54 protein-coding genes and 1 pseudogene (1 of these 55 cut by a window edge) are annotated in these 55,464 nt (G+C 64.2%); 29 read left to right on the top strand and 26 right to left on the bottom strand.

The window, feature by feature from the left end; genetic code table 11:
- Nucleotides 1-214 precede the first annotated feature (214 nt).
- The 4 genes and pseudogenes from FXB38_RS44800 to FXB38_RS42510 all read right to left on the bottom strand — a co-directional run bounded on the left by FXB38_RS44800 (nt 215) and on the right by FXB38_RS42510 (nt 3,791).
- Entirely contained in the window at nt 215-364 is a 150-nt protein-coding gene (locus FXB38_RS44800; RefSeq protein ID WP_347340215.1) for a hypothetical protein, read from the bottom strand.
- 95 nt (nt 365-459) lie between these two features.
- Nucleotides 460-2,811 (bottom strand): annotated as a pseudogene (locus tag FXB38_RS00490) (DUF3857 domain-containing protein); the annotation flags it as partial.
- 182 nt (nt 2,812-2,993) lie between these two features.
- Nucleotides 2,994-3,524: a DedA family protein gene (locus FXB38_RS00485; protein WP_148748819.1), complete on the bottom strand. Its 531-nt coding sequence runs from the start codon at nt 3,522-3,524 to the stop codon at nt 2,994-2,996.
- A gap of 111 nt (nt 3,525-3,635) precedes the next feature.
- Nucleotides 3,636-3,791, bottom strand: a complete 156-nt coding sequence (locus FXB38_RS42510) for a hypothetical protein (protein WP_187434584.1) — start codon at nt 3,789-3,791, stop codon at nt 3,636-3,638.
- 5 nt (nt 3,792-3,796) lie between these two features.
- Between FXB38_RS42510 and parE the strand changes: the two genes are divergently transcribed.
- The 4 genes from parE (at nt 3,797) to FXB38_RS00465 (ending at nt 8,286) form a co-directional block, all read left to right on the top strand.
- On the top strand, nt 3,797-5,845 hold the full coding sequence (parE, locus tag FXB38_RS00480) for a DNA topoisomerase IV subunit B (protein ID WP_148748818.1): 2,049 nt from the start codon (nt 3,797-3,799) through the stop codon (nt 5,843-5,845).
- 385 nt (nt 5,846-6,230) lie between these two features.
- The gene (locus tag FXB38_RS00475; protein ID WP_148748817.1) at nt 6,231-7,016 is read left to right on the top strand and encodes an outer membrane protein; all 786 of its coding nucleotides are present in this window, start codon (nt 6,231-6,233) and stop codon (nt 7,014-7,016) included.
- Nucleotides 7,017-7,308: 292 nt separating this feature from the next.
- Complete coding sequence (locus tag FXB38_RS00470) at nt 7,309-7,494, top strand: hypothetical protein (RefSeq protein ID WP_007609848.1); 186 nt, start codon at nt 7,309-7,311, stop codon at nt 7,492-7,494.
- A gap of 21 nt (nt 7,495-7,515) precedes the next feature.
- The gene (locus tag FXB38_RS00465; protein WP_148748816.1) at nt 7,516-8,286 is read left to right on the top strand and encodes an SDR family NAD(P)-dependent oxidoreductase; all 771 of its coding nucleotides are present in this window, start codon (nt 7,516-7,518) and stop codon (nt 8,284-8,286) included.
- Between the two features lie 91 nt (nt 8,287-8,377).
- Here the strand turns inward: FXB38_RS00465 and FXB38_RS00460 are convergent, their stop codons facing one another.
- Both FXB38_RS00460 and FXB38_RS00455 read right to left on the bottom strand, forming a co-directional pair.
- Entirely contained in the window at nt 8,378-9,148 is a 771-nt protein-coding gene (locus tag FXB38_RS00460; protein ID WP_148748815.1) for an outer membrane protein, read from the bottom strand.
- Nucleotides 9,149-9,317: 169 nt separating this feature from the next.
- Entirely contained in the window at nt 9,318-10,586 is a 1,269-nt protein-coding gene (locus FXB38_RS00455) for an FAD-dependent oxidoreductase (protein WP_148748814.1), read from the bottom strand.
- Nucleotides 10,587-10,707: 121 nt separating this feature from the next.
- Here FXB38_RS00455 and FXB38_RS00450 point away from each other — a divergent pair, with 121 nt between their 5' ends.
- Nucleotides 10,708-10,992: a hypothetical protein gene (locus FXB38_RS00450; RefSeq protein ID WP_148748813.1), complete on the top strand. Its 285-nt coding sequence runs from the start codon at nt 10,708-10,710 to the stop codon at nt 10,990-10,992.
- Nucleotides 10,993-11,031: 39 nt separating this feature from the next.
- Here FXB38_RS00450 and FXB38_RS00445 read toward each other — a convergent pair whose 3' ends face one another.
- On the bottom strand, nt 11,032-12,549 hold the full coding sequence (locus FXB38_RS00445) for a caspase family protein (protein WP_148748812.1): 1,518 nt from the start codon (nt 12,547-12,549) through the stop codon (nt 11,032-11,034).
- A 191-nt stretch (nt 12,550-12,740) separates the two neighbouring features.
- Here FXB38_RS00445 and FXB38_RS00440 point away from each other — a divergent pair, with 191 nt between their 5' ends.
- The 4 genes from FXB38_RS00440 (at nt 12,741) to fabA (ending at nt 17,383) form a co-directional block, all read left to right on the top strand.
- Nucleotides 12,741-13,718: a helix-turn-helix transcriptional regulator gene (locus FXB38_RS00440; RefSeq protein WP_148748811.1), complete on the top strand. Its 978-nt coding sequence runs from the start codon at nt 12,741-12,743 to the stop codon at nt 13,716-13,718.
- A gap of 280 nt (nt 13,719-13,998) precedes the next feature.
- Nucleotides 13,999-15,543: a DEAD/DEAH box helicase gene (locus FXB38_RS00435; protein WP_148748810.1), complete on the top strand. Its 1,545-nt coding sequence runs from the start codon at nt 13,999-14,001 to the stop codon at nt 15,541-15,543.
- A gap of 128 nt (nt 15,544-15,671) precedes the next feature.
- Nucleotides 15,672-16,739 (top strand): GGDEF domain-containing protein, encoded by a 1,068-nt coding sequence (locus tag FXB38_RS00430; protein ID WP_148748809.1) that lies wholly within the window; start codon nt 15,672-15,674, stop codon nt 16,737-16,739.
- Nucleotides 16,740-16,852: 113 nt separating this feature from the next.
- Complete coding sequence (gene fabA / locus FXB38_RS00425) at nt 16,853-17,383, top strand: bifunctional 3-hydroxydecanoyl-ACP dehydratase/trans-2-decenoyl-ACP isomerase (RefSeq protein WP_148748808.1); 531 nt, start codon at nt 16,853-16,855, stop codon at nt 17,381-17,383.
- A 62-nt stretch (nt 17,384-17,445) separates the two neighbouring features.
- Here the strand turns inward: fabA and FXB38_RS00420 are convergent, their stop codons facing one another.
- From FXB38_RS00420 to FXB38_RS00380, 9 genes are all read right to left on the bottom strand, one after another.
- The gene (locus FXB38_RS00420; RefSeq protein ID WP_148748854.1) at nt 17,446-17,886 is read right to left on the bottom strand and encodes a TfoX/Sxy family protein; all 441 of its coding nucleotides are present in this window, start codon (nt 17,884-17,886) and stop codon (nt 17,446-17,448) included.
- A gap of 166 nt (nt 17,887-18,052) precedes the next feature.
- On the bottom strand, nt 18,053-18,463 hold the full coding sequence (locus FXB38_RS00415) for a HesB/IscA family protein (protein ID WP_148748807.1): 411 nt from the start codon (nt 18,461-18,463) through the stop codon (nt 18,053-18,055).
- A gap of 49 nt (nt 18,464-18,512) precedes the next feature.
- Nucleotides 18,513-18,884, bottom strand: a complete 372-nt coding sequence (locus tag FXB38_RS00410) for an SUF system Fe-S cluster assembly protein (protein WP_148748806.1) — start codon at nt 18,882-18,884, stop codon at nt 18,513-18,515.
- Nucleotides 18,881-20,128, bottom strand: coding sequence for a cysteine desulfurase (locus FXB38_RS00405; RefSeq protein WP_148748805.1), 1,248 nt, complete (start codon nt 20,126-20,128; stop codon nt 18,881-18,883). The genes FXB38_RS00410 and FXB38_RS00405 overlap by 4 nt, the downstream gene beginning before the upstream one ends.
- Entirely contained in the window at nt 20,125-21,429 is a 1,305-nt protein-coding gene (sufD, locus tag FXB38_RS00400; protein ID WP_148748804.1) for a Fe-S cluster assembly protein SufD, read from the bottom strand. Before sufD ends, FXB38_RS00405 begins: the two co-directional genes overlap by 4 nt.
- Nucleotides 21,430-21,440: 11 nt before the next feature.
- Nucleotides 21,441-22,193: a Fe-S cluster assembly ATPase SufC gene (gene sufC / locus FXB38_RS00395; RefSeq protein WP_148748803.1), complete on the bottom strand. Its 753-nt coding sequence runs from the start codon at nt 22,191-22,193 to the stop codon at nt 21,441-21,443.
- 61 nt (nt 22,194-22,254) lie between these two features.
- On the bottom strand, nt 22,255-23,751 hold the full coding sequence (sufB, locus tag FXB38_RS00390) for a Fe-S cluster assembly protein SufB (RefSeq protein WP_148748802.1): 1,497 nt from the start codon (nt 23,749-23,751) through the stop codon (nt 22,255-22,257).
- Nucleotides 23,752-23,876: 125 nt separating this feature from the next.
- Nucleotides 23,877-25,016, bottom strand: coding sequence for a cysteine desulfurase family protein (locus FXB38_RS00385; RefSeq protein ID WP_148748801.1), 1,140 nt, complete (start codon nt 25,014-25,016; stop codon nt 23,877-23,879).
- Nucleotides 25,017-25,066: 50 nt separating this feature from the next.
- Entirely contained in the window at nt 25,067-25,300 is a 234-nt protein-coding gene (locus FXB38_RS00380; protein WP_246229564.1) for a hypothetical protein, read from the bottom strand.
- Between the two features lie 44 nt (nt 25,301-25,344).
- Between FXB38_RS00380 and FXB38_RS00375 the strand changes: the two genes are divergently transcribed.
- The 4 genes from FXB38_RS00375 to FXB38_RS00360 all read left to right on the top strand — a co-directional run bounded on the left by FXB38_RS00375 (nt 25,345) and on the right by FXB38_RS00360 (nt 28,151).
- Nucleotides 25,345-26,295: a LytTR family DNA-binding domain-containing protein gene (locus FXB38_RS00375; protein WP_148748800.1), complete on the top strand. Its 951-nt coding sequence runs from the start codon at nt 25,345-25,347 to the stop codon at nt 26,293-26,295.
- 354 nt (nt 26,296-26,649) lie between these two features.
- Complete coding sequence (locus tag FXB38_RS00370; RefSeq protein ID WP_007591562.1) at nt 26,650-27,297, top strand: alpha/beta hydrolase; 648 nt, start codon at nt 26,650-26,652, stop codon at nt 27,295-27,297.
- A 7-nt stretch (nt 27,298-27,304) separates the two neighbouring features.
- Nucleotides 27,305-27,817 (top strand): DUF1697 domain-containing protein, encoded by a 513-nt coding sequence (locus tag FXB38_RS00365; RefSeq protein WP_148748799.1) that lies wholly within the window; start codon nt 27,305-27,307, stop codon nt 27,815-27,817.
- A 43-nt stretch (nt 27,818-27,860) separates the two neighbouring features.
- Complete coding sequence (locus FXB38_RS00360) at nt 27,861-28,151, top strand: DUF1330 domain-containing protein (RefSeq protein ID WP_148748798.1); 291 nt, start codon at nt 27,861-27,863, stop codon at nt 28,149-28,151.
- A gap of 15 nt (nt 28,152-28,166) precedes the next feature.
- Here FXB38_RS00360 and FXB38_RS00355 read toward each other — a convergent pair whose 3' ends face one another.
- From FXB38_RS00355 to FXB38_RS00345, 3 genes are all read right to left on the bottom strand, one after another.
- Complete coding sequence (locus FXB38_RS00355; RefSeq protein ID WP_148748797.1) at nt 28,167-28,490, bottom strand: DMT family transporter; 324 nt, start codon at nt 28,488-28,490, stop codon at nt 28,167-28,169.
- A gap of 3 nt (nt 28,491-28,493) precedes the next feature.
- Nucleotides 28,494-29,171 (bottom strand): glutathione S-transferase family protein, encoded by a 678-nt coding sequence (locus tag FXB38_RS00350; RefSeq protein ID WP_148748796.1) that lies wholly within the window; start codon nt 29,169-29,171, stop codon nt 28,494-28,496.
- 73 nt (nt 29,172-29,244) lie between these two features.
- Nucleotides 29,245-30,348, bottom strand: coding sequence for an anhydro-N-acetylmuramic acid kinase (locus FXB38_RS00345; RefSeq protein WP_148748795.1), 1,104 nt, complete (start codon nt 30,346-30,348; stop codon nt 29,245-29,247).
- Nucleotides 30,349-30,513: 165 nt separating this feature from the next.
- On the opposite strand from FXB38_RS00345, the gene tyrS reads away from it, so the two are divergent.
- The 3 genes from tyrS (at nt 30,514) to FXB38_RS00330 (ending at nt 33,737) form a co-directional block, all read left to right on the top strand.
- Nucleotides 30,514-31,767 carry a tyrosine--tRNA ligase gene (gene tyrS, locus FXB38_RS00340; protein ID WP_148748794.1) on the top strand — a complete coding sequence of 418 codons (1,254 nt, stop codon included), beginning with the start codon at nt 30,514-30,516 and terminating at the stop codon, nt 31,765-31,767.
- A gap of 55 nt (nt 31,768-31,822) precedes the next feature.
- On the top strand, nt 31,823-33,079 hold the full coding sequence (locus FXB38_RS00335; RefSeq protein ID WP_148748793.1) for an MFS transporter: 1,257 nt from the start codon (nt 31,823-31,825) through the stop codon (nt 33,077-33,079).
- Between the two features lie 220 nt (nt 33,080-33,299).
- Complete coding sequence (locus FXB38_RS00330) at nt 33,300-33,737, top strand: DoxX family protein (RefSeq protein WP_148748792.1); 438 nt, start codon at nt 33,300-33,302, stop codon at nt 33,735-33,737.
- A gap of 135 nt (nt 33,738-33,872) precedes the next feature.
- On the opposite strand, the gene FXB38_RS00325 is transcribed toward FXB38_RS00330, so the two are convergent.
- Nucleotides 33,873-34,112: a hypothetical protein gene (locus FXB38_RS00325; RefSeq protein ID WP_148748791.1), complete on the bottom strand. Its 240-nt coding sequence runs from the start codon at nt 34,110-34,112 to the stop codon at nt 33,873-33,875.
- On the opposite strand from FXB38_RS00325, the gene FXB38_RS00320 reads away from it, so the two are divergent.
- Nucleotides 34,095-35,786 carry a methyl-accepting chemotaxis protein gene (locus tag FXB38_RS00320; RefSeq protein ID WP_148748790.1) on the top strand — a complete coding sequence of 564 codons (1,692 nt, stop codon included), beginning with the start codon at nt 34,095-34,097 and terminating at the stop codon, nt 35,784-35,786. The genes FXB38_RS00325 and FXB38_RS00320 overlap by 18 nt on opposite strands.
- Before the next feature lie 220 nt (nt 35,787-36,006).
- Here the strand turns inward: FXB38_RS00320 and FXB38_RS00315 are convergent, their stop codons facing one another.
- On the bottom strand, nt 36,007-39,813 hold the full coding sequence (locus FXB38_RS00315) for a YhdP family protein (protein WP_187434582.1): 3,807 nt from the start codon (nt 39,811-39,813) through the stop codon (nt 36,007-36,009).
- A gap of 204 nt (nt 39,814-40,017) precedes the next feature.
- Between FXB38_RS00315 and FXB38_RS00310 the strand changes: the two genes are divergently transcribed.
- Both FXB38_RS00310 and FXB38_RS00305 read left to right on the top strand, forming a co-directional pair.
- Nucleotides 40,018-40,767, top strand: a complete 750-nt coding sequence (locus tag FXB38_RS00310; protein ID WP_148748788.1) for a peroxiredoxin — start codon at nt 40,018-40,020, stop codon at nt 40,765-40,767.
- Nucleotides 40,768-40,878: 111 nt separating this feature from the next.
- Nucleotides 40,879-42,240, top strand: a complete 1,362-nt coding sequence (locus tag FXB38_RS00305) for a M23 family metallopeptidase (RefSeq protein WP_187434579.1) — start codon at nt 40,879-40,881, stop codon at nt 42,238-42,240.
- Here the strand turns inward: FXB38_RS00305 and FXB38_RS00300 are convergent.
- Together FXB38_RS00300 and FXB38_RS44560 are read right to left on the bottom strand one after the other, a co-directional pair.
- The gene (locus FXB38_RS00300) at nt 42,237-43,163 is read right to left on the bottom strand and encodes a LysR family transcriptional regulator (protein ID WP_187434578.1); all 927 of its coding nucleotides are present in this window, start codon (nt 43,161-43,163) and stop codon (nt 42,237-42,239) included. The genes FXB38_RS00305 and FXB38_RS00300 overlap by 4 nt on opposite strands.
- A 14-nt stretch (nt 43,164-43,177) precedes the next feature.
- Nucleotides 43,178-43,312 carry a hypothetical protein gene (locus FXB38_RS44560; protein WP_283812696.1) on the bottom strand — a complete coding sequence of 45 codons (135 nt, stop codon included), beginning with the start codon at nt 43,310-43,312 and terminating at the stop codon, nt 43,178-43,180.
- On the opposite strand from FXB38_RS44560, the gene FXB38_RS00295 reads away from it, so the two are divergent.
- Genes FXB38_RS00295 through FXB38_RS00270 form a run of 6 tightly spaced genes read left to right on the top strand, consistent with a single transcriptional unit; the run spans nt 43,295 to nt 48,211 of the window.
- Nucleotides 43,295-43,969 carry an RraA family protein gene (locus tag FXB38_RS00295; RefSeq protein ID WP_148748785.1) on the top strand — a complete coding sequence of 225 codons (675 nt, stop codon included), beginning with the start codon at nt 43,295-43,297 and terminating at the stop codon, nt 43,967-43,969. The two genes, FXB38_RS44560 and FXB38_RS00295, sit on opposite strands and share 18 nt — an antisense overlap.
- Nucleotides 43,966-45,183: an aspartate transaminase gene (locus FXB38_RS00290; protein ID WP_148748784.1), complete on the top strand. Its 1,218-nt coding sequence runs from the start codon at nt 43,966-43,968 to the stop codon at nt 45,181-45,183. The genes FXB38_RS00295 and FXB38_RS00290 overlap by 4 nt, the downstream gene beginning before the upstream one ends.
- Nucleotides 45,184-45,208: 25 nt before the next feature.
- Nucleotides 45,209-46,027, top strand: coding sequence for an ABC transporter substrate-binding protein (locus FXB38_RS00285; protein ID WP_148748783.1), 819 nt, complete (start codon nt 45,209-45,211; stop codon nt 46,025-46,027).
- 35 nt (nt 46,028-46,062) lie between these two features.
- Nucleotides 46,063-46,776, top strand: a complete 714-nt coding sequence (locus FXB38_RS00280) for an amino acid ABC transporter permease (RefSeq protein ID WP_246229562.1) — start codon at nt 46,063-46,065, stop codon at nt 46,774-46,776.
- Nucleotides 46,776-47,480 carry an amino acid ABC transporter permease gene (locus FXB38_RS00275; RefSeq protein ID WP_148748782.1) on the top strand — a complete coding sequence of 235 codons (705 nt, stop codon included), beginning with the start codon at nt 46,776-46,778 and terminating at the stop codon, nt 47,478-47,480. Before FXB38_RS00280 ends, FXB38_RS00275 begins: the two co-directional genes overlap by 1 nt.
- Nucleotides 47,481-47,488: 8 nt before the next feature.
- Nucleotides 47,489-48,211, top strand: coding sequence for an amino acid ABC transporter ATP-binding protein (locus FXB38_RS00270; RefSeq protein ID WP_148748781.1), 723 nt, complete (start codon nt 47,489-47,491; stop codon nt 48,209-48,211).
- 20 nt (nt 48,212-48,231) lie between these two features.
- Here the strand turns inward: FXB38_RS00270 and FXB38_RS00265 are convergent, their stop codons facing one another.
- A complete protein-coding gene (locus FXB38_RS00265; RefSeq protein ID WP_148748780.1) occupies nt 48,232-49,416 on the bottom strand; it encodes a DUF5666 domain-containing protein in 1,185 nt (394 codons plus the stop codon).
- Nucleotides 49,416-50,315 carry a DUF6502 family protein gene (locus FXB38_RS00260; RefSeq protein ID WP_187434577.1) on the bottom strand — a complete coding sequence of 300 codons (900 nt, stop codon included), beginning with the start codon at nt 50,313-50,315 and terminating at the stop codon, nt 49,416-49,418. The genes FXB38_RS00265 and FXB38_RS00260 overlap by 1 nt, the downstream gene beginning before the upstream one ends.
- Before the next feature lie 124 nt (nt 50,316-50,439).
- Here FXB38_RS00260 and FXB38_RS42505 point away from each other — a divergent pair, with 124 nt between their 5' ends.
- The 4 genes from FXB38_RS42505 to FXB38_RS00245 are packed head-to-tail and all read left to right on the top strand — an operon-like array spanning nt 50,440 to nt 54,660.
- Entirely contained in the window at nt 50,440-50,604 is a 165-nt protein-coding gene (locus FXB38_RS42505) for a hypothetical protein (RefSeq protein ID WP_187434576.1), read from the top strand.
- Between the two features lie 7 nt (nt 50,605-50,611).
- On the top strand, nt 50,612-52,540 hold the full coding sequence (locus FXB38_RS00255) for a glycosyltransferase (RefSeq protein ID WP_148748779.1): 1,929 nt from the start codon (nt 50,612-50,614) through the stop codon (nt 52,538-52,540).
- Between the two features lie 3 nt (nt 52,541-52,543).
- Nucleotides 52,544-53,284: an ABC transporter ATP-binding protein gene (locus FXB38_RS00250; RefSeq protein ID WP_148748778.1), complete on the top strand. Its 741-nt coding sequence runs from the start codon at nt 52,544-52,546 to the stop codon at nt 53,282-53,284.
- Nucleotides 53,281-54,660 carry a glycosyltransferase family 4 protein gene (locus FXB38_RS00245; RefSeq protein ID WP_187434575.1) on the top strand — a complete coding sequence of 460 codons (1,380 nt, stop codon included), beginning with the start codon at nt 53,281-53,283 and terminating at the stop codon, nt 54,658-54,660. Before FXB38_RS00250 ends, FXB38_RS00245 begins: the two co-directional genes overlap by 4 nt.
- Before the next feature lie 45 nt (nt 54,661-54,705).
- On the opposite strand, the gene FXB38_RS00240 is transcribed toward FXB38_RS00245, so the two are convergent.
- Nucleotides 54,706-55,464, bottom strand: partial view of an ABC transporter substrate-binding protein gene (locus FXB38_RS00240; protein WP_148748777.1) — the 3' portion only. The gene runs 477 nt beyond the window's last position; only the last 759 of its 1,236 coding nucleotides appear in the window; its start codon lies beyond the right edge, outside the window — the gene reads right to left on this strand; it ends in the stop codon at nt 54,706-54,708.

Genomic DNA, 55,464 nt, shown 5'->3' with positions numbered 1-55,464 from the left:
CGCGCTGACAGGAGAGAGAATGCCGCGGATCGGGTCCAGCGGCAAAGACGATGATCTCAAACGCGATCGACCGCCCAAACCGCTAAAGAGCGGCGGCGGCGACGGGCGAACAGGATGGTCGCGGCGTTGATCATGGCGCGGGGCTATAAGGCCAAACCGGCCTGGCGTCAAGGATTTGGAGCTGTCATTCCGCCCCGCCGCAGCCTTTGGGTCGCTACCACCTAACCAGGCCGAGATGACTGAAGAGTGTCCCCCAGAAGGAACCACCGCGTGTCAGCTCATATAGATGAGCGCCTGCTTGCTCGTTTCCACGAGCCGATGCCTTGCTGTACCAATTGATTGCCTGCTGGGTGTCCTTCGGCACACCCGTGCCACTCTCAAGGCCCACCCCAAATTGTATTGGGCCCAGCCGTCGTTCTGATCGGCGGCCTTGCGCAGCAGGGAAATGCCTTTGGCAAGGTCCTGCGGCACGCCCTCACCCTTGATGTGCAACAGGCCGAGGCCCGTCTGCGCGTACGTCGAGCCCTGCTCAGCCGCCTTCGAAAACAGATCGAAAGCGAGGGCAAAGTCCTGGGGAACGCCTCGTCCGTCCCTGTACATGGCGGCAAGGCGGGTCTGGCTGTAGGCATTGCCCTGATCCGCGGCCTTGCCGTACCACTCGGCCGCCTGCTTTTCGTCGCGAGCCGTCCCTGTGGCCGTCTCGTAGAGGTAGGCAAGTTGCTCCTGACTGTAGGTATCGCCCTGTTCGGCGGAGAGACGAAACCACTTGATCGCCTCCGCGCGATTACGCTTCGTTCCATTTCCGTCCCGGTACATCGCGCCCAAATAGGACTGCGCGCGTGCATTGCCGATTTCGGCCAGCGGCCTCAACCGCTCGATCGCGCGTTGGAAATCGTGAGCAAGATATGCGTTCGCACCGTCGGTGAAATCTGCGCTGACCTCGACAACCGAGGCTGCTCCCTTCGGGGTCAGGCCGATCAGCCCGTACTTGAACTCGTCGAGCTTATCGAACCCCTTCTCGATAGCCGGACCAAACTCCGCCGGGCAGACCGGTGCGTCGAGCGTCAGGCGAAGAAGCGCATTGGAGCGGATAGTTCGGCCATCGACAGCGATGGTGCCATTCACCTCGATCCGGCCGTGGATTTCAGCGTTGCCCGTTCTGCCTTCGAACGTCGCCGAATAGGCGATCGGTGCCGGTTTCTCGTAGAAGAATGTGTTTTCGGGGACCGTGAGTGAAGCGACCTCGCGGTATTCCATCGGTCGGCAAACAAAAGGCCGTCCATTCGTCTGGCGCGCAACCAACCGCAGGAGCGATTGTCTTGGATCGGTCAGAGGCAACATCCTGATGCGCGCGGGCCGGTCGAGATCGACAGGTTTGCTGATCTGGAACGTTGATGTGATCGCGTAGTCGTCTGTCAGTTCGCGCGGATTTGGATAGGTGTAATCGCCGGTGCCGGTCAGACCGGCCTGCTCGATCAGCTTTCTGGCGGCCATACGCCGGTCTTCATCATCCAATCCCTGCGCGAGCGTGCGTCCTATTTGCGCGCCAACGCCAGTGCCAGACAGGATCGAGCGGACTTCGCGTTTCCCATCATTGCCGAGGACGTAGTCCGTTTCCGCAGCCATCCGGAAGCGCTCCGGACCAGCCATGGGAATGCGGCTCAAAGTGCCCTTGTCGATGTTGAGAACCGGCTTGCCCGCGAGGTTCGGCGGCAGGGAGCCGAAAGCGAACAGCGGCGCGGTCGGATCGAGATATTGGTCGATCTCCGGGACATAAGCGATCGCGTGGTCGAAATTCGGCGTGGCAATTTCGGTGAGCGTGTATCTTGCGTCGGCGTTCACCGCGACCAGATTGGCTTCGATGCCCTGGGCGGCAAGAAGCGCCTTGAACAACGTCGCGTGCGCCTTGCAATCGCCGTAGCGCGAGGCCAGCACAGCCGAGGCAGGCTGCGACGTCCAGCCGCCGTCCTCGAGTCCAATCCCGACGTAGCGGATGTTTCGAGCCACCCAATTGTAGAGGCGCTCGACCTTCGCGCGCGTGCCGACGGCGTCGCCGGCAATCTCCCGCGACAGTCGCGTCACCCTGTCGTCCGGTCGCGCCATCGGTGCGTTGCGTGCGTTCAGCATCGCCGCGAAAGCGGAATAGTCGGCAAACGTGCTGACCTCGAAACGCTCGGCAAATGCGAGCGTCTCGTCGTCGATCTGGCGGGGTCTGGGCGCGTCTTGCTGGAAGCGCACGTGATGGACGATCCGATCGTTCACCCTCTCTTCACGGTGCTCGACATTGCGCAACGCGACCCGCAAAGGCCTGGATGCCGGTCCATCAACGGTCACCTCGAGCAATTCGGGAGGCTGGCTCGCCGGCTCGCTCCAGGAGCGCGCAAACTCACCCGGAAATCTCGGCTGCTTCGCCTTGTAGACCAGACGCCCGCGGATGCTGTCGCCGGGAGCAACATGGGGATAGGCGATGATTCTGTTCCGAACCTCGTCGAAATAGGGCGACGAGGAATCTGTCGACGCCGGTTGATCGCGGATGGCGCGCTCGTCGACCTCGACCACGGTGCCATCGGCCTTGAGAGTGGCAAGCGCCATCGAGGACAAATCGTCAAAATAGCTGTTGTACTGAAAACTCTGCTGCGCGATCGCCTCGGCGCCCTTCTCGTCGAACGCCTTGATTTCGAACTCAAAGACCTCCGTGCTCAGCCCCTTCTCGTCGAATGTCACGGCGTAGCGCGCCACCGTTCGCCGCCAGCCCGGATCGACCCAGCCGGGCCGATCAGCGGCGGATGATTCAGCGGCATACGATTTCATGCATGGCGACGCGAGGAGCAACGCCACCAGGAAAGCTGAACAAACGCGTACGATCATATGCTGAGCGCTCGGCCGTTAAGTCGGCAACTCAACTAGCAGGCGAAAATTACCAGCCGCACTCTCGAAAAGAACGACTTTTAAATTTATTCCGCCCTGCGGGCGTCAACCTGTCCCGGTCTCGCTCAGATCACGCGCCAGAGCCATTCCATGATCGTCGCGATCACATCGCCGAACAGCAGGAGCGCCGCCGACCAGACCAGCGCGGAGGCGAAATTGGCGGCCTGAAAGCTCCAGTAAGGCATCTCGAAAATGCCGGCCGCGAGCGGCACGGAGGCGCGCAAAGGTCCGAAGAAGCGGCCGATGAAGATGCTGGGCACGCCCCAGCTCCGCACGAACGCCTCGCCCCTGGGCAGGATTTCCGGATAGCGCGAGAGCGGCCACATCTGCGCGACCTGCTCCTTGTAGCGGTAGCCGAACCAGTAGGAGACCCAGTCGCCGAGGGCAGCACCGATCGCGCCGGCAATCCAGATCGGATAGAAGCTGATGCCGCTCGCCCCGATCAGCGCGCCGATGGCGACCAGCGCCCCCCAGGCCGGGATCAACAGCGAGATGAAGGCCAGCGATTCCCCGAACGCCAGCAAGAACACGATCGGCGCAGCCCAAGCCTGATGGAGGCGCACGAAATCGGCCAGTGCGTGCGCGTACTGCTCCATTCCAGAATAGCCTTCCCGCCCCGCCTTGAGGTGCTGCTCGTGAAAAGCACTGGTAAGCCAGGGACTTGTGTGACATCAAGTCACAAAGCCGGCTCCGGCCGGACCGAAGCCTCAAATTGCCGGGATTTGGTTAGCTTGCGGCGTAAATTCGCCGGCATTAGCTCCCACCCACAGCGCCCGGCCGGTGCTGCGATAACCTTTCGAAGCCAGAAGTGGCATAGTCGGGCCAACCGATTCGCTGCCTTCGCGGCCATCAAAACGCATCAAGATATATGTCCAAGCAATTGAAAACAAAAGCCAAAGACGACCTGTTCGACGGCAATGAGCCGAAGGGGCGCACAGCCGCCACGAAGGCAGCGCCGCGCGGAACCGGCGGCGAGGCCGATTACACGGCCGCCGACATCGAGGTGCTCGAAGGCCTGGAGCCGGTGCGGCGCCGGCCCGGCATGTATATCGGCGGCACCGACGAGAAGGCACTGCATCACCTCTTCGCCGAAGTCATCGACAACTCGATGGACGAGGCGCTGGCCGGACACGCGACCTTCATCGGCGTCGAGCTCTCCGCGGACGGCTTCCTCACCGTCACCGACAACGGCCGCGGCATCCCGATCGATCCGCATCCGAAGTTTCCGAAGAAGTCGGCGCTTGAAGTCATCATGTGCACGCTGCATTCGGGCGGCAAGTTCGACAGCAAGGTCTACGAGACCTCCGGCGGTCTGCACGGCGTCGGCATCTCCGTGGTGAACGCGCTCTCCTCGCTGCTCGAGGTCGAGGTCGCGCGCGGCCAGAAGCTGCATCGCATGACGTTCGAGCGCGGCCATCCCAAGGGCAAGCTCGAGGATCTCGGCAAGGTCAACAACCGCCGCGGCACGCGCGTGCGGTTCAAGCCCGACACCGACATCTTCGGCGCCAAGGCCGCGTTCAAGCCGCAGCGCCTGTTCAAGATGACGCGCTCGAAGGCCTATCTGTTCGGCGGCGTCGAGATCCGCTGGAACTGCGCGCCCGAGCTGCTCAAGGGCGTCGAGGATGTTCCGCCGGAAGCGACCTTCCACTTCCCCGGCGGCCTGAAGGACTATCTGGCGGCGGCGATCCACGCCGACACGCTGGTGCATCCCGACATCTTCTCCGGCAAGTCGGGCCGCAACGGCGCGCATGGCGCCTGCGAATGGGCCGTGGCCTGGACGGCGGATGCCGACGGCTTCCTCTCCTCCTACACCAACACCGTACCGACGCCCGATGGCGGCACGCACGAATCCGGCCTGCGCAGCGCGCTGTTGCGCGGCCTGAAGGATCACGCCGAACGCGTCGGTCAGGGCAAGCGCGCCTCGTCCATCACCTCGGAAGACGTGATGGTGGGCGCCGCCGTGATGCTGTCCGTGTTCGTGCGCGAGCCTGAATTCCAGGGCCAGACCAAGGATCGTCTCGCCACCGCCGAAGCGCAGCGCATCGTCGAGCAGGCGATGAAGGATCCGTTCGACCATTGGCTGTCGGGCAATCCGAACATGGCCAACCGGCTGCTCGATTTCGTCATCGACCGCGCCGAGGAGCGGCTGCGCCGGCGGCAAGAGAAAGAGACCGCGCGGAAAACCGCAGGCAAGAAGCTGCGCCTGCCCGGCAAGCTCGCCGACTGCAGCGATGCGGGCTTGGACGGCTCGGAACTCTTCATCGTCGAGGGCGACTCGGCCGGCGGCAGCGCCAAGCAGGCGCGCGATCGCAAGACCCAGGCCGTGCTGCCGCTGCGCGGCAAGATCCTCAACGTCGCCTCCGCCGGCAAGGACAAGCTGACGGCGAACACCCAACTCGCCGACCTGGTGCAGGCGATCGGCTGCGGCATGCTCGCGCAGTATCGTGAAGAGGATTTGCGCTATCAGCGCATCATCATCATGACCGACGCCGACGTCGACGGCGCCCACATCGCGTCGCTGCTGATCACGTTCTTCTACCGGCAGATGCCGCGGCTGATCGACGAGGGGCATCTCTTCCTCGCAGTGCCGCCGCTCTACAAGCTGACGCATGGATCGAAGTCGGTCTACGCACGCGACGACGCGCACAAGGAAGCGCTGATCAAAAGCGAATTCAATGCCAACGCCAAGGTCGAGGTGAACCGCTTCAAAGGCCTCGGCGAGATGATGCCGGCGCAGCTCAAGGAGACCACCATGGATCCTGCCAAGCGGACCATGCTGAAAGTCGTCCTGCTCGCCGACGATCGCGACACCACGGCGGATTCCGTCGAACGCCTGATGGGCACCAAGGCCGAAGCGCGCTTCGCCTTCATCTCCGACAAGGCCGAGTTCGCGAGCGAAGAGCTGCTCGACGTCTGATGCGGTGATTTCCGCTGAAAAGCCCCGGCCCGAGGCCGGGGTTTTTCAATTGGGATGGCGAAAGCGCGACTCGGCCAACGACTCACAGCGGCCGGTCGGCAAGCCAAGGCTGAGGCAGGATCGCCTCCGTTTCGGACAAAGGCGAATTCCTAACAGAATCCTACCCGGGCAGGCGATGCGAAGACCGGCGTAATACATTGAAATTACGTCGCTTTTTGGGGGGACTTATTGACGGCACCTCAAAACCCGGATGGCGGGCGTTTTCCGGCGACTGTGCCTGCCCTGCAACAGCATTTCGGCGAGAACCGTCTATAGTCCGGGCATCAGATCACACGGACTTCAGAGCGCTCGCGCCTGCTACGGACCTAAGGTTGGGGATTTAATCATGAAGAAGATTGTACTCGCGCTGACCGCGGTTGCGGCGATGACCGGTTCGGCTTCCGCGGCTGACCTTGCGGCCCGTCCCTACGTGAAGGCCCCGATGGCGGCTCCGGTTGCCAACTGGACCGGCTTCTACATCTTCGGCGGTGGCGGCGGCGGTCTCTCGAACTCCGACCAGTCCGTCCAGTCGACCGTCGGCGCGGTTCCGCTGACCATCACCCAGCGTCAGGGTGGCTCGGGCTGGTTCGGCACCGTCGGTCTCGGCTACGACTGGCAGTTCAGCGGCACCTGGGTCGCCGGCGTGTTCGCTGACGGTCAGTTCGGCAGCATCCGCTCCACGGTGCAGGATCCGATCCTCGGCTACACCGGCAACCAGAAGCTGGAAGACTCCTGGGCCGCCGGCGTCCGCCTCGGCTGGCTGGTCGCTCCGAACGTTCTCTCCTACGTCAACGGCGGTTATTCGGGCGCTCACTTCGGCAGCACGAGCTTCACCAATCTGGGCGGCGTTCCCGCCGGTGTCCATCTCGCCGGCTACAACCGCAACGGCTTCTTCGTCGGCGGCGGCGTCGAGAACAGCCTGAACATCTTCGGCATCTCCTCGCCCGGCTGGTTCATGAAGACCGAGTACCGTTCGGCCTTCTACAACGCCAAGACCCGGGATGAGCTCTCCGACGTCACCAACCTGCCGACCGGCGTTAACAGCATCCGCGCCAACAGCTGGAACCAGACGATCTCGACCTCGCTGGTCTACCGCTTCAACTGGACCGGCCCGGTCGTCGCCAAGTACTGAGCTGAAAAGTACTGATCTGATCCGAATTCAACTTCAGACGCTAAAAGCCCCGGCATTGCCGGGGCTTTTTCGTGTTCGGAGACCTGAGCGATTGATGCTCGCCTTCAACGAGCTGCTCGCGCCGGCGATGCCCGGGGTGGTCTCGGCGAACATGCGTTCTCGCGCGGCCTTGCATCCCTGCCCATTGTATCCGAACAGAAGCTACGGCTAGTCTGGCCTCAAGCTCTCGCGAAGTGCGGCCGTCCTTTTGTGCCGCAGGCCACGACAGAATCAGACCGACAGGGAGGAATGCATGCGCAGATTTCTGCTGATCGCAGGCCTGTTTGCCCTCGCTGTCGGGCTGCTCTGGATCGGACAAGGCACGGGCACCGTCGCCTGGCCGCGATCGAGCTTCATGGTCAACCAGCTGCAATGGGCCGGCTATGGCGCCGCCATGGCAGGCTTCGGGCTGGTGCTGATCTGGCAAAGCAACCAATAGAAGAAACCAGGAAGTGAAAGCATGACATCCAACCGGTTCGATCTCCGCGGCAAGGTCGCGATCGTCACAGGAGGCAACGGCGGCATCGGACTCGGCCTCGCCCATGGGCTTGCGGACGCCGGCGCCGATATTGCCGTGGTCGGACGCAACGAAACCAAGTCGGCGGCTGCCGTTGCCGATCTCAAGGCGCGCGGCGTGAAGGCGATTTCCGTCACCACCGACGTCACCGACAAGGACGCGGTCGCGGCGATGATCGACCGCGTCGTTGGGGATCTCGGCCGCATCGACATCCTGATCAACAACGCCGGCATGAGCATCCGCAAGCCGCCGCACGAGCTCGAGCTCGACGAGTGGAACAAGGTGATCGACACCAACCTCACCAGCGCCTTCCTGTGCTCGAAGCTCGCCTATCCGGCGCTGAAGGCATCGGGCAACGGCAAGGTGATCAACATCGGCTCAATGATGTCGATCTTCGGCGCGAGCTTCGCGACCGCCTATGCGGCCAGCAAGGGCGGCATCGTGCAGTACACGCGCGCCTGCGCGAATGCCTGGGCGCCCGACAACATTCAGGTCAATGCGATCCTGCCGGGCTGGATCGACACCGATCTCACCCGCGGCGCGCGGCAGCAGGTGTCGGGTCTGCACGAGCGCGTGCTGGCGCGCACGCCTGCGGGGCGCTGGGGCGACATCGACGACTTCGCCGGCATCGCGGTCTTCTTGGCCTCGCCCGCCTCGAACTTCGTCACGGGTACAGCGATCCCCGTCGACGGCGGGTTTTCAGTAATGGCGTGAGGCGCCTTTCGCGTAAAAAAAAGAAGCCCCGGCGATGCCGGGGCTCTAAATTTTTGGCAGTGATCTTTTTTGCTGATTGGTCGTTTGTTGCTCAGTAGCGGCCGATGACCGGCGCATCGAACTTGTAGCTCGCGCGCACGACGGCCCACTGGATGTCGCGCGGCTTGGCATCGAACGTGTAATTGCCCGAGGTGCCGCCGAGCTGATAGGTCTGGCTGCCGAAGGCCGCGTAATTGTACTCGAGGCCGACGATCCAGTTGCGGGTGATGCCGTATTCCCAGCCGGCGCCCACGGTCCAGCCGTTGGCCCAGTGGGTCTGACCGCCGTTGCCCGTCGCCGGGCCGACCGTGTCGGTTACCGACAGGCGGTTGTTGACGCCGGCATAGCCGCCCTTGATGTAGAACAGGTTGTTCTGCACGGCAAAGCCAGCGCGACCGACGACGGTGGCAAGAACGTTCGCACGCCAGGAGAATACGTCGTCGCCCGCGCCGAACGCGGTGTTCACGACGGTACCTTTGTTGTTGAGGCCGGAGATCGTGCCTTCCATGCCGAACACGTAGTTGTTGGCCTGCCAGTTGTAGCCGATCTGGGCGCCGCCCATGATGCCGCTACCACGCTGACGATAGCCTTGGCCGGGCGTCAGATCACCGAACGGCGCCCCGATGCCATTGTTGATGAACTGCTCGTTGGTCCATGCGCCACCGATGTGGCCGCCGACATAGAATCCGGTCCAGTTGAACAGAGGCTCGATATAGGCCGGCGCCTTGGTGTAGGGCCGCGCGCCGAGATCGGCAGCGGAAGCAGCGCCGGTCGAAACCAGAGCGGTCGTGCAGGCGAAGGCGGCAATCAATTTGTTACGCATGATACTGGTACACCCCGTGTCCTTTGATGGGTGCACGCTCACAGACAGTTCTTACTCAAATTTGAATCAAGAGAGTTAAGGCGCCGGATTGACGCATTGCGGTCTATAAATCCGCGTGCGCTGTTGCGCGAACGCAACGCAAAGCGCGCGATTTAACGCGACATTATCCCTACTGAATCCCTGACGCCGGCGCGGCCTTTGAACGCACGTGCTCGGGCCGCACACCGAGCGCAACGAAGCGCGCCGCAATCCCCTGAAGCCATGGCGATGCGGAGATCAATCGCAGGAGCAGCGGCACCTTGAGCGGGTGATCGCCGCCCTGCAGCGCGCCCCTGATGATGTTGTTCTGCACGATCACCTGCATCGCCTGGGTCATCTTCACCGGGAACTCGCGGCGGCGCCGCACGGTATCGAGCTCGTCCTCGGATGGACAGCCGCGCTGAAGCTTCTCCGCGAGCAGGTTTGCAGTCGCGACCGCGTCCTGTACGGCGAGATTGACGCCGACGCCGCCGACCGGCGACATCGCGTGTGCGGCGTCGCCGATGCAGAGCAGGCCCGGCCGTGTCCAGCGTGGCAGGCGGTTGATCGCGACCGTCAGAAGCTTGATGTCGTCAAAACTCTTCACGTCGGCAACTCCGGATCGCAGGACCGGCGCCATCCGCACGACGTCGTCGAGCAGTGCCTGCAACCCCCTCGCCTTCACCGCATCGTATTGCCCTTTGGCGATGACATAGGCGCACTGCCAGTAATCGCCACGGTCGAACGTGACCATCATCCTGCCGGGCTCGATCCGTGCAAACAGATTCTCGGTCTCGTCCGGCTTGCGGCCGGCACGGAACCAGAGCACGTCCATCGGCGCGCCGATCTCCTTGACCTCAAGGCCGGCGCGCTCGCGCACGGTCGAATGCCGGCCGTCGCAGGCGACGGTGAGATCGGCCTCGATGTCCACAGTGCCGTCTGGCGTTTCCGCGCGCACGCCGGCGATGGTCTCGCCGCGGCGGATCAGGTCGACCGCCTCCGTGCTCATCATCACCTTGAGCGAGGCGAAGCGCCCGCCTGCCTTGCGCAGGAAATTCAGGAAATCCCACTGCGGCATAAAGGCGATGAAGGGGTATTTCGTGTTGAGCCGGCTGAGATCGGCGATCCGCACCTTGGTGCCGCCGAACAGGCCATCCATCGTCTGCAAGCGCTGATGCGGCAGCTTGAGGAAGCCGTCGATCAGGCCGAGCTCGTCCATCAGCTGGAGCGTCGAGGGATGCACGGTATCACCGCGAAAATCGCGGAAGAAATCGGCGTGCTTCTCCAGCACCACGACATCGATGCCGGCGCGCCCGAGGAGATAGCCGAGCATCATTCCCGCGGGCCCACCGCCGACAATGCAACACCGGACTCTCACGGAGTGACCTACGGTGTGCTGAGGCGTATCTGTTTCAGCCATCAGATCCTCGCTTGCGACTTTAGTCCGCTGTGCGGTGCAACAAGTCCGAATTGGTTTGCCGTGAGAGCGAATGGTCCGTAGCGTTGCTGACGAGTTCGATTGATTTCAGGATGATCTTGCTGTGCGCACCCTCCTCATAGTGCTTAGCATCTGGTTGTTGATCAACGTGCTTTTTGTCGTGATCATGCTTCCGGCGCGCAAACCGCGAAGACTGGATCCGCGGGCGACGGGTGCGCTTGCACCTGTGCGGATCGATCAGCATGGCTATCCGTTTGAGGAGCAGGAGAAGCTCCTGCTCAGCCATGTCATCATCTCGATCGCCATGGGAACTTTCTTCTCGCTGGCGCCACCCCTGATCGAGGCCATCGACTCTGCCAAGCGCCTCTTCAGGAAGCGCCGGCCTTAGCGGACCAGTCCCCGCCCGCTTCGGAGCCCCCGAGACAGCTCAATTGTTGCTGCGGTTGGCCGTACGAAAACTCTTGACCTCGGAAACGCTGCCGTCGCGATAGGTCAATTCGACCGACATGAACTGCGTGGCCGGAGGCAGCTTCTCGTAGAGCAGCATGCCGGCCGTGATCGCCGAGGGATCGCGGAGGTCGCAAGGCGGCAGCTTCAGCACCTTGTCCGGCACCGCCGTGTCGATGCCGATCCGCGCCTCGCGGATCGCGCAGCGATATGACACCAGATGGGAATAATACACCAGCAGCCCGTTAAACTGACGGAACGACAGCCAGCTCGTGGCGGTCATGTCGAGGATCTTGCGCTGGTCCCGGATCAGCGCCGCTTCGGGATCGAACTTGATCGGGAACGGGCCCTGCATGTCACCGGACGCGTCGACGTAGCGGACCTCGATGGTGCCGGCCTGCGCGTCCGGGGGCAGCTCGATCGACGGGTTCGGCATCCGCTTGCGCGTGCGCGGATCGAGCGCGTCGATGAAGCCGGTCTCGCGGAAATCACCATTGCCTGCCATGCGCCAGGACACCCCGAGGGTGGGATCAGCGAAGGAGAACGTCACGCTCCAGCCGCCATTGTGGCGCGAGAAGCTCGCGATCGGCGCGTTGGTCGTCTCTTCCTTCGGCACGCGCGGCACCGAGACCGGCGGCAGCGCCGCGAGCTTCTGCGGCGGCGGGTCGGCCGGACGCGCGGCCGCGGCATCCTTCGCGGCTCCGCTGAGGAAGACGTCGTCGACCATCTGGTCGAAATAGACCGGCACCTGCTTGTGCTTGACGGTATCGGCCATCTCGCTGACCAGGCGGCGCGTGTGCTGCGCGACCTGCACGAGGTTCTCGCCGGGCTGCAGCAGCTCCTTGGCGAAGGTGCGCGTGAACACCGAATTGGGATTGGCATCATCGTTGGAGAGGCGATCGAGCGCGGTCTGGCGCGGACCTGCCGAGAACACCGAGAACACGCCTTCGGGCAGCTGCGTCATCGGCGCAAGCCCACCACCGCCGGCGACTGCGCGCGTGCCGCTGCGCTCGAACGGATTGTTGCGGCAGGCGTCGAACACCAGGATCGAGGTGCGCGCCTTCTTGTTCTGGAGGCGCTCGACGACACGATCTGCGAGAATCGAAGCGTCGCGCACCAGCTCTTCCTGGCCTTCGGCCGCCGCCGGCACGTCGGTCGGCAGCAGATAGTTCTGGCCCGCAATCTCGAACCCGTGGCCGGCATAGAAGAAGAACGCGGTGTCGCCGGGCTCGATCGCCCGGTCGAAGGCGAGCAGCGTCTCGGAGAATTGCTGACGGTTCTGATTTTCGGCGACCATCACGGTGAAGCCGAGTTGCTTCAGCGTATCGCCCATAGTGCGGGCGTCGTTGACGGCCTTCAGGAGCTTCGGAACGTTCCTATAGTCATTGTTGCCGACGACGAGCGCGACACGCTTTTCGGCATGTGCGGCACTCGCGAAACCGCTGAGGCCCGCCGCCAGGCCAAGCGCCGCCAAAATTCTGAAAAACCGACGCGTCATCGTGATATTCCCGCTGCAGAACGGCTCCCCGTTGGCTCCATGCGGAACCTTACGCCGTTGATGTGATAGTCGGTCCAGCCGTAACGGCGGTTCAACCGGTCCGTCCCCGCGGCGCCATGATTTGGCCTATAGAAGATTCTCGTGGAATCTGCTTCTTCTTGGGCGGAATTCCGTTCGAGACGAGGGCTGCCGTGTATCGCTGGTGCACCGACGAGGTCGAGCCGCACGATCGCTTCGATTTCTGGCGCGAGGTCCGCGCCAAGGGGCTGTTCGGGGTCACCGCCGAGCTCGAGCGCGAACGGCGCGGCGACTTCTACGGCGAATTCTCGCTGAGCCAGGTCGGCAATGGCGCCCTCGTGGAGCTGAAGGCGTCTTCCTATGCGGTCGAGCGCAGCCAGGCCGACATCGGCTACGCGCCGGGTGACAGCATCTGCGTCTACCAGCAGCTCGGCGGCGGCGGTTGGTTCGGCGGCATGCGCTCGAGCGATTTCGCGATCGCCAATGGCGGCTTTGCCACCAGCCATACCGACCTGCCCTACCACACGAGGCCGTTGGGCGATTCCGGTTTCCATCTGCGGATCCTGAAGATCCCCGTCAGCGGCCTCGCGACACAGGACAAGCGCACGCGCGAGCTTGCGCCCAAGGTTTTCAACGATCCCGCTCTCGCGCCTCTGCTCGACGCCTGCTTTGCCGACCTCGGCGACGCCGCCGCGAATGATGGTTCGTCCGGCGCGGTCCCGCTTGTGCAGGCCTTGCTTGTACAGGCCTTGGGGCAGCTGGCGCTGATAGAGCGCGGCATCGTCAGGCCGGGCAGCCGGCGCGGACAGGCCGCGCTCCGGACCGGCCGCCTCTCGCTGGCGCGGCGCCTGATCGCGCGCCATCTGCAAGACCCCGATCTGGCGCCGACGCGTGTCGCCGACCTGCTCGGCGTCTCCGTGCGCCATTTGCACATGCTGTTCGAGGTCGCCGACCGCAGCTTCTCGCAGACCGTGACGGAAGAGCGGTTGAAGCAGAGCCGCCGCTTGATGTGCGAAGCGCCGGAGCGGCTGATCGCCGACATCGCCAGCGCCTGCGGCTTCGAGAGCCTGGCGACCTATTACCGGGTCTTCAACGCCGCCTATGGCATGGCGCCCGGCGATTTCCGGGCCCGGGCCGCAGGCGCGCGTTAACCACCGAGCTGGCTGCTGCGGCGAAAAGCCCAGCCGCGCCCGGTATTTGGGCAAAAACCTGAGGGTTTTTAGGGTCTTCCCGCGCCTGCTCCATTGACTTTGGCCGATTCCGCCCTATGTTCCGGGTCGACGCGGCTCGGTATCGAAGAGCGATTCCTGAGCTGGCGCTTTGTTCGCGTGAGTCAGCACCCCCAGCTTCTTTGAGAGCGCGCCGTTTCGGGGTGGAACGCGACAGCCTTATTACCCTCGATTCCGAACGGCGGTTTCGACCAGAGGCTCAATGTCCTTTTCCAATCTCGGACTATCCGAAAAAGTCCTCGCCGCAGTGGCGGCCACCGGTTACACCACCCCCACCCCCATTCAGGAACAGGCGATCCCCCACGTCCTCGCACGCAAGGATGTGCTCGGCATCGCCCAGACCGGCACCGGCAAGACCGCAGCCTTCGTGCTGCCGATGCTCACCATCCTCGAAAAGGGTCGCGCCCGCGCACGCATGCCGCGCACGCTGATCCTGGAGCCGACCCGCGAGCTCGCAGCGCAAGTGAAGGAAAACTTCGACCGCTACGGCGCCGGCCAGAAACTCAACGTCGCCCTGCTGATAGGCGGCGTCTCCTTCGGCGACCAGGATGCCAAGCTGACCCGCGGCGTCGACGTGCTGATCGCCACCCCGGGCCGGCTGCTCGACCATACCGAGCGCGGCGGTCTGCTGCTCACCGGTGTCGAGCTGCTCGTCATCGACGAAGCCGACCGCATGCTGGACATGGGCTTCATTCCCGACATCGAGCGCGTCTGCAAGCTCGTCCCCTTCACGCGGCAGACCCTGTTCTTCACCGCGACCATGCCGCCGGAGATCCGGCGCATCACCGAAACTTTCCTGCACAATCCGCAGAAGGTCGAGGTTTCCAAGCCCGCCACTACCGCAGTCACCGTCACGCAGTGTCAGGTCCCGGCCGGGCGCGAGGCGCATGAAAAGCGCGAATTGCTTCGCCGCCTGCTGCGCGAGGCCAAGGATATCCAGAACGCGATCATCTTCTGCAATCGCAAGCGCGAGGTCGCGGTCGTTCACAAATCGCTTCAGAAGCACGGCTTCAGCGTCGGCGCCCTGCACGGCGACATGGACCAGTCGGCCCGCACGGCGGCACTCGAACAGTTCCGCAAGGGTGAGTTGCCGCTGCTGGTCGCCTCAGACGTCGCCGCCCGCGGCCTCGACATTCCCGAGGTCAGCCACGTCTTCAATTTCGACGTCCCCCACCATCCCGACGACTACGTCCATCGTGTCGGCCGCACCGGCCGCGCAGGCCGGTCCGGCATGGCGATCTCGCTCGTTACGCCGCTCGACCAGAAGTCGATGGTCGCGATCGAGAAGCTGATCGGCCAGAGCATTCCCCGCGCGGAAGGCGATTACGAAGTACATGCGGGTTCGGGTGAGCAGGGCGACCGTCCGCGCGAATCGCGCGGACGCGATCGCGAACGTTCCCGCGGCGGACGCGGCAAGCCGCAGCGCGGTCGTGACCGTGAGCGCAGCCACGAGCCGCGCGAGGCGCGACACTCCTCGGAGGCAGCGCCTTCGACGGATGCAACGCCTGCCGCTGAAGCACGGTCTCCTCGCGAAGCGAGGCCTGTTCGCGAAGCAAGGCCTCCGCGCGAGGCAAGGCAGCCGTCCGAGCCGCGCGGAGGATCGCGCCAGCCGGCCAATCCGTCGCATGTCCCGTCGATCGGCCGTCCCGAGCCGCGCCGCCAGCGCGAAGCCGATACCGAGCCCGGCGATCACTCGCACCTCCCGGCCTTCCTGCTCCGACCGGTCCGCTCCCCCGCCGGGGCCTGAAACCACGATACACGCGTGAGTTGAGCGGTCGACCGTTTACCGACCGTTCATCATCGTCCGTTAGCCTACGAACATAATTTAAGCATTGCTGCGGTCGCGAGCGCATCGACCGTTGTGGGGTATGTTCTGTGGTCAAGGTTCTCGATGAACATGAACGCACGATGGCGTTTGCCGAGGTGGCGCTCGGTCAGATCCGGTCGCTGAAGCAAACCGCAATTCCCCGCAATTACGAGATCTGGTACGTCTACGCGACCGGCTACAATGCCCCGCTCAACAAGATCATCAACGAGACGCTGGCACGTAGCGGCAAGCTGACCGAAGCCGATCTCGAGCAGATCTACGACACCTATCTCTCCCACATCAAAACGACCGACCGCATTGACAAGGTCGGCGCGCGCGTCATCGGCGAGATCGACGACGTGATGTCCGTCTTGAGCGACGCGCTCGGGATGACCGGCGCCTACGACACCAGCCTGTCGCGCGCGACCGAGCAACTGTCCTCGGCCAAGAGCCGCGAGCAGATCAAGGCGATCGTCGAGACGCTGCTGCGTTCGACCGACGAGATGCGCGAGACCAACAAGGCGCTGGAAGGCCGGCTGACACTGTCTAAGAACGAGATCAGCAATCTCCAGCACAGCCTCGAGGCGATCCGCGCCGAGAGCCTGACCGATCCGTTGACCGGGCTCGGCAACCGCAAATATTTCGACCGCATGATCGGCATGGCGGTGCAGAACGCACTCGCCTCGGGCGAGCCGCTGTCACTGCTGCTGTTCGACATCGACCATTTCAAGTCGTTCAACGATTCCTACGGCCATCTCACCGGCGACCAAGTGCTGCGCCTGGTCGGCCTGTCCATGAAGCAGACCATCAAGGGCCAGGACATCACCGCGCGGTATGGCGGCGAGGAGTTCGCCGTGCTGCTGCCCAACACCGCGCTGCGCCAGGCTCTCACCGTCGCCGATCACATCCGCCGCGCCGTGATGGCGAAGGAGCTGAAGAAGAAATCGACCGGCGAGATCCTCGGCCGTGTCACCATCTCCGTCGGCGTCTCCATGCTGAAGCAGGGTGACGATACCGATGCCCTGATCGAGCGTGCGGATGCCTGCCTCTACGCCGCCAAGCGCAACGGCCGCAACCGCGTGATCTGCGAAGTCGACCCGGAATACGCGGTCGAGACACACAACCGGGTGGCGTGAGGCGGGACACTGCGGGCCGAGAGACGCGGGCCGCGCTTGACATTCCAACCTGACGGACGACATCTTCCTCGCCACCTGCAACGTCTGATCGCGCGTATCGAGGACTTGTTGTCGTGCCCAATCCTCATGATTTTCACAGGCCACAACCGTCTTACACCAGGGACGAGCTGCTGAGATCGAGCGAAGGCGGCTATTTCGGTCCGGGCAATGCGCAATTGCCGGCGCCGCCGATGCTCATGATGGACCGCATCACCGAACTCAGCCTGAACGGCGGCGAGTTCGGCAAGGGCCATATCGTCGGCGAGCTCGACATTGTGCCGGGCCACTGGTTCTTCGATTGTCACTATCGCGGTGACGCGATGATGCCGGGAAGTCTCGGCCTGGATGCGATGTGGCAGATGGTCGGCTACTGGCTCGGCTGGTCGGGCTCACCGGGCAAGGGCCGCGCCATCGGCGTCGGCGAGGTCGAGGTCACGGGCGCCATCACGCCGACGACGCGATCCGTGCGCTACGAGGTCACCATGCGCATGGTCCGCCGCGGCAAGCTGGTGCTCGGGATAGCCGACGGCCGCGTGCTTGCTGACGGCACCTGTGTGTTCGTGGCGAAGGATATGCGGGTTGGTTTGACCAAGGCCGCGGAGTGACGTGCCGTACGGTCGGCAAAGGCGCGCTTGCGCCGTGCCCACCATCTCTCCACACCGGGACTTCAACGGTGGGCACGCTTCACTTTGCCAACCCTACGAACCGACTTCTTGGCTGGCCGTTTTTTCGCAACGGGCTTCTTCGGCTCCGCCTTCTTCGCGACCTTCTTCCCCTTCGGGCGCTTCTTCACCTTGGCGCGCTGGGCGGCGGCGAGCGCCGCCCTCGCCCATTGCGCCAGCTCCTCGGAATCGTCGAACAGGCGCGCCGGCAGCTCCCAATAGGAGTTCACAAGCACGGTCTTGGCGCGGGTCGAATACTGGAAGGGCTTTGAGCCTTCCGCTTCAAAATCGGGAATGGTCACCTCGTCGGCGCGGAAGAACAGGCCGGCGCGAAGGGCGAGTGCGAAGTTGATGCCGTCGGCGGAGATGCCGTAGCCGGAGAACATCTTTCGGATGGCGACGGGGCCGAAATCGGCGAACAGGTCGATCAGGAATTCGCGGTCCATAGGCATGCTCTCTCGTGCCCCGGATGCAGCGCAGCGTGAAACGGTGCGCTGCTGAGCCGGGGCCCAGCCGTCTTTGTACTGGTGACTATAGCGTGGGTCCCGGCTCTGCGCAGCAGCACAAGCGCGCTGCAGCGCGTCCGGGACACGAGAGCAACGACGGAGAAATCTACCCGTCGATCTGCGCCGGGCGCAGCTCGACCGATTCGCCGCAGCCGCAGGCGGAGATCTGGTTGGGATTGTTGAAGACGAACTGGGCCTGCATCTTGTCGGCCTTGTAGTCCATCTCGGTGCCGAGCAGGAACAGCACGGCCTTGGGGTCGACCAGGATCTTAACGCCCTTGTCCTCGACGACCTCGTCGGTCGGGCGGATATCATGGGCGTATTCGACCGTGTAGGACTGGCCGGCGCAGCCGCCATTCTTGACGCCGACGCGCAGGCCGACGATCTCGGAATCGGCGCGCTGGGTCAGCTCGCTGATCCGCTGGGCAGCGGCATCGGTCAGCCGCATCACCTGCGGGCGCGGGCGCCGCGGCTTCGGGGTGGATGCTGGTGTCGAGCCGGACGAGATCTGGGTCATGTTATCTATGTGGTCCGTTGCCGAGCGAATTCAATATCGAGGTTACGCGTCACCACATGTTGAGGACGAGGCGCGCCTCGTCGCTCATGCGTTCCGGCGACCAGGCCGGCTCCCAGACGACCTTGACGTCGACCACGCCGACGCCGGGAACGCTGGCGACCGCGTTCTCGACCATGGTCGGCAGCTCGCCGGCGGCCGGACAGTTCGGCGTCGTCAGCGTCATCTGCACGTCGACGGAGCGATCGTCCTTGATCTCGACCTTGTAGATCAGGCCCAGCTCGTAGATGTCGGCCGGGATCTCCGGATCGAACACGGTCTTGAGGCCGGCGATGATCTCGGTCGTGAGACGCTCGGTCTCCTCCGGCGGCAGCGCCGAATGAGTCTCCATCGGATTGGCTTTGATTTCGGCCGTGTCACTCATGCGAACAAATCCCGCGCCTTCAGCAGCGCCTGTGCCAGATGATCGACTTCTTCCCGCGTATTATACATGCCGAACGAGGCCCGGCATGTGGCCGTCACGTTGAACCGCTCTAAAAGCGGCATCACGCAATGGGTGCCCGCGCGCACCGCGATGCCCTGGCGGTCGATCACGGTGGCGACGTCATGGGCGTGCGCACCCTTGAGCTCAAAGGAGATCACCGGGCCCTTGCCTCGTGCGGTGCCGATCAGCCGCAGCGAGTTGATCTCGCGTAAGCGATCCTGGGCGTAGGTGACGAGATCGTGCTCGTGGGCAGCGATGCGCTCCTTGCCGATCGAATTGACGTAGTCGATGGCCGCGCCAAGGCCGACGGCCTCGACGATCGCGGGCGTGCCCGCCTCGAACTTGTGCGGGGGATCGCCATAGGTGACGACATCGCGCGAGACCTCGCGGATCATCTCGCCGCCGCCATTATACGGGCGCATCGCGACGAGGTGGTCATACCTGGCCCAGAGCACGCCGATGCCGGTGGGACCGTACACCTTGTGGCCGGTGAAGACGTAGAAGTCGCAGCCGATGTCCTGGACGTCGACGGGCAGATGCACGGCGCCCTGGCTGCCGTCGACCAGCACGGGAATGCCGCGGGCATGGGCAATCTTCACGACGTCCTTGACCGGCACGATGGTGCCGAGCGCGTTAGACATCTGCGTGATCGCGACCAGCTTGGTCTTCGACGTCAACAGCTTCTCGAACTCGTCGATGAGGAAATTGCCCTCGTCGTCGACCGGCGCCCACTTAATCACGGCACCCTGGCGCTCCCTCAGGAAATGCCAGGGCACGATGTTGGAGTGGTGCTCCATGATCGAGATGACGATTTCGTCACCCTCTTTGATGTTCGGCCCGCCCCAGGAGGAAGCGACCAGATTGATCGCTTCGGTCGCGTTGCGCGTGAAGATCACTTCCTCGGTCCGCGCAGCATTGATGAACTGCGCGGCCTTGGTGCGGCCGCCCTCATAGGCTTCGGTCGCGGCGTTGGCGAGATAATGCAGGCCGCGATGGACGTTGGCGTATTCGGATGTATAGGCCTGCGTCATGCGCTCAAGCACGGCGCTGGGCTTCTGGGCGGATGCCGCATTGTCGAGATAGACCAGCGGCTTGCCGTAGACCTGCATGGCGAGCGCCGGAAAGTCCTCGCGCACGCGCGCAACGTCATAAGACCCGTTCATGACTGCGGGATGCGTGCTCATGACCGACGCTCCAGCCAGCGCTCGGCAATGCCGATCACATGCTCGCGCAAGCCGTCGTCAGCGATCTGCTCGATCGCCTCGCCCACGAAAGCCTGGATCAGCAGTGCCTGGGCCTGCTTCTCCGGCAAGCCGCGCGCCTTCAGATAGAACAGCAGGTTCTCGTCCAGCGCGCCGGCGGTGGCGCCGTGGCCGCAGGAGACGTCGTCGGCAAAGATTTCCAGCTCCGGCTTGTTGTCAGCCTCGGCTTCGTCAGAGAGCAGCAGCGCACGGGTCATCATCTTGCCGTCGGTCTTCTGCGCATCGGGGCGAACGATGATGCGGCCCTGGAACACCGAATGGGCGCGATCGTCGATCACAGCGCGAAAAACCTCGCGGCTGACGCAGTTGGGTACCGCATGATCGACGACCAGCGTGGTGTCGCCATGCTCGGTCTTCTGCAACAGGTTGACGCCGTTGATCGAGAGCTCGCTGCCCTCACCCGCCAGCGTGATGAAGCCTTGCAGGCGGCTGACGGCAGCTCCGGTGGTCATGTTGAAGAAATTCAACTTGACGTTGGCGCCGACCGTCACGAAATGCGAGGTTACGTTCAGCGCGTCGGGCGCGTCGTCCATCAGGCGGATATGCGCGACATCGGCATCGTCACCGATCGTGACGAGCACGGCGTCGTTGATCTGGTAGGCCTTGGCGCCAGCCGCCACGAAACTTTCGACGATGGTGGCGCGAGCGCCCTTCCCGATCGCGACCTGCGAACGGGTGAAGGCCGCCGCGGAAGCTGCGGTCGCGATGTGGATGATCTGGATCGGTGCGGACAGCTGGGCGCCGTCGGCAATCGACAGCACCACGCCATCGGTCGCCATCGCCGCGTTGAGCGCGATCACGGCGTCGGTGGCAGCGGTCTTCAGGAGACCCGCATCCTTCTCCAGCGTCTCCCGCAACGTCTTGAAACTCGCCTCGGTGGCGAGCGCCTTGACGTCTGACAGATCGGCGGCGAACACGCCGTCGACCAGCACCAGCTTGCGGGCACCCTCGATCGCATGCGCCTTGATGGCGTCCGCGGCGCGTTTCAGAGCGGCCGCATCGGGCGCGACCGCAAGCGGCAGCACCTCGCCGACCAGCGCGCGCAGGTCGGTGTATTTCCATTCCTCGATCCGGCGGTGCGGCAAGCCGAGACGCTCATAGGTCTCGAACGCCTCGCGGCGCGCCGCGATCACGGACGGCGAACCCGGCAGCCGGCCTTCGGCGCTGGTGAAGAGATCGCTCACCGCGCGGCCCTTTCCGGTCTTTGCCACAGCAACGTTCATTGCAAGATTCCTTACGCGGCATCCTCGAACTGGGTGTAGCCGGACGCTTCCAGCTCCAGCGCCAGTTCCTTGCCGCCGCTCTTCACGACGCGGCCCTTCGACATCACGTGCACCACGTCGGGCACGATGTAGTTCAGCAGCCGCTGATAGTGGGTGATCACGACCATCGCACGCTTGGGCGAGTGCAGCGCGTTGACGCCGTCGGCTGCGATACGCAGCGCATCGATGTCCAGGCCGGAATCCATCTCGTCGAGGATGCACAGGCTCGGCTCGAACAGCGCCATCTGGAGCACCTCGTTGCGCTTCTTCTCGCCGCCGGAGAAGCCAACATTGACGCCGCGCTTGAGCATGTCCTGGGGGATGTTCAGCGACTTCGAGACCTCGCGGACCTTCTTCAGAAAGTCCGGCACCATCAATTCGCTCTCGCCGCGGGCCTTGCGCTGGGCATTCAGTGCGGTTCGCAGGAAATTCATGGTGGTAACACCGGGAATCTCGACCGGATACTGGAATGCGAGGAACACGCCCCTGGCAGCCCGCTCCTCGGGAGCCATCTCCAGGAGGTCCTCGCCCTTGAACAGGATCTGGCCGCCAGTGACCTCATAGCCGGGCTTGCCGGCAATGACATGGGACAACGTCGACTTGCCGGAGCCGTTCGGCCCCATGATCGCATGGATCTGACCCTCGTTCACAGTCAGAGTGAGCCCATGGAGGATCTCACGCTCCTCGACACGAACCTGCAGGTCTTTCACTTCAAGCAAAGCCATCTTGGCATCCAGTTCATTCAATTGATGTTGGAGCGCCTGAGCGCACCGCGAGGGTCGGCAATTAGCCAACCGACCCTTCAAGCGAGATCGAGATCAGCTTCTGCGCTTCCACCGCGAACTCCATCGGGAGCTGCTGGAGCACGTCCTTGACGAAGCCGTTGACGACCAAGCCAACTGCTTCTTCCTGAGAGAGCCCGCGCTGGACGCAGTAGAACAGCACGTCTTCGGAGATCTTCGAGGTCGTCGCCTCGTGCTCGAACGTCGCCGAGGAGTTCTTGGCCTCGATGTAGGGCACGGTGTGCGCGCCGCATTTGTCGCCGATCAACAGCGAATCGCAGGCCGTGAAGTTGCGCGCGCCGGTCGCTTTCCGGTGCGCGGTGACGAGGCCGCGATAGGTATTCTGCGACTTGCCGGCGGCGATGCCCTTGGAGATGATGCGGCTCGACGTATTCTTGCCGAGGTGGATCATCTTGGTGCCAGAGTCGACCTGCTGGTAACCGTTCGAGATCGCGATCGAGTAGAACTCGCCACGGGAATTATCACCGCGGAGAATGCAGCTCGGATACTTCCAGGTGATCGCCGAACCGGTCTCGACCTGGGTCCAGGAGATCTTGGAATGGTTGCCGCGGCAGTCGCCACGCTTGGTGACGAAATTGTAGATGCCGCCCTTACCTTCCGAATTGCCCGGGTACCAGTTCTGCACCGTCGAATATTTGATCTCGGCGTCGTCATGCGCGACGAGCTCGACCACGGCGGCATGCAGCTGGTTCTCGTCGCGCTGCGGCGCGGTGCAGCCCTCGAGATAGGAGACGTACGAGCCCTTGTCCGCGATGATCAGCGTGCGCTCGAACTGGCCGGTGTTGCGCTCGTTGATGCGGAAATAGGTCGACAGCTCCATCGGGCAGCGCACGCCTGGCGGCACGTAGACGAACGAGCCGTCGGAGAACACCGCCGAGTTCAGCGTCGCGTAGAAATTGTCCGAGGTCGGAACCACCGAGCCCAGATATTTCTGCACCAGCTCGGGGTGCTCGCGGATCGCCTCCGAGATCGGCATGAAGATCACGCCGGCCTTCTTCAGCTCGGCCTTGAACGTGGTCGCCACCGAAACCGAATCGAACACGGCATCGACCGCGATCTTGCGGCGGGCCGGATCTTCCTCGCCCACCTTGGGCTCGACGCCCTCGAGCATGGCCACTTCCCGCAAGGGGATGCCGAGCTTCTCGTAGGTCTTCAGGATCTCCGGATCGATCTCGTCGAGCGAGGTGATCGTCTTCTTCGGTTTCGGCGCCGAATAGTAATAGAGGTCCTGGAAGTCGATCTTGGGATAGTCGACGCGCGCCCAGGTCGGCTCCGTCATGGTCAGCCAGCGCCGATAGGCCTCAAGCCGCCACTGGAGCATCCAGGCGGGTTCGTTCTTCTTCTCGGAGATGAACTTGACGGTCTCTTCCGACAGCCCCTTGGGGGCCTTGTCGGATTCGATCAGGGTCTCAAACCCATAACGATACTGGTCGACGTCGATGCGCTTGACGCGCTCGACCGTCTCTTGGACGGCTGGCATTCTATCCTCCGCTCGCGGTTTCAAGGACCGCGGTGGATCAAACTCGGACGAGTATTACGATGTTTCTTACGATGTTTTTTGGCGGAAAGCACGGGCTTAGAACCGTTCAAGCCGTGTTTCGTCGCTTAGCCTCTAAGTAGGGTATTGCCGAGCTTTCGCCAAGCCTCCAGGCACCGATTGATGTCCCCCGGCTGCGTGGACCAGCCCAGACTGAGGCGCACCGCTCCCTGGGCCACGCTGGCGTCGTACCCCATCGCCGAGAGCACGTGGGACGGCTGGACCTTGCCGGAGGAACAGGCCGAACCGGAGGAGACGGCGATGCCTTCGAGGTCGAAGCCGATCACGGCAGTCTCGGCCTTGAGCCCCGGCGCGGTGAACAGGACGGTATTTGGCAACCTCTTCACGTTTTCCGCGAAGATGCTCGCCCCGGCAATGCCCCGAATACCATTTTCCAAGCTGTCTCTTAGACTTGTCATGCGCTCCGCATCTTCCGGCAGAGCCTCAAGGGCGGCTCTCACCGCTGCCCCAAAGCCAGCGATACCGGCGACATTCTCGGTTCCCGCCCGCCGGCCGAGCTCCTGTCCGCCGCCACGCAGCACCGGCTCCAACCCGGCAAGCCCCTCGGCAACGACCAGCGCGCCGACGCCTTTGGGGCCGCCGATCTTGTGCCCAGAAGAGCTCGCAAAATCCGCGCCTACCGCGTTAATATTGAAAGCAATTTTGCCGAGCGCCTGGATCGCGTCGACATGCAGGAGGCCGCCCGCCTCGTGGACGATCCGCGCTGCTTCAGCCACCGGCTGGAGCGCGCCGGTCTCGTTGTTGGCCGCCATGATCGAGACCAGCGCCGGCGGGCCGGCGGCGACGAGCGCGCGGAGGTCATCGAGATCGACCACGCCAGATCGCGTGACCCGGATCTGGCCGATGTCGCTGGCCGGGAATCGACCGCCCGCCAGCACCGAGGCGTGCTCGACCGCGGAAACCAGGAGCCGCCGCACCGGCTCACCCGATCGGCTGCGCAAGCCGGGCGACAGCGCCAGCGCATTGGCCTCGGTTCCGGCGGAGGTGAACACCACGTTCCGCGGCAGAGCGCCGATGGCTGCCGCAAGCGAGCTACGTGCGTCCTCGACCAGCCGCCGCGCCTCCCGTCCCTCGGCGTGGACCGAGGACGGATTGCCGATCAGCTCGTAAGCGGCCAGCACCGCTGCACGCGCCTCGGCGCGCAGCGGCGTGGTCGCATTCCAGTCGAGATAGACGCGGCTTGGCATGCGTCCTCTTAGCACCTTTTCTCCTCGCGCCAATCAGCCGCCGCCGCACATCAGGCCGGCTGTTGCTGCGCAATTCCGCCAACGGAACGGGACTCCATCCGCAGCCCGAACAGGGGCCGCAGCCAGGCGATCCGACGCGCGATCTCGTCGCTCTTGATGTGAAACCGCCAGGACACGTAGAGCATGCAGACGTGGTAGAAGATCAAGAGCCCGAAGGCTAAAATCCGCACCCAATCCAGATCGATGCGTCGTTCCGAAATCGAAACTTGCTGCGGTGTTGACATGGTTCTCTGCTCCTTGACGGGACGGCAAACGCGGTTTTCGGGCCATGACTGACAGCCAAGATGCCCCCGAAACGGAGCGCGTCGAAACGGTTTGGGATCAGGACCGGGCGCTAGGGGACGAGGCGCCGGCGTCCGGGACGAGCGGTTGGCGCGGCGGGATCAGTGGCGAATGGACGATGTTTGCTGCGATCGCAGCCGTCGCGCTCGCCATCGGTGTCGTCAATGCGCTCTCGGGCGCGCAGGACGCCGCCTGGCGCGGCGACAGCTATGACATTGGCCGGCGGCTGTTCTGGGAGCTGTCGAGCATCATCGTCATCCTGCTGCTGGTGCCGATCCTGACGCTGGCCGTGCGGCGCATGCGCCAGGCACATGGGCTGGCGATACGGATCGGAATCGCTGCGGTCGCCGTGCTCGGCTTCTCGGCCCTCCACATCACCGGCATGGTGGGCTTGCGGAAATTCCTGCTTTGGCTCGCGGGAGGCGGCTACGACTTCCACTTCTCGCTAGCGGTGGTCCTGTACGAGTTCCGCAAAGATGCCGTCACCGCTCTGCTGCTGGGGGCAACGCTCTGGCTGATCGAAAGCCGGCGTGAGCTGAGGAAGGCCGCCCGCGCGGCCGCGTCCATGCCGGCCGCTGCGCAGGAGCAACCATCATCCGATCTGATCTGGCTCCGGGATGGCACCAGCCGCGTCCGCGTCGCGCCGCGTGACATCCTCTGGGTCGCCTCCGCCGGCAACTACATCGAATACATCCTCGCCAACGGCACCCAGCACCTGATCCGCGGCACGTTGGCCGCAACCGAAAGCGAGCTCGCCCGCTTCGCCATCGTGCGCGTGCACCGGACCAGGCTTGCCAATCTCGACCGCGTGAGCGGCGTCGACTTCAAGCCCTCAGGGGACTTCGAGCTCACGTTCGACAACGGGCAGACGCTCGGGGGCAGTCGCCGCTACCGGCCCGCGGTCGCCTCGCTTGGAGGGCGTACCGCACCTGTGTGAATCGTCACCGCCGATCGCCCGACGGTCGATAAATGATCGTGATTCCAATCAGTTGCCGCTACAGATGCGAACCGGGCCATGACCCCGCTCCACCCCGGCTGCCATTGGCATGACACCGCGATGATGAGCCTAAGTTCTTGAGCACATTGGCAGATGTCGAAGATGCTTGCTTTTAGCCCCGCAGCCTATGTTAGAACGCGGCCGTCAAGTCACCGCGCGCCATTTGCGCATCACCGCGAGGCGCACGCCTTCTCGTCCTTCCATTCGCGCTCTCGCCGGCGTCGCTGCCGATGAGGCCACAATCGGTTGATTGCGGAGAACCGCCTCTCCAGGACATCAATCAAGAGATCACCCATGCCTGAAGTTATTTTCACTGGCCCCGCCGGCCGCCTCGAAGGCCGCTATCACCCGGCCAAGCAGAAGAACGCGCCGATTGCGATGGTCCTGCATCCGCATCCGCAGTTTCACGGCACGATGAATCATCAGATCATCTACCAGTGCTACTACGCCTTCGCGCATCGCGGCTTCTCGGTGCTGCGCTTCAATTTCCGCGGCGTCGGCCGCAGCCAGGGCTCGTTCGACCACGGCACCGGCGAATTGTCGGATGCCGCAGCAGCCCTCGACTGGGCGCAGACGATCAATCCCGAGGCGCGCGCCTGCTGGGTCGCCGGATTCTCGTTCGGCGCCTGGATCGGCATGCAGCTTTTGATGCGCCGTCCCGAGGTCGAAGGCTTCATCTCCATCGCGCCGCCGGCCAACCTCTACGACTTCTCGTTCCTCGCGCCCTGCCCGTCGTCGGGCCTGATCGTGCACGGCGAGAAGGATGCGGTGGTGCCGCCGAAGGACGTCAACACGCTGGTCGAGAAGCTGAAGACCCAGAAGGGCATCGTGATCGACCAGCAGGTCATCCCCGGCGCCAACCACTTCTTCGACGCCAAGCTCGAGCCGCTGATGGAAACCATCACGGCGTATCTGGATATGCGCCTCGCCAACGTGCGCTGAGATTGACATGACCGCGTTCGTAGCCCTGCTGCGCGCGGTCAATGTCGGAGGTACCGGCAAGCTGCCGATGACCGAACTCAAGACGATGTGCGAAGAGCTCGGTTTCGGTGCCGTGCGCACCTACATCGCCAGCGGCAATGTGGTCTTTACCAGCCGCAAATCGGAATCCGCGATCAAAGCCGCGCTGGAAAAGCGTTTGCACACCTACGCCGGCGTGCCGCTCGGTGTGCTCGTGCGCAGCGATAGCGAGATGGCAAAGGTTTTGGCCGACAATCCGTTTGCCAAAATGGCGCCCAACCGCACGGTCGCGATCTTCCTCGACAAGGCGCCGCCCGCGGACACGCTCGCCGAAATTCGCGGTCAGAAGGGCGAAGAGGTCAAGCTCGGCCGCCGCGAGATCTACGTGCATTACCGCGACGGCATGGGGACTTCAAAACTCGTGATCCCCGCCGCCAAGACCGGCACCGCGCGCAACATGAACACCATCGCGACCCTAGCGAAGATGGCCCTGGAGCTCTAGCTAGCTGACCGAGGATGACATCGCCCGGTTCGGGAGAGAAACATTGAAGGCGTATCTGGTGCTCGACCTGTCGGTGAACGACGTCGCCGGCTTCAAGACATATATCGCTGAAATTCCCGCCTTGATCGCCAAGCACTCCGGGCGCTACATCGTCCGCGGCGTGGAGCCGACCACGATCGAGGGTGATTGGGCGCCCGAGCGCCTCGTCATCATTGAATTTCCGGAGCGCAAGAAGGCGCAAGCTTTCCTGGACGATCCCGACATCCAGGACCTCTTCAAGCTGCGCCACGCCACGACGACGAGCAAGCTGCTGCTTGCCGACGGCTGCACCTGATCGCTGTGGCGCCGCCTAGGCCAGCTTCAGCGCGACGATCCCCATCAGCACCAGCGCGATGCCCGCAAGCTTCATCGCGCTCAAGGCCTCGCCGAACAGCACGACGCCCATGGCGAAGGTTCCGGCGGCGCCTATTCCGGTCCATACCGAATAGGCGACGCCGACCTCGAGCACCTTCAACGCACGCCCGAGCAGGAAGACAAAGGCGGCGAGCAGCACCAGCGAAACGATGCTCCAACCGATGCGCGTGTAGCCTTCGGCATATTTCATCGAGATTGCCCAGCCGACATCGAGTGCGCCGGCGATCACCAGCATCAGCCAGGCCAGAGACTGCGACATAGCTCAGGCCGCAAGCTTCAAGAGATGAGCGTCGTGGCGCACCAGGAAGGCGCGCAGCAATTGCGGATAGTCGGCGTCGACCGCAGTGCGCACGCTCGGACGTTTTGCGAGCTCGCTCCGCCACGCGCGCACCTTGGGGACATCGCTGAAGATGCCATGCTCGGTTAGTTCATCGAACAGGTCGAAGTAGCGGAAGACCGGCGCGAACACCGCATCGACCAGGCTGAACGCTTCGCCGGCGAAGAACGGGCCTGCGCCCAGTGCCGTCTCGACGCGCGCGAACTTCGTCACCAGCGCCTGACGCTTGCTTTCGAACGTCGCGGGATCGGTCGTGGTCTCCAGGCCCCAGAGATCGCCGAGGATCGCCGAGCCGAACTCCATCCAGGCGCGGTGCTCGGCACGCTTGAGGGCATCGGCCGGATGCAGCTTTGCGCCGGCTTGCGTCTCCTCGATGTACTCGCAGATCACGTTGCTCTCGAACAGCGCGACCTCGCCCTTGTCGGTCGTCACCACCAGCACCGGCACCTTGCCGAGCGGCGAGAGCTTCAGGAACCAGTCCGGCTTGTTGACGAGATCGATATCGACCCGCTCGAACGGCACGCCCTTCTCCTTGAGCGCGATCACCGCGCGCTGCACATAGGGGCAAAGCTTGTGGCTGATCAGTTTGAGCGAAGCGGTCATGGCCAATCCGGCGGTTTGATGCAGTTGCATTAACATAGATGCACTTGCATGGACTCGTCAAGACCCCTGCGCCTCAGGGCCGCGCGATCACCCCGCCCGTCATCGGCATCGGCACGCCTGTCGTGCTCGGATAGGACAGCGGCAGGCCCTTCAGGCCGCGCGCGGCGAGGAAGCCGAAGGCCTGCGCCTCGATCGCGTCGGAGGCCCAGCCGAGCGTCTCGGCTGCCTCGACGGTGGCCGTGCCGACCCGCTCCCGCAGCAAGCGCAGCATGGTCAGGTTGCGGGCGCCTCCACCGCAGACGATCCAGCTTCGCGGCCGCCGCGGCAGCAACGGAATGACGCGCGCGATCGCAGCCGCAGTGAAAGCGGTGAGCGTCGCGGCGCCATCGGCCGGCGGCACATCGCCCAGCTTCAGCGCGACAAAATCGTTGCGGTCGAGCGATTTCGGCGGCGGGCTTGCGAAGAACGGCAATTCCAGCGCGCGGGCGATCCAGGCCTCGTCGGCCTTGCCGAGCGCCGCAAACTTTCCTTCCGTATCGAACGCCTGGTTCATGGTGCGGTACATGAAATCGTCGAGCAGCGCGTTGCCGGGCCCGGTGTCGCAGGCGATCAGCGTGTCGTTGCCGTCGATATAGGTGATGTTGGAGACGCCGCCGATATTGACCACGACGATCGGCCCTTCGCGCGCCAGCGAATTGGCGAGCGCCCGGTGGTAGACCGGCACGAACGGCGCGCCCTGCCCGCCGGCCTCGACGTCCGCCGCGCGGAAGTCGTGCATCACGGGGATATGGATGGCTTTGGCCAGCGCCAGCGCATCGCCGATCTGCACCGTCAGCCGCCGCTCGGGCCGGTGCAGCACGGTCTGGCCGTGGAAGCCGACGATGTCGATGTCCTCCGGCTTCATCCGGTTCTGGGCGACGAAGGCGGCCACCGCCTCGGCATGCGCCAGCGTTACTGCGCGCTCGGCCTCGGCCAGGATCCCGGGCCGGGCATCGCGTTGCGGCAGATGCACGGCCTCGGACAGCGCCTGGCGCAGCAGGTTGCGCTCCGCCGGGCTATAGGGCCGGTAGCCGGACGGCCCGAACGCTTTCACCTGCTTTCCGTCGGTTTCGATCAGCGCGACGTCCACCCCGTCCAGCGAGGTGCCGCTCATCAAACCGAGTGCCGTCAACATCATGGATCAGCGTCCTCAAAACCCTTCCTCCGGCATGCCGATCTTGTGCCAGAGGGACACATCTTATAATGCCACAGCGCCAAGTGGCGGGCAGCAATCCAGTTCCGGCGGAGGACCCTTAAATTGCTCCCAAAACAGTAAACCAAGAATTGTCAGGCATGCCGACAGATGACTGCATTTAAATCGGATTTCCTCAACACCCTGCAGGAACGTGGTTTCATCCACCAGTGCTCCGATTTCGAGGGGCTGGACGCGCTCGCCGCCAAGGGCGAGGCGATCGCCTATGTCGGCTACGATTGCACCGCTCCTTCGCTGCACATCGGCAACTATCTGACCATGATGCTGCTGCACTGGTTTCAGCAGTCCGGCAACAAGCCGATCACGCTGATGGGCGGCGGCACCACCATGGTCGGCGACCCCTCCGGAAAGGACGAGACGCGCGCGATCCGCACCGTCGCCGAGATCGAGGCCAACAAGGCTTCGATCCGGGGCGTGTTCGCAAAAGTGCTGCGCTACGGCGACGGCAAGAGCGACGCCATCATGCTCGACAATGCCGAGTGGCTGACCAAGCTCAACTACATCGACATGCTGCGCGACGTCGGCCGGCATTTCTCGGTCAACCGCATGCTGACGATGGATTCGGTCCGCCTGCGCCTCGAGCGCGAGCAGGAGATGAGCTTCATCGAGTTCAACTACATGATCTGCCAGGCCTACGACTTCGTCGAACTGGCCAAGCGGACCGGCTGCCATTTGCAGATGGGCGGCTCCGACCAATGGGGCAACATCATTATGGGCGTCGATCTCGGCCGCCGCATGGGTACGCATCAGCTGTACGCGCTGACCACGCCGCTGCTGACGACCGCATCGGGCGCCAAGATGGGCAAGACCGCGCAAGGCGCGGTGTGGCTCAACGCCGACCAGTTTTCGCCGTATGATTTCTGGCAGTACTGGCGCAACACCGAGGACGCCGACGTCGCCAAGTTCCTGAAGCTGTTCACGACGCTGCCGATGAGCGAGATCAAGAAGCTCGAAGCGCTCGGCGGCTCGGAGATCAACGAGGCCAAGAAGGTGCTCGCCACGGAAGCGACCGCGCTGCTGCATGGCCGCGACGCAGCGAACGAAGCGGCCGAGACCGCACGCCGCACCTTTGAGGAAGGCGCACTCGCCGAGAGCCTGCCGACGGTGGAAATTCCGCGCGGCGAGCTGGAGGCCGGACTCGGCGTGCTCAACGCCTTCGTCAAGGCGGGCCTCGTCGCCTCCAATGGCGAGGCACGGCGCCAGATCAAAGGCGGCGGCCTGCGCGTCAACGACGGCCCCGTCACCGACGAGAAGATGGCGCTGTCGGCTGCCAATCTGACGCCGGAAGGCGTGATCAAGTTGTCCTTCGGCAAGAAGAAGCACATCCTGCTCAAGCCTGCATAGGCGTATGAGCTTTTGATGCTTGTCAGGGCGCGTCGATGCGCGCTCCCTGACGGCAATGGATCAGAACACGCCCCGGGAAACGTCGACGGAACAAGGAAGCACGCAGCAGGACGCGGTGCGCACCGCGCTTGTCGTGCTCGCGCTGTGCTTCACGCTGGCCGTGCTCGGGCGGGGCTTAAGCGAAAGCTTCACCGTCTTCCTCAAGCCGATCTCCGAAAATTTCGGCTGGGATCGCGCGCAGGTGGTTTCGATCTACTCGCTGACCTGGCTCATCAGCGGACTGACTGCGCCGCTGGTTGGCCGCCTGTTCGATCATTCCGGACCGCGCATCGTCTACGCGCTCGGCCTGCTGCTGCTCGGCTCGGCCTTCCTGATCGCAGGCCATGCGCAGGCGCTCTGGCAATTTCAGCTCTCGATCGGATTGTGCGTCGGCATTGGCGTCGCCTTTATCGGCAACGTGCCGAACTCGATCCTGCTCGGCCGCTGGTTCGGGCCAAAGCTGCCGACCGCGATGGCGGTGGTGTACTCGGCGATGGGCGGCGGCGTGCTGGCGCTGCTGCCGGCCTCGCAGCTGCTGATCGATCATCTCGGTTGGCGCGAGACCTATCAGGTCTACGGCTTCGCCGCGCTTGGTCTGCTGGTGCCGCTCATGCTGCTGCCGTGGCGCCTGTTCGCGTTGGGCTCGCCTCATGTCGTCAAGAAGACCGATCCGGATTTCATCGACGACGGCTGGACGCTTCTGAGCGCGATGCGTCACCATGCCTTCTGGGCGCTGTTCTCGACCTTCTTCTTCACCGCCGTCGGCATGTATGCGATCGCGGCCCAGATCGTGGCCTATCTGATCGATGCGGGCTTTCCCCCGCTCCAGGCCGCAACCGCCTGGGGTTTTTCCGGCGTGGTGCTGGTGTTCGGCATGATCGGGGTGTCCGCGCTCGACGGGCTGATCGGGCGCCGGCCGTCCGTGCTGCTGAGCTACGCGATCTCGATCCTCGGCATCGCCCTGCTCTGGCTGTTGCAATATTCGCCGAACCTCATCCTGCTGACCGGCTTCGTCGTCTGCTTCGGCAGCATGATGGGCTCGCGCGGACCGCTGATCACCGCAACTGCGATGAAGATTTTTCGGGGCAAGCGGGTCGGCACCATCTACGGCACGATCTCGATCGGCAGCGGTTCGGGCTCGGCCTTCGGCTCCTGGAGCGGCGGCCTGATCCATGACGCCACCCACGGCTATAACGCGCTGCTCGTGTTCGCACTTGCGAGCGTGGTGCTCGGAATGATCCCATTCCTGATCGTGCCCGCCTTGCGGCGCTAGGTTTCCCGGAGGTAACCTGAACTCATTCGCGTCACCGGGGAACTACGGGCGGGCACGACGCGTAGATGCTCAGAAAATGCGGATGGCGCGCGGCTAAAATCACAGCCTGCGGTGTTTTGACCGATATGACAAAAATGTCAGCGCAAATTGACCTGGCGCAGCTTGCAGGGCGGAACCGAATGCGGTCCTAGTCGCAGCATTGGATGGAGGGCACAAACCAATGAACTTTCCTTATCTCACTCGCTTTCAGCCGGTTCTCTTGAGCCTGTTTCGCTTCATCACTGGACTGCTGCTGTTCCAGTACGGCGTTGCCAAGCTGTTCAAGTTTCCTGCGCTGCCCTACTTCGCCGACATCCCGCCGCTGATCTATGCGGCCGGCACGCTCGAGCTGGTGCTCGGTGCGGCCCTGATGCTCGGCCTGTTCACCCGGCTATCAGCTTTCATCCTGTCGGGCGAAATGGCGTTCGCTTACTTCATGGGCCACATGCTCAAGACAGGCACGCCGGTGCTCCTGCCGCTGCTCAACGGCGGCACCGCCGCGATCCTGTTCTGCTTCGCCTGCCTCTACGTCTCGGCAGCGGGCGGTGGTCCGGTCAGCGTCGATGCGCTGATCGGCAAGGAGAGTGACGCACCGGGCGGCGCCTTCGCGCGGCGCTGAGGCGCGCGCAACCGATCCGCAGACCCGGCACTGGCATTTCGCCGGTGCCGGTTCAGCGCGAGCCCAGCACGTTCCAAATGAGAACGAGGGCCGCCACAAGAAGCACGGACATGACGATGCGGTGAACGAATCGGTTCATTGCCCGTCCAGCCAGGCTCGATCACAATCAAAGTCTGAAATCTTTCTGTTCCCGCAAAAATACCGGCGCACGGCATCGCGTCGCGATTTGCCTGCACGATTGCGCATAGGGCTGCGAAGGATCACCCGCGCGGCGGCCGCGCGCACGCCTGTCTTCATGATTGGTAAGAACTTCATGTTAGCCATGAGAGCAATAACAAACATGTCGTAGGGGCTGTGATGAAGCTGCTGAGCCATCTGAAGATCCGCACCAAGCTTGCCAGCATGGTGTGCCTCGCAGCCCTCACAGTCACGGCCATCATCGCGGGATCGACCGTGCTCAGCAAGAGCCGCATGATGGACGACCGGGTCCAGCAGATGAAGGCCGCGGTCGACCTGCTCCACGGCCTCGCGCAGAGTTTCCAGGATGACGCCGCCGCCGGCAAGATGACGGCGGACGAGGCCAAGCTGCAGTTTCGCCAGCGTGCCCGCAACATGAAGTTCGGCGGCGGCCAGGGCTATCCTGTCGTCTACAATCCCGACACGTCGATCCTGGTCAACGGCGCCAATCCGCAGCTCGAAGGCAAGATCACAGGCGCCAAGGATTCCAATGGCGTCCTGATTGCCGATGCTCAGCTCAACGCCGCCAGGCAGGCGCCGCAGGGCGGCGTCACATCCTATCTCTACCCGCGTCCCGGCCAGACCGAGCCCGTCCGCAAGACCGTGTTCGTCCGCCAGTTCACGCCCTGGAACGCCACGATCAGTTACGGCCTCTATGTCGACGATATCGACGCCGACGTGCGCGCGCTCACGCTCGAGCTCGCCGCGATCGGCGGCGGCCTGATGCTGCTGATAGCGCTGTCCTGGCTGATCGCCCGCGACGTGCTCAGCGCACTCGACCGCCAGAAGACCCGCATGCAGGACATCGCCGACGGCGCCATCGACAAGCCGGTCGAGGAGACCGATCGCGGCGACGAGATCGGCCGCATGGCCGAGACGCTCGAAGTGCTCAGGCAGACCGCCTTGACGGCGCGCACGCTGGAAGCCGAACAGGTCGCGGCCAAGGCCCGCGGCGAGCAGGAAAAGCGCGACGCTTTGATTTCCCTCGCCGACCGCTTCGATGCGTCGGTCGGTCAGCTCGTCGGCCTGATGGCCTCGGGCTCCGGCGAGCTGGAGACCACGGCCAAGTCGATGTCGTCGACCGCCGAGGGCACCAACCGCCGCGCCGCCGTGGTCGGCTCGGCCGCGACCGAAGCCAGCCAGCGCGTCCAGACGGTGGCGGCCGCCGCCGAAGAGCTCTCCTCCTCCATCACTGAAATCAGCCGTCAGGTCGCGCAATCGGCCGAAGTCACCGGCCGCGCGGTCGAGAGCGCACGCCACACCGACACCATCGTGCGCGCGCTGTCCGACGGCGCCCAACAGATCGAGCACGTCGCCGAGCTGATCTCTAGCATCGCCGCGCAGACCAATCTGCTCGCGCTCAATGCCACCATCGAGGCCGCGCGCGCCGGAGAGGCCGGCCGCGGCTTCGCCGTCGTCGCCTCCGAAGTGAAATCGCTGGCGAGCCAGACCGCGGAAGCCACCCGCGAGATCGGCGACAAGATCGCCCAGATCCAGGGAGCGACCAAGGAGGCCGTGGACGCCATCGGCGGCATCACCGCGACCATCGAGGAGGTCAGCCGCATCGCCACCTCGATCGGCGCCGCGATCGAGGAGCAAGGCGCTGCCACCGCCGAGATCGCCCGCAGCGTCTCGCAGACCGCCGAGGCGACCAAGGAAGTCACTACCAACATCACTGGCGTCAGCACGGCAGCCAACGAGACGGGCAATGCCGCGGGCATGGTCCTCACTGCCGCGTCAAACCTCTCCAAGCAGGCCGAGCAGCTCTCGGGCGAAGTTGGCACGTTCCTGGCGGGCGTGCGCGCGGCGTAAACGGCGCGGTCTCGATTGGTCCGGACCGTACCGTGCGACCGCATTCGTGGCCTATCCTTCGAGACGATCGCTTCGCGATCTCCTCAGGATGAGGTCGTGCTTATGGTGGGATTCGATATCTGGCAGCAAGACCTGACCTCATCCTGAGGGCTCGCCGGAGGCGGGCGTCTCGAAGGATGGCCACAGATGATTTGAGCCGCGACGAAGCGGCCTTCTGCGCTTAACGCTGCGAGAGCTTGCAACCGCTCGACAGCGGCCTTGCCGTGGTCGTCGGGCTGTCGCCAGACTGCGACGACGGCAGCTCGTCGAACGGCGTGTTCTGTTTGCCGGTGTTGAACTCGAAGATCTTGCGGAACACGCCGGGCACCATCGCGGAGATCGGATTGACGCGCATCACGGGAGCCGCAGGCGTGCCGACGACCTCGTAGGTGACGCCGATCAGCCCCTCCTTGTCGCCGCCGCCGAGGAAGAGGCCAAATAACGGGATCTGGCCGAAGATGTTGTTCACGCCATACATCGGCACGAAGGTGCCGCTCATGCACACCTGGTTGCCGGGATAATCGATCGACCCCTCGATGGTGGCGCCGATCATCGGCCCCTTGACCAGGCCATCGCGGACCGTGAGCGCGCCGTTCTGCCGGGTGAACTCGGCACGCAAGGCGCTGAAGGAAACGCCGCTGCCCCCCGGAGTGCCGTTCGGCGCGCCCGCGGCGACGCGCTCCAGCTGCGCCTCGCCCTTCACCGTGAAGTCGCGCACGTTGATGAGACCTTCGCGCGCCGTGGTCGGCTCGGATGTCGGCGGCTCCATCGCCACCACCATCTGGCCGCCGATCGCCTTGGTATAGGTGTCGGTGAACTTCAGCAGCGATCCGGCATCATTGGTCTGGAGATAGATTACCTCGCGGCTGCCCTGCGCACGCCCGCCGCGCAAGTCCGCCGCTACCGGCGTGTTCTGGCCGATCCGGCCGCTCAGCGAGAACGCCTTGATCGCCCCGCTGCGTTTCGACACCTTGGCATCGACGCTGCGCATCGCCTCGCCGTTGAAGCCCGCGACCGTACCGAGTTTCATGTCGATGTCGAAATCGACGTTCTTCAGCTTGCTCTTGCCGTCGTCCTTGGAATTGCCTGAGATCGCCGACTTCAGGAAGCCGCGGCCGTCGAAGACGTCGCCGCGCATCGTGCCACGGACCACGCCGTCCTGACCGCGCTCCACCTTCAGCGACGTCTTGTCGCCATCGGACGGCGCGTAGATCGGGAAGTTCGCATTCATGAGGTCGCCGTTCGGGTCGACTTCCAGCGAGCCCTTGATCGAGGCGCCGCCGCCTTCGATGACGATGTCATCGAGCCGGGTCGACTGTGCCGTCGGCACCACCTTGAACGTCGCCTTGCTCGACTTGCCCGGCAGCTTGACCCAGCCGGGCAGGATGTTGTCGAGCTTGACCGAGGTGAGGTCAGCCTCGATGCCGAGCTTCGTGGTCTGGTCAGGGCCACCGGCAATCCTGCCCGACACCTTGACCGGCACCGACCCGCTGACGGCAGGACTGAGGTCGAAGCCAAGGCGCGCACGGCCGGCGTCGTCCAGCGTCGTCTGCAGCTTGACGTCCGCATCGCCATCGGTCGCCTTGCGGTAGTCGAGCGAGGCCGCCTGCCCGTTGATCTTGACGTCGCCCTTGACCTGGTAGCCCTGGTTGTTGGCGACGATCTTGAGATTGTTGGCCTCGAGCTTCTGGTTCATCACCAGCTTGTCGGCAGCAAAGCCGTTGAGATCGGCAGTGACGGCGTAGACGGTGTCCGCCCTGGTCAGCTCGCCCTTGACCGGCAGGCCGAGCTGGATATTGGCCGTGAAGGTGCCCTTGGCCGTGTTGGGATCGACGACGGTCGACGACAGATCGCTCAGGCGATCGTTGGACAACATTTCGGCCGCCGCCGGCACCGGACCATCGACACGGAATCGGGTCCGCGACGGCGAGGGTTTCGGCGCCATGTCCGGCACCTCGAAGGTGAAGTCGGAGATGGTGATCTTGCGGCCCGCGGGCGTGTCGGCAATGCCCTGAGCGATATTCACGGTGGCGGTGCGTCCGGTCACGTGGGCCTTCAGATCGGCGTCGTGCACAATCGGCATGCCGTCAACGGGACGAACCGCGACGCCGCTTGCCACGATGTTGACCGACAGGCCGTCATCGGGAATGGGCGGTCCCTTGCGCGGAAGGTTCCGCGTCGGCGAGTTGATGCCGACCTCGATGCGTTGAAGCGTGCCGCGCTCGATCCGCTCGATCACCCATTGGCGCAACTCGGGCACCACCAGTGTCGGCCACATCCGCTTCAGCGCGGAGGCCGACATCGGCGTTCCCGCAAAGCCGAGCGTCAGGCGCGGCTCGCCGGAATAATCGATCGCGCCGGTGCCGGCGACGCCGATCTCGCCGTTGGAGATGTCAGCCTGCGTCAGCAGCATGCGCTTGTGATCGGTGTCGAAGCGGAAGCCGATCGCGATACGGTTGAAGACGAGCGGCGGCTCGTTGTCGATGCCACCGAGCAGGATCGAACCGCCGCTGAAGCCGAGCTGCCAGTCGTTGGTGGTGCCGTTGGGCGGCTCGAGGTGGGCGAGCAGAGTCATGCGATTGGCGCCGGAGATGATCTTGAACGGTGCGACCAGCACCCGCCGTCCCGCATCCCACTCGACGTTGATCTCGGCCGAGTCGATCGCCATCGGATAATCGGGCGTGTCGGTGTCGATGATATTGCCCGCGCCGATCATGACCTTGCCGCGGAAGAACGTCGGCACGCCGTCGCGGCCGAGCTCACCCTTGAGCTCGCCGGTCAGAGGCAGGTCGGCCGTATAGGTGAGGTCCTTGACGCGCAGCGCGAGCAGGATGTTGGCGGTCGAGACCTTGTCGGCGCGGATATCGATCGAGCGTACGCCATTCTCGCTCGGTCCGATCGTGGCGCGCAGCGACCACGGGCGCGCGCCCTCTTCGCCGAAGCTGAGCGCGACGCCGCCATGGGTCGGTCGGCGCAGGCTGAGCGTGATGTTCTCAAACGTCCATTTGCTGCCGCGCTGCTGATCGTCGACGATCAGATTGCCGTTCTTGAGACCGATCTCGTTGAGGTTCTGGCCGTCGAGGCCGGTCAAGCTCAGGCTGTCGAGCCAGTCGAGGCCCTGAAGAATTCCACTCTGCGCGACCGGCTGAGGTGCGGCCAGGGACGCGTCGGGGGTCGCAGGCGCCATCCCGAAGGGCGGCGGCGGAACGCCATTGCGCGGGAATGTCGGCGGCAGGCCCGCTTCCTTCTTGGACGCGACGCCGGTTGCGAGCGGCTTCGCCGTGTCGCCGGCTGACACCGTGACGGTCCCGTCAGGTGCGATCCGGATCGCAAGCTCGGCATCGACGAGGTTGAGGCTTTCGGCGCGCAGATGTCCGGTGAGAAGTGCTGCCCCCGACAGCCGCACCTCGGCCTTCGGTGCGCTGGCGACGATGGCATGGTCGTGATCGCGGACGATGATGTCGCGGATACGCACAGCAATCCGGACCCGCCCGGCGCGCTCGATCTGGGTGCCGCCGACCTCCACGGTGTTACCGTGGCCAATATTGTCCTCGATGGCAGCGGCGAGCCAGGGCGTCGCCAGGTCGAGATTGATCGGACCGGCACCAAGGCGCCACCACAGCGCTCCAAAGCAGCCGACGAAGATGACGATCAGGGCGCCGAGGACGAGAGCCATCCAGCGCAGCCAGCGTCCGCTCGGCAGCACCCGCCGAAACGCTGAGAAACCGTCACCGACGGGGATGCGCGAACTGGAACGCGACAACAGGCGGCGTGCGCGATGACCCGCCTCCTCTTCCTGGTCTTGATCCCAGTCGGCCTCGTCCCATTCCGGCAGCGTGTGATGACCGCCGCGCCGATCGACGTCCCGATTGTGATCCTGGGGCGACGTATTCCTAGCCATTGCCTCTCGATACAGGCGCCCGTCATAGGATCGAGCGCCGCCGGGACCGCAGCCGTCGACGGGAATCGACGCTTCCCGCCCCGGCATTGGCGCCATACCTCGAATGTTCCTGCTGTTCGTCATTTCGCCCCGGGAGCGCGTTCAACGAGCAGTGGGGTGGTGCGTGGAATTCCTTGTAACCATACTCCGTCGCCGCCAAAATTGCCCAGCCGAGGGCGCGAATCCGGCATACCGGACGAGAGCTGCAATACCGCTTTGGTTGACCCGTCGAAAGCGACGAAAGGAAGGCGTATGTCCAAGAAATCCCGAAAGAAATCGCCCAAAACGCCCTCCGGCAGTCCGACCGCTAAAAAGAAGACCCAGAAAACACGGGCGTCGACGCAAACACGTGGCGCGAAAACACATCCGACATCGGCAAGCAAATCAAGCAAAGCAGGCGCCAAGGCAGCATCGCATAAGGCCGCATCGAAACGGTTAAAATCTTCTGAAAAAACCTCTAAGCTCGCCGCGTCGGCGTCGGCCGCTTCAGCAAAGTCGTTGTCAGCAAGGTCCCTGTCAGCAAAGTCCTTGTCAGCAAAGTCCTTGGCCGAGGGCCAGAAAGCGCCGGCCTTCCGCCTGCCCCGCGACGGCGGCAACGTCGTCACCCTGTCGGACTATGCCGGCCAGAAGCTCGTCCTGTTCTTCTACCCTCGCGCCGACACACCGGGCTGCACCCGCGAGGCGATCGACTTCACCCGGCTCAAGGATGCCTTTACCGCTGCCGGCACCGCCGTTCTCGGCATTTCGGCCGATCCGTTAAAGGCCCAGGAGAAGTTCCGCGACAAGCACAGCCTCGGCATCCCCCTGATCTCGGACGAGCAGCATGAGATGCTGGAGGCGTATGGCGCGTGGGGCGAAAAATCCATGTACGGCAAGAGCTTCCTCGGGATTCTTCGCACCACGGTGCTGATTGGATCCGACGGCAAGGTGGCCAGGATCTGGCGCAATGTCCGGGTCGACGGACATGCGGACGAGGTGCTGCTAGCTGCAAGAAGTCTTTAACCAGCCCGTTAAAATCGAGCGTTCCCGTTTCCGAAAAATTAACCATGACTGGCCCAGATTGCTGCGGCAATTGAGCCGCAAGGAACCGTTCCGACCGGCGCGGGAGTGCCGATGTCGAAAAGTTCTGCCCAATATTCGCAGTACCCTCATCATCACCCCCACGACCACGGACGCGCCTTCCATCGCCGTGCTGCCCCGGCGGCCGCTGCGATTCCCCTGCCCGATGCCGACGACGCCTACACGATCCTGCATCACGGCAAGCAGGTTCGCCTCGGACCTGTCGTGTTCTGGATCGTGGTCGGCACCGTCGTGCTGCTGGGGCTGTGGTCAGCGGCGACCGCCACCTATTTCGCCTTCCGCGACGACGTCCTGACCCGGCTGATCGCCCGTCAGGCCGAGATGCAATACGCCTATGAGGACCGCATCGCCGAGCTGCGCGCCAAGGTCGACCGTACCACCAGTCGGCAATTGCTCGACCAGGAGCAGTTCGACCAGAAGCTCGACCAGATCATGAAGCGCCAGACGGCGCTGGAGTCCAGGGCCACGGCGCTGGGCGCCATGCCTGATGTCACCGGGTCAATCCCGCGCGCGGCGTCGCAGCGTGGCGACGCGAACCAGACGACGACGCAAGGCACACCCAAACCGTCGCCAATCAGCGACACCGTGATCTTCGTAGCGCCGCCTGACCGCGAAGCCCGGCTCGAATCGCGTGCGCCGGCCGTGATCGCCCCGCCGATCAATCAATTCGCCAAGAATCAGGGCTTCGACAATGTCCTGGTCCGGCTGACGAACTCGCTCGATCAGGTCGAGCGCCGCCAGGTTGCGGCGCTCAGCGCCGTCGAGGAAGGCATGGATTCGCGGATGCGGCGGATGCGCGGCGTGGTCAGCGACCTCGGCCTGAACCTCGCCAATCTCGAGGCCGCCGTGCCGCGCGCCGCGATGGGCGGTCCGTTCGTGCCGGTGAAGCTCACCGCGAACGCAGGTCCCTTCGAGAAGCAGCTCTATCGCATCAACGTCACCCGCGCCGACATGGACCGGCTCAATCGCACCCTGGCGCAGGTGCCCTATCGCAAGCCGGTCGTCGGCGAGGTCGAATTCACCTCCGGCTTCGGCGTGCGCAGCGATCCCTTCCTCGGCCGGCCCGCAATGCATACCGGCCTCGATTTCCGTGCCGCGACCGGCGATCCGGCGCGCGTCACGGCCAACGGCAAGGTGGTCTCGGCCGGCTGGTCCGGCGGTTATGGCCGCATGGTCGAGGTCGATCACGGCAACGGGCTGTCGACCCGCTACGGCCATCTCTCCGAGATCAACGTCAAGGTCGGTGAGATCGTGAAGATCGGCCAGGTCATCGGCCTCGTCGGCTCGACGGGACGTTCCACCGGCCCGCATCTACACTACGAAACCCGCATCGATGGCGAAGCTGTCGATCCGCAGAAGTTTTTGCGCGCCGGCGTGCGTCTCAGCGCGGGCTAGGCCCCTCGGACACGCCGCGCCGACAAGCCTCGAAGCGAGAAGTCGCAGCATTCACGCGCAATCCGCGCGATCTGCCCGGCCAGCGGATCGACGGCGTCCGCACGCGTCACGGCAAAATATCTGATCTGCGGGATGGCCGGCGACGTCCTGATCGTGCGCAAGAGACCGATCTCGATCTCATGCCGGAAATACTGCTCGGTGAGAAAGGTGATGCCGAGCCCCGCCACGGCAAGCGCCGAGAGGACACTCAGGCTGTTGCACTTGACGACGCGATTGAGCTTGATGCCGCTCACGCCCAGCCAATCCAGAACGAGCTTCTGCAAGCCTGATCCTTCCCCCTGGGTGAGGATCGGGTAGCGGGCGATCTCCTCCAGCGCCGCCTCATCGGCCTTGGGGCCGACGCCGGGCGCCGACATCCATTGCAGCGTAACGCTGTCGAGCGGCAGTGCGTTGAAGTCGGCACTGGCCGGCGGATCAAGACCAATCACGAGATCCAGGCGACGATCGGCGAGCTTGTCGAGCAGCACAACGCTGGACTCCACTTCGGGCTCTGGAATGACCGCCGGATAGGCTTCCTTCATGGCCACAATCAGCTTGGGGAGCCAGGTCAGCGCCACGAGTTCGGTGACGCCGAATCGGAAAGCACCACTGAAAGCCAGCGGGCCTGCCGCGACCTGGCGCATTCGCGCCTCGAGCTCCAACAGCTCAGCGGCGAGCTCGATCAGATTTTCGCCGCTGCGCGTCAGGCTGATCTTTCGACTGTTGCGATCGAACAGCGCGCTCCCGACCGTTGCTTCCAATTCGGCGATGCGCTTGGAGATAGTCGATTGCGCCAGGTTCAGCCGCTCCGCGGCGCCAACCACCCCGCCCAATTCGGCGATCCAGTAAAACGCTTCGACCTGCTTCAGTGTCAGACTCACCATGGCATCAATGCCCATCAATCGAAAAAAGCGATCTCAGACGTAGAAAAATACTCACTTTTCTTCAAGCCCACCACAGGGCAGGCTTCAAGCGAAATCTGCGCTCCAGCGCACAGCCCATCGGTTTTGCCCATATGCTCCTGCCCGGTCATCGACAGCTTCCCTCACCGCCCTCGGTCCCGCCTGCAATCATCGCCGACTTTGCGGCGGCGCAGGTCGCGATCGTATCTGACAACATGAACCGGCTGCACGGCACCCGAACGCTCCGCCCGTTCCATGGTAACGGGCACCTGATCGGCACCGCGATCACCGTCAAGACTCGTGCCGGCGACAATTTCATGCTGCACAAGGCTTATGAGCTGCTCCGGCCAGGCGACGTGCTCGTGGTCGATGGCGGCGGCGATCTCAACCAGGCCCTGGTCGGTGAGATCATGATGACACGCGCGAAGGCGATGGGAGTCGCCGGCTTCGTCATCGACGGCGCCGTTCGCGACGTCGCTGCGTTCGCCGAAGCTGGCTTTCCCTGCTTCGCGCGCGGTGTCACACATCGCGGTCCCTACAAATCAGGCCCCGGAGAGATCAACGTGCCGGTCTCGATCGACGGCATGGTGGTGATGCCGGGCGATGTCATTCTCGGCGACGAGGATGGTGTCGTGGCCTTCGACCGATCCGTTGCCCCGGAGCTACTCGACCGAGTCAGACAGCAGGAAGTGCGCGAGGCCGGCGCACTGGCGGCCATCAGAGAAGGCCGCGTCGACAATTCCTATATCGGCACCGGCAACGCTCCTGCCCAAGGCGCAACGTCATGAGCCGCGCTGGTGCCATCGCCCTCGCCCCGAGGGTTCAACGGATCAAACCATCGCCAAGCATGGTCGCGCGGGATCGGGTCCGCCAGCTCCAGGCCGAGGGACGCGACGTCATCGATCTCACGGCCGGCGAGCCTGATCTCGATACGCCGAAGCATATCCGCGAAGCGGCTGCGGCCGCGCTCGAAGCGGGAGAGACGCGCTACACGCCAGTCAACGGAACGCCGACACTGCGCAAGGCGATCATCGAAAAGCTCGCCCGCGAGAACGGCGTTCGCTATGCCATGAACGAGATCTCCGTCGGCGGCGGCGCCAAGCAAGTCATCTACAACGCACTCGCCGCCACCCTCGGAGCTGGAGATGAGGTGATCATCCCCGCACCCTATTGGGTCTCGTACCCCGACATGGTCGAGGCCTGCGACGGCACGCCGGTGACCGTGAGCTGCGGCGAGAACGCGGGCTTCAAGCTGTCGGCCGAGGCTCTGGAAACAGCGATCACGCCCAAAACGCGCTGGCTCATTCTGAACTCTCCGTGCAATCCCACGGGCGCGTTCTATTCCGCCGCCGAGATCGGCGCGCTCGCCGATGTGCTGCTGCGGCATCCCCATGTCGCGGTCATGACCGACGACATTTACGAGCACATCCGCTTCGACGGCGGGGCAACTCCATGCATCGTTGCCGCCGAGCCTCGGCTGAGGGTACGGACTCTGCTGGTCAACGGCGTCTCCAAGACCTATGCCATGACTGGCTTCCGGCTTGGCTACGGCGCGGGGCCCGCAGAGCTCATCGCCGCCATGAACACGATCCAGTCGCAGTCGACGTCCTGCACGTCCGCGATCAGCCAGGCGGCGGCGACCGCAGCGCTCGAAGGCGATCAGGGTTTTGTCACTGAGGCCCGCGAGATGTATCGCCTTCGCCGCGATCGTGCGGTCGCCTTGCTGAACGGCATTCCCGGCCTTTCTTGCCTTCCGCCCGACGGCGCCTTTTATGTGTTTCCGTCTTGCGCCGGCCTGATCGGGAAGACCACGTCCGAAGGCAAGACCCTGAAGACCGATCTGGACGTCGTCATGCACTTCCTCGATGCCGCCGGCGTCGCAGTGATCGATGGCACGGCCTATGGCATGTCATCCTATCTGCGCATGTCCATCGCGACCTCATTGCCGAAGATCGAGGAAGCCTGCACACGGCTGGCGCGAATCTGTGCGGCCTTGCGCTAGTTGCAGAAGGATGAAGAAAACAGCCATGAGATTGTTCCAGATCGCCACCGCCGGACTCCTGTTGATCACCGGGGTCGTCGGCGCCGCAAAGGCCGACGAGCTTGCCGATGTGAAGGCCCGCAGCAAGCTGGTCTGTGGAACGCTCGGCACGGCCGAGCCGTTCAGCTTCCAGGATCCGAAGACGCGTGAAATCGTCGGTTACGACATCGACATCTGCCGCAAGGTCGCGGAGTCGCTCGGTGTCGCGCTCGAGATCAAGCCGATGGCCGTTGAGGCACGTATCCCCGAGCTGATACAGGGCCGGGTCGACATCCTCGCGGCCAATCTCGGCTGGTCGAAGGAACGCGCGCAACAGATCGACTACAGCTATTCGTACTTTGTCAGCGAGCAGAAGGTGCTGGTGTCTGCCGATTCCGGCATCGCGACGCTCGATCAGCTCTCCGGCAAGCGGGTTAGCGCCCTCAAGGGATCGTCCTCGGAACAGGGCGTCAGGCGTGTCATACCAACGGCAGAAACTGTGACTTTTCAGGATTCATCCTCGGCCTTTCTTGCGGTCGTTCAGGGAAAGGTCGATGGCTTTTGCGCCTCGGAGCTGATCCTGGTGAAGCTCCGCAAACAGGCGCAGGCGTCCTCGCCGATGTCGATCGTCGAGAAATCGGTCTTCCTCGAACCTTGGGGGCTCGGCGTCCGCAAGGGCGAAGCGGCTTTCAAGGATCAGGTCAACAAGGTGCTGGCCGATCTGGATGCATCGGGAGAAGCCGGCAAGATTTTTGCTAAGTGGTTCGGGCCGGGAACCGTCTATGACATGAAGCGGGATTTCAAAATCGAGGAGATCAAGGGCTGATCCCCTCACATCGAGCGCGAAACTGAACATCCGGAGTGCATGATCTTACGATGGGCTATGTCTTCGACCCGGCCGCAGTCCTGACCGGCCAATATCTGGACTGGTTCATCTGGGGACTGGCGACGACGATCGCGCTGACCGTGGCGGCCTGGCTGCTCGGAATGACGATCGGGATCATCCTGACGCTGGTCCGCATGCTTCCGTTCAGGCCGCTCGAATGGCTGGTCGCGGGTTACGTCGAATATCATCGCAACGTTCCGCTGCTGGTTCAGATCCTGGTCTGGTATTTCGGCGTCCCTCAACTGTTGCCTCGCGCCATCCGCATGTGGGTCAACAGCCACCACAGCGAGTTTCTTCTCGCGATGGTGGCGCTGGGCCTCGCCAGCGCGGCCTATATCACCGAGGATTTGCGCAGTGGAATTCGCTCGATCCCGAAGACGCAATACGAGGCCGCGCGCTCGATCGGGTTCAACTACCTCCAGGCGATGAGCTACGTGATCCTGCCGCAGGCGCTGCGCATCGTGATCCCGCCGCTGATCAACCAGACCCTGCTTCTGTTCAAGAACACCAGCCTCGCCATGGCGATCGGCGTCGGCGAGCTGACCTATCGCACGCGTGAGGTCGACAGCTACACGTTCAAGACGTTCGAGGCGTTTGCTGTCGCAACCATCCTTTATCTAGCGATCTCCTTCGCGATCATGGCGCTCGGCAGCTTCGCTGATCGGCGGCTGAAACTCGAGATCCGCTGATGCTGGAGATCCTCGAGGACAACTGGCTTCTGTTTCTGATCGGGCAATATCCGCACGGCCCCGTCGGTGGCCTCGCCATGACGCTGCTCCTCGCCGCGGCTGGTTTATCTCTCAGCTTTCCCGTCGCGATTGCGCTCGCGCTGGCGCGTCTCAGTGCGCGTCGCTGGCTTCGCGGACCGGCCACCGCCGTGGTTTACATCGTGCGCGGCCTGCCGCTGATCATGTTCATCTTCTGGACCTATTTCGCGCTGCCGCTGTTGATTGGACACACGGTCGGAGGCGTCGAGACGCTGCTCTTCGCACTTATCGTCTACGAGGCGAGCTATCTGTCGGAAATTATCCGGGCTGGGATCGAAGGCCTGCCGAAAGGCCAGGTTGAGGCGGCAAAGGCCCTGGGCCTCGGCTACTTTCCGACCACCTTCAAGATCATCCTGCCGCAAGTCCTGCACAACATGATGCCAAGCCTGGTCAGGCAGTTCGTCTCCACGATCAAGGAGACCTCGCTCGGCTACGTCATCAGCGCCAACGAGGTGACCTTTGCGGCAAGCCAGGTCAACAACCAGCTCATGACGCAACCGTTCGAGGTGTATGGCTTGCTTGCGCTGACCTATTTCACGCTTTGCTTCACCCTGACATCGGCGGCCCGCTGGCTGGAACGGCGGCTGACCGCCGAACGCGGTGGGCTCGGCGCCCAGCCGGCATGAGGGCAGCCATGATCCGCTTCGAGTCCGTCGAAAAATGGTTTGGCCAGCACCAGGTCCTGGCCGGCGTGACGGGCGAGGTGAAACGCGGCGAGGTCGTCACACTGCTCGGTTCATCGGGCTCGGGCAAATCGACGCTCATTCGTGCGGTGACGCGCCTGGAAGCCATTCAAGGCGGACAAGTGCTGTTCGAGGGAGCGGACGTCGCCGGGCGTGGTGTCGATATCAACCGTTTGCGTCAGCGCGTCGGCTTCGTATTCCAGGCGTTCAACCTGTTTCCGCATCTCACTGTCCTCGGCAACATCACGCTGGGGCTGGAACGTCTCCGAAAGATGGGCAAGGCTGCGGCCAGAGACCGCGCCATGAGCGAGCTCGACCGCGTCAGCCTGGCAGACAAGGCCGACGCCTTGCCGTCGCGCCTGTCCGGCGGACAGCGGCAACGCGTCGCGATCGCGCGCGCGCTCGCGATGGATCCGGACGTCATGCTTTTCGACGAGCCGACCAGCGCGCTCGACCCGGAAATGGTCAACGAGGTGCTGCGGGTGATGAGGACGCTGGCGCAGGATGGCATGACGATGGTTGTCGTCACGCACGAGATCGGTTTTGCGCGCGAAGTCGCGGACACAGTCTGGTTTCTGGACAAGGGCCGGATCGTCGAAAGCGGTGCACCGGCCGAGGTCCTTGATGATCCGCGTCACGACCGTCTGCGCTCCTTTCTCTCGAGGGCGCGTTAGGGCCCTCTTATTTTCATCGCCTAGCGCCGGCCGCCGCCCATCCCACCGCCGGGACCGCCTAAGCCGCCACCACCCATTCCGCCACCGGGGCCCATCGACCCACCGGGCGAGCCCATACCGCCGGGGCCTGACGGGCCGCTCGGTCCTGTTGGCGCGGGGCCTGGGTTTGCACCAGGATTAGATCCGGGCGCAGCTGGTCCGCCCGGCCGGCTGTTACCCGGGTTCGGCGTGCCGCGGTCCGGATGCATGATCGAGCCGCCGGGTGACCGGCCGGGACTGCCGCCGCCTGGCTGAGGCGTACCCGGTCCCGGGCCGATCGCTTGCGTCGATTCGACCTGCAAGCCGCGCGAGCGATCGAACACGCCATTGACGACCATGCGCGCTTCACCGGCGGCCGGCCCGAAGCGTGAGCTGTCGCGGGCCACCAAGCCGGAGCCGAGCTGCAGGCTGGAGCCCGCACGCTGCACATAGGCCTCGATCGAGAGCCGGCTTGCGCCGACGAGATCCGAGAAATCGTCGATGCGCGTGCGCGCAGCCTGCATCGCGCCCTGGCTCGCGCTGCCCTCGATCTGGACGCGCTGGCCGACCAGCAAGGGATCGACGCCGCTCAGCTTCAACCCGCCAATATGCAGCCCGTCGGGCCCGCGCTCGACCAGGCCCGTGACGCGTTCGGCTGCGTCCTTCCGAGGCTCGACCAGGCTTGCAACGATCACGCCGTCGGTCCGGCGCAGGCCGTAGACGGCGACCTGCGTGCCGGCGCGGAGCTTGCTCTCCTTGCTGCCCGCGACGACCTTCTGGCCCAACACCGTCAGCTCATTGCCCTTGACCTGCTCGATCGGCCCGGAGACCTCGCTTGCGATCGCGATGTTGCGCGTGACGAGGGTGCCGTCGGCCTGCCGCGTCGCCACCACGCGGGCGAGCTGGCCGATGCGCAGCGCCTTCGGGCTCGCCGCCTCGCCGTCGATGCGCACCGGCACGTCGCTCGCATAGGTGACCCGCTCGCCATTGACGTAGATGCTGCCGAAACGCTGGATCACGCCGACGATGCCGGTGCCGCCGATGCCATGATCGTCACCGCGCGTGATTCCGGTGCCGCCGATGCCTTGATCGGTGCCGCGCTTGACCTGCGCACGCGCGATCGCCGTTCCGGCGAGCCAGAATCCGGTCAGCAGCAATCGGCGGGAGATCAGCGGCGGCCGGCTCATCAGGAGCTGCCCTCTTTGCCATTATCCTTGCCGTTTTCCTTGCTGACGTCCTTGGCCTCGCCATCCTCGTCGGCGTCTTCGCTGTAGATGTAGATGCCGAAATTCCAGCGCGCGTCGCCGCCCTTGTCCTTGGTGAGCGCACGATTGGCCTCGCGGTTGGCGGTCTTGAGCGCATCCATCGCGAGCTCGCGCGAGCGTGCCTCGAGGCGCCTCGCAAGCTTCGGCGAGATGTTGTTGTAATGCACCGCGCGCTCGAGGAAGCGCGGCGCCGGCCCCGATACGTTTTCGGCGGCGGCCGCAATATGGTCGTGCAGATTGCGGCCGAGATAGTGCCACTTGCTGTCGTCCGCGCCACTCGGGACGAAAGCCGCCTCCACCAGCTCGATCTCGTCGGCCGCATTGATGGTGACGAGCTGGCGGTCGACCCATTCGTCGAGCACCGCGCGCGGGCGCACGTCCTTGGTGACGGAGGCGACGAGCTGCTCGAATGACGGCGCATCGCCCCCGGCCGTGCGCGGCAAGGCCAGCGGCTCGCCTCTCGCATCGGTGAACTCAGGCGCGGCGAGCCAGCGCGCGATCACGGCGCTCGTCAGCGACAGCGCCGCCGGCGTCTCGTGCACCGGTGCGCCGGCGCCGCGCAGCCGCGCCACCTCCTTGCGGTGGATGCCGGTGAGCAGGCTGACGCGGCTGTCGGTCTGCTCCTTGCCCTCGAGCGCGAAATCATGCTCGGCGACGTTGACGAAGAGCTCGCGGAGCAGCTGCGCCAGTGCCGGAAAGGTCATGCCAGTGCGGATACAGAGCCGCACGAGCGGGCGCAGCAGCCGCGCCAGCGGCGCGTGCAGCTTTGCTGCGGCATTCGGCTCTGGAGCCGCCGCTTTGGGCCCGGACCTGGCATTCATGTCTGAATTGTACCCGCGCCATACGTGGGACACAATCCCACATTTTCCGGTTTTGCAATTGACGTGGTAAATTTTCCCACATATACGGAACCTCACTGAGGGCGCGACGTAAAGGGACAACACCATGGCTGACCGCTTGGTCCGCAATTCCAGTTCACTGCGTGCTGTGCCGTTTCCCGACCGGAGCCGGGCCGGCGCGATCGAGCCGATGCTGCCGGCGCTGCTGCGCGGCGTGATCTTCATCTCGGTGCTGGCCGCACCGTTCGTCGCAGCACTGCTCGCGGGCTGACGCCATCATGCATCACACAAGCGACACCCCGCGCCGTCCGTCGGTGCTGCACATCTTCAAGATCTACTATCCCGACCTGTTTGGCGGCACGCTCACGGTGATCCGTGACATCTGCGCCAGCCTGAAGGACACCTTCGCCTCCGCCGTGCTGACCTGCTCGCAATCGGCCGACCGGCGCGCGATCATCGTCAACGACGTGCCGGTCGAGCGTGTCCGCTCGTTCGGCAATGTGATGTCGCTGCCGGCCGCGCCCGCCTATCCCTGGCGGCTGTGGCAGAAGATCGCCGAGCACGATCTGCTGGCGCTGCATGCGCCCTTCCCGCTCGCCGACCTCGTCTTCGCCCTCGGCTTCGGGCGCAACCGGCCGCTGGTCGTGCACTGGCATGCCGACATCATCACCCATTCGGGTCTGCGCTGGCTCATCGAGCCCCTGATGCGGCGGACGCTGCGCCGCGCCAAGGCGATCATCGTCTCCGACCGCGTCCTGGTCGACGAGACGCCGCTGCTGCGGGAATTCGAAGACAAATGCCATGTCGTGCCGTTCGGCATCGACACCAGTGTCTATGACTGGCCGAAGATCGAGCCACACCACGTCAACGATCGCGGCCGCCTCGTGCTCGCCTGTGGCCGGCTCGTGCCCTACAAGGGCTATGACGTGCTGATCCGCGCAGCCGTCGACCGTAAGTTCGAGGCCTGGATCATCGGCGAAGGTGCCGAGCGGCCCCGGCTCGAGCAGCTGATCGCCGAGCTTGGCCTCGGCGACCGCGTTCGCCTGCTCGGCTCCGTCAGTGACTGCGAGCGCATCAAGCTGATGTGCCTGGCCGACGTCTTCGTGATGCCGTCCGTCACCAATGCCGAGACCTTCGGACTCTCCCAGCTCGAAGCCATGGCCGCCGGCCGCCCCGTTGTGAACACCGCGCTCGACACGGCGGTGCCGCGTGTTGCCCGTCACGGCATGGAGGCGATCACCGTGCCGCCGGGCGACACCGAGAAACTCGGTGAAGCCATCGACGCACTGATCAGCGATCCCGAGCGCCGCCGCCGCATGGGGCTTTCGGCCCGGACCCGCGCCGTGAGCCGCTATTCCGCCACCGCCTTCAGGGAAGGCATGGAATCCGTCTACCGCGCGGCCGTCACCGCCCCCTGCGGCGATGCCGCGCCCGTCGCCGAGGCGCCGCAGCCAACGGGCTGGCTCGACAGCTTGCGGATCGCTGCAGCGCTGGCCTGGTCCGACATGCGCCACCGCTATGTGCGCTCGCTGCTCGGTCCGTTCTGGATGTCGCTGCAGATGGCGATCGTGGTCGCGGTGCTCGGCTCGGTGATCGGCCAGATGTCGAACGCCGACATGCTGGCGCGGCTGCCGATGCTGGCCCTGTCGATGACGGCCTGGACCTTTCTCAACAGCGTCGTGCTCGATGCGACCACGGCGCTGCAGAACTCCGCGAGCCTGATCCGCGACCGGGCGCTGCCGCCGGTGATCTTCCTTCTGCAATGCACGTTCCGCCAGGGGCTGTTCGCCCTGCACAATGCCTGCGTCCCGCTCCTGCTGTGGCTGCTGCTGACGCCGCACGATCTCTCCGGCGCGCTCGCAGCGCTCCCGGGCCTGTCGCTGTTCGTGATCTGCACCTTCGGCCTGAGCCTCGTCCTCGGCGCGCTGGCGACGCGGTATCGCGACCTCAAGCCGATCATCGAATCGACGCTGATGCTCGCCTTCCTCGCCTCGCCCGTGATCTGGTCCGCCGACATGATCAATCACCGCTCCACCGTGATGCGGCTCAATCCGCTGACCCATCTGTTCGCGGTGTGGCGCGAGCCGCTGGCCGGCGGCCATGTCGATGCGACCAGCATCATCTATGTCCTGGTGGCGCTGGCGCTGCTGCTCGGTGCGAGCGTGCTGACGCTGGTCCATCTGCGCAAAGCCGCGTTCTGGATCTGACCGATGGCCTCGATCAACCTGCACAATGTCTGTCTCGATTATCCCCTCTACGGTGCCTACGACTTCTCGCTGAAGCGGCGCCTGCTCGGCCACCTCATCCGCGAGAAGGGCGAGACGCGGATCATCCGCGCGGTCGACAATGTCACGATCGAAGCCGAGGCCGGCACGCGCATCGGGCTTGCCGGCCCCAACGGCTCCGGCAAGTCGACGCTGCTGCGGCTGATCGCCGGGGTTTATCCGCCGAGCAGCGGCCGCGTCGCGGTCAGCGGCAATGTCGTGCCCCTGCTCGGCCTCAATGCCGGCGTGAACCTCGACTTCATCGCCGAGGACAACATCGCCCTGTTGCTGCGGATCAGCGGCCGCAAGCCGACACGCGCCGTGCTCGATGAGATCTGGGCCTTCACCGAGCTCGAAGAGCGCATGCAGCGGCTGCCGTTGCGGATGTTCTCCTCGGGCATGCTGATGCGCGTGCTGTTCGCGACCGCGACCGCCTTTCCGGCCGACATCCTCCTGCTCGACGAATGGCTGAGCGTGGTCGACGAGCATTTTGCCGAGAAGGCCGAGCGGCGGCTGCAGAACCTGGTCTCGCAGGCAGCGATCGTGATCATCGCCTCGCACGACCAGCCGCTGCTGCGCCGCACCTGCACCAGCATCATCAATCTCGACCACGGCCGCATCGCCTCGACCGTCGCGGTCGAGCCACCGTCGCCCTTTTCCTTCGAGCTCCGCGAGCAACGCGCATGAAACAGAACATCCTTGTCGTGTCCGAGGCGCTCGGCGAGCCCAACCACAAGCGCGGCATCTTCCATTTCACCCGCGAATTGATGCGCTCGCTCGCAGCCGAAGGCCATGATCTCACCCTGCTGGTCGAGACCACGCGGCGTTACCGCAAGCTGCGCCGGCGCGAGCGGCGCACAAAGCTGTTCCCGACGCAGTCGCGCAATATCGAGCTCCTGGCGCTCTATCGATTCCTCGACGAGATCAACATGAGCGAGCCGGCGACGCGCAGCGGCTTGCGGCGCACGCTCGACTGGGTCCGCCACAAGGCCACCATGTCGGTGTCGTTGGACTATATCGCCTGCTTCCTGCGTGCGATCGGCCTGCGCGGCCTGCACGCGCGGCTGATCGAGAACAGCACTGCGGCGCTCGAATACATCCCGCCGGATCTGCGCCACCTCGAGCTGTTCCGCGACTTCCAGCTCGAGCCCGGATTCTACAGCTATCAGGACTCCTCGGCCTTCTTCCTGCTGCCGCCGCCACGGATCGACGCGCGCAATTATGACGTCATCGTCATCGACACGCCGACACGGGTGTCGGTGAAACGCAGGCCGGATGCCAAGGTGATCTGCGTCGTGCACGATCTGCTGCCGCTCACCGATCTCAAGCTCAGCGACGTCGCAACGCGGCTGTTCCTGTCACGGCTGCTCACCAGCCTGCGTCAGGCCGACGAGCTCGCCTTCGTTTCAAACTATAGCATGATGCGGTTCAGGGATCTGTTACCGCAATTTGCGCACCTGCCGGCGCGGGTCGTGTATCCCCGCACCCGGTTCGACGCCCCGGATGTCCTGCACCTCCCAGCCCCGTCGGGGCGTCCGGGGCGGCCGAGCTTTGTCGTCATCGTCTCGAACGAGCCGCGCAAGAACGTCGCCACCGTCATTCGCGCGTTCCGCAACATCCCCCAGGCCGATCTGGTGGTGATCGGCCTGGCCGGCCAGATCAGCCGGATGCGCAACCTTCCGCCAAACATTCGTTTCGCCGGCTATGTCGACGAGCACGAGAAGGCCGCTTTGATCGCGGACGCGCATGGCCTGATCATGCCGAGCTTCGCCGAAGGTTTTGGCGTGCCGATCATCGAGGCGCTGGCTGCGAACACGCCCGTGCTCTGCTCCGACATAGCCGTGTTCCGCGAGGTCGCGGGCGAGCTCGCCGATTATTTCGATCCGTTTGCGACCGAGTCGATCGTGGCCTCCGTCACCCGCGTGCTGGCGCGGCAGGAGGAATGTCGTGGCCGAATCCGCGCGCGCCGCTCCGAGCTTGCCGAGCGTTTCGGCTACCAGACCCAGGCCCGCGATTTCCTCGGGCAACATTTGGCCCCGGAACGCCTCGTCGCGGCGCAATAGGCATGACCGTCGCCACGCTTCGACCGCGCAACGCCCAGCCCTGACTTACTGGCTGCGTTCGTGACCGACCTCGCCGGTGATGACGTCGCCGAACAGCTCCCAGGCTTGCCCGTTGAAGCGCATCAGCTGCATCTGCTCGATCGGGAAATAATCGTCCGGCGAGGTGTTCACCATGATGCCGGGCAGAATCAGGTCGGTGTGGAAGTTCTTCAGGTTGGCCGCCTGCTTCATGACGTTGTCGCGCGTGAGCGTGTCGCCGCACTGTTTCAGGACCTGCGCCATCGCCTCGGCCTGCACGTATCCGTAGATGTTGTTGGAATTGGCCTTGTCGCCGTCAGGGTAATATTTGTCCATGAATTCGCGCCATTTGATCACGGCCGGATCCTTGTCCCAGGTCGGATCGGTCGGATCCTTCAGATAGACGGTCGAGATGATGTCCTTGGCATAGTCGAGGCCGGCAGGCTTCAGGACCGAGGCGACCGAGGTCGCGGTGTTGGCCAGGAAGAACTTTGGCTTCCAGCCGAGCTCGCCGACCTTCCGGATCGCCTGCGCCGAGCCCTTTGGCGCTGCCCATGAGAAGAAGATGTCTGCACCGGAATCATGCAAGGCGACGATCTGCGAGTCGATCGAGGGATCGCTGACCTCATAGGACTTGTCGGCAATGATCATGTTGGCCTTGTCGCCGAGCCCGTCCTTCAGGCCCTTGAACTGGTCCTTGCCGGCGTCGTCGTTCTGCCAGAACACCGCGATCTTGCCGTTCGGGAAATTGTCGCGAATGTACTTTGCGTAAATCCGCCCCTCGCT

This window comes from Bradyrhizobium cytisi (assembly GCF_008123515.1).
GTDB lineage: Bacteria > Pseudomonadota > Alphaproteobacteria > Rhizobiales > Xanthobacteraceae > Bradyrhizobium > Bradyrhizobium cytisi.
This window is presented reverse-complemented; position numbering and strand designations above follow the sequence as displayed.

What these genes read in the sequence shown, in the direction of transcription:
- FXB38_RS00275 (WP_148748782.1), top strand. Translation starts at nt 46,776, where the DNA reads ATGCTGGAGATCCTCGAGGACAACTGGCTTCTGTTTCTGATCGGGCAA.
- FXB38_RS00310 (WP_148748788.1), top strand. Translation starts at nt 40,018, where the DNA reads ATGTCCAAGAAATCCCGAAAGAAATCGCCCAAAACGCCCTCCGGCAGT.
- FXB38_RS00355 (WP_148748797.1), bottom strand. Translation starts at nt 28,490, where the DNA reads ATGTCGCAGTCTCTGGCCTGGCTGATGCTGGTGATCGCCGGCGCACTC.
- FXB38_RS00370 (WP_007591562.1), top strand. Translation starts at nt 26,650, where the DNA reads ATGCCTGAAGTTATTTTCACTGGCCCCGCCGGCCGCCTCGAAGGCCGC.
- FXB38_RS00455 (WP_148748814.1), bottom strand. Translation starts at nt 10,586, where the DNA reads ATGGCTGAAACAGATACGCCTCAGCACACCGTAGGTCACTCCGTGAGA.
- FXB38_RS42505 (WP_187434576.1), top strand. Translation starts at nt 50,440, where the DNA reads ATGGCTGACCGCTTGGTCCGCAATTCCAGTTCACTGCGTGCTGTGCCG.
- FXB38_RS00415 (WP_148748807.1), bottom strand. Translation starts at nt 18,463, where the DNA reads ATGACCCAGATCTCGTCCGGCTCGACACCAGCATCCACCCCGAAGCCG.
- FXB38_RS00375 (WP_148748800.1), top strand. Translation starts at nt 25,345, where the DNA reads ATGACTGACAGCCAAGATGCCCCCGAAACGGAGCGCGTCGAAACGGTT.
- FXB38_RS00320 (WP_148748790.1), top strand. Translation starts at nt 34,095, where the DNA reads ATGAAGCTGCTGAGCCATCTGAAGATCCGCACCAAGCTTGCCAGCATG.
- sufC (WP_148748803.1), bottom strand. Translation starts at nt 22,193, where the DNA reads ATGGCTTTGCTTGAAGTGAAAGACCTGCAGGTTCGTGTCGAGGAGCGT.
- FXB38_RS00385 (WP_148748801.1), bottom strand. Translation starts at nt 25,016, where the DNA reads ATGCCAAGCCGCGTCTATCTCGACTGGAATGCGACCACGCCGCTGCGC.
- tyrS (WP_148748794.1), top strand. Translation starts at nt 30,514, where the DNA reads ATGACTGCATTTAAATCGGATTTCCTCAACACCCTGCAGGAACGTGGT.
- FXB38_RS00465 (WP_148748816.1), top strand. Translation starts at nt 7,516, where the DNA reads ATGACATCCAACCGGTTCGATCTCCGCGGCAAGGTCGCGATCGTCACA.
- FXB38_RS00330 (WP_148748792.1), top strand. Translation starts at nt 33,300, where the DNA reads ATGAACTTTCCTTATCTCACTCGCTTTCAGCCGGTTCTCTTGAGCCTG.
- FXB38_RS00460 (WP_148748815.1), bottom strand. Translation starts at nt 9,148, where the DNA reads ATGCGTAACAAATTGATTGCCGCCTTCGCCTGCACGACCGCTCTGGTT.
- FXB38_RS00290 (WP_148748784.1), top strand. Translation starts at nt 43,966, where the DNA reads ATGAGCCGCGCTGGTGCCATCGCCCTCGCCCCGAGGGTTCAACGGATC.
- parE (WP_148748818.1), top strand. Translation starts at nt 3,797, where the DNA reads ATGTCCAAGCAATTGAAAACAAAAGCCAAAGACGACCTGTTCGACGGC.
- FXB38_RS00315 (WP_187434582.1), bottom strand. Translation starts at nt 39,813, where the DNA reads ATGCCGGGGCGGGAAGCGTCGATTCCCGTCGACGGCTGCGGTCCCGGC.
- FXB38_RS00345 (WP_148748795.1), bottom strand. Translation starts at nt 30,348, where the DNA reads ATGATGTTGACGGCACTCGGTTTGATGAGCGGCACCTCGCTGGACGGG.
- FXB38_RS00470 (WP_007609848.1), top strand. Translation starts at nt 7,309, where the DNA reads ATGCGCAGATTTCTGCTGATCGCAGGCCTGTTTGCCCTCGCTGTCGGG.
- sufB (WP_148748802.1), bottom strand. Translation starts at nt 23,751, where the DNA reads ATGCCAGCCGTCCAAGAGACGGTCGAGCGCGTCAAGCGCATCGACGTC.
- FXB38_RS00285 (WP_148748783.1), top strand. Translation starts at nt 45,209, where the DNA reads ATGAGATTGTTCCAGATCGCCACCGCCGGACTCCTGTTGATCACCGGG.
- FXB38_RS00255 (WP_148748779.1), top strand. Translation starts at nt 50,612, where the DNA reads ATGCATCACACAAGCGACACCCCGCGCCGTCCGTCGGTGCTGCACATC.
- FXB38_RS00420 (WP_148748854.1), bottom strand. Translation starts at nt 17,886, where the DNA reads ATGGACCGCGAATTCCTGATCGACCTGTTCGCCGATTTCGGCCCCGTC.
- FXB38_RS00350 (WP_148748796.1), bottom strand. Translation starts at nt 29,171, where the DNA reads ATGACCGCTTCGCTCAAACTGATCAGCCACAAGCTTTGCCCCTATGTG.
- FXB38_RS00260 (WP_187434577.1), bottom strand. Translation starts at nt 50,315, where the DNA reads ATGAATGCCAGGTCCGGGCCCAAAGCGGCGGCTCCAGAGCCGAATGCC.
- FXB38_RS00405 (WP_148748805.1), bottom strand. Translation starts at nt 20,128, where the DNA reads ATGAGCACGCATCCCGCAGTCATGAACGGGTCTTATGACGTTGCGCGC.
- FXB38_RS00325 (WP_148748791.1), bottom strand. Translation starts at nt 34,112, where the DNA reads ATGGCTCAGCAGCTTCATCACAGCCCCTACGACATGTTTGTTATTGCT.
- FXB38_RS00435 (WP_148748810.1), top strand. Translation starts at nt 13,999, where the DNA reads ATGTCCTTTTCCAATCTCGGACTATCCGAAAAAGTCCTCGCCGCAGTG.
- FXB38_RS00300 (WP_187434578.1), bottom strand. Translation starts at nt 43,163, where the DNA reads ATGGTGAGTCTGACACTGAAGCAGGTCGAAGCGTTTTACTGGATCGCC.
- FXB38_RS00485 (WP_148748819.1), bottom strand. Translation starts at nt 3,524, where the DNA reads ATGGAGCAGTACGCGCACGCACTGGCCGATTTCGTGCGCCTCCATCAG.
- FXB38_RS00295 (WP_148748785.1), top strand. Translation starts at nt 43,295, where the DNA reads ATGCTCCTGCCCGGTCATCGACAGCTTCCCTCACCGCCCTCGGTCCCG.
- FXB38_RS00250 (WP_148748778.1), top strand. Translation starts at nt 52,544, where the DNA reads ATGGCCTCGATCAACCTGCACAATGTCTGTCTCGATTATCCCCTCTAC.
- FXB38_RS00380 (WP_246229564.1), bottom strand. Translation starts at nt 25,300, where the DNA reads ATGTCAACACCGCAGCAAGTTTCGATTTCGGAACGACGCATCGATCTG.
- FXB38_RS00305 (WP_187434579.1), top strand. Translation starts at nt 40,879, where the DNA reads ATGTCGAAAAGTTCTGCCCAATATTCGCAGTACCCTCATCATCACCCC.
- FXB38_RS00475 (WP_148748817.1), top strand. Translation starts at nt 6,231, where the DNA reads ATGAAGAAGATTGTACTCGCGCTGACCGCGGTTGCGGCGATGACCGGT.
- FXB38_RS00335 (WP_148748793.1), top strand. Translation starts at nt 31,823, where the DNA reads ATGGATCAGAACACGCCCCGGGAAACGTCGACGGAACAAGGAAGCACG.
- FXB38_RS00410 (WP_148748806.1), bottom strand. Translation starts at nt 18,884, where the DNA reads ATGAGTGACACGGCCGAAATCAAAGCCAATCCGATGGAGACTCATTCG.
- sufD (WP_148748804.1), bottom strand. Translation starts at nt 21,429, where the DNA reads ATGAACGTTGCTGTGGCAAAGACCGGAAAGGGCCGCGCGGTGAGCGAT.
- FXB38_RS00365 (WP_148748799.1), top strand. Translation starts at nt 27,305, where the DNA reads ATGACCGCGTTCGTAGCCCTGCTGCGCGCGGTCAATGTCGGAGGTACC.
- FXB38_RS00270 (WP_148748781.1), top strand. Translation starts at nt 47,489, where the DNA reads ATGATCCGCTTCGAGTCCGTCGAAAAATGGTTTGGCCAGCACCAGGTC.
- FXB38_RS00445 (WP_148748812.1), bottom strand. Translation starts at nt 12,549, where the DNA reads ATGACGCGTCGGTTTTTCAGAATTTTGGCGGCGCTTGGCCTGGCGGCG.
- FXB38_RS44560 (WP_283812696.1), bottom strand. Translation starts at nt 43,312, where the DNA reads ATGACCGGGCAGGAGCATATGGGCAAAACCGATGGGCTGTGCGCTGGA.
- FXB38_RS00265 (WP_148748780.1), bottom strand. Translation starts at nt 49,416, where the DNA reads ATGAGCCGGCCGCCGCTGATCTCCCGCCGATTGCTGCTGACCGGATTC.
- FXB38_RS00245 (WP_187434575.1), top strand. Translation starts at nt 53,281, where the DNA reads ATGAAACAGAACATCCTTGTCGTGTCCGAGGCGCTCGGCGAGCCCAAC.